46 protein-coding genes and 1 pseudogene (1 of these 47 running past the window's edge) are annotated in these 56,700 nt (G+C 71.8%); 24 read left to right on the plus strand and 23 right to left on the minus strand.

Going from position 1 to position 56,700, the window contains the following annotated elements:
• The 4 genes from glnII to ACH4FH_RS27985 form a co-directional block, all read left to right on the plus strand.
• Nucleotides 1-641: the 3' portion of a glutamine synthetase gene (glnII, locus tag ACH4FH_RS27970; protein ID WP_398558689.1), read on the plus strand. The gene continues 382 nt to the left of window position 1, outside the view; 641 of the gene's 1,023 nt are visible here — the last part of the coding sequence; the start codon falls outside the window, past its left edge; it ends in the stop codon at nt 639-641.
• Between the two features lie 134 nt (nt 642-775).
• Complete coding sequence (locus ACH4FH_RS27975) at nt 776-1,681, plus strand: DUF6891 domain-containing protein (protein ID WP_398558690.1); 906 nt, start codon at nt 776-778, stop codon at nt 1,679-1,681.
• A 1-nt stretch (nt 1,682) separates the two neighbouring features.
• Complete coding sequence (locus tag ACH4FH_RS27980; RefSeq protein ID WP_398558691.1) at nt 1,683-2,402, plus strand: rhomboid-like protein; 720 nt, start codon at nt 1,683-1,685, stop codon at nt 2,400-2,402.
• A 356-nt stretch (nt 2,403-2,758) separates the two neighbouring features.
• Complete coding sequence (locus tag ACH4FH_RS27985; protein ID WP_398558692.1) at nt 2,759-3,322, plus strand: winged helix-turn-helix domain-containing protein; 564 nt, start codon at nt 2,759-2,761, stop codon at nt 3,320-3,322.
• 11 nt (nt 3,323-3,333) lie between these two features.
• Here the strand turns inward: ACH4FH_RS27985 and ACH4FH_RS27990 are convergent, their stop codons facing one another.
• From ACH4FH_RS27990 to ACH4FH_RS28000, 3 genes are read right to left on the minus strand one after another with little or no spacing between them, the layout of a single operon-like run.
• Nucleotides 3,334-4,065, minus strand: coding sequence for a DedA family protein (locus ACH4FH_RS27990; protein WP_398558693.1), 732 nt, complete (start codon nt 4,063-4,065; stop codon nt 3,334-3,336).
• A complete protein-coding gene (locus ACH4FH_RS27995; protein WP_398558694.1) occupies nt 4,058-5,011 on the minus strand; it encodes a lysophospholipid acyltransferase family protein in 954 nt (317 codons plus the stop codon). The genes ACH4FH_RS27990 and ACH4FH_RS27995 overlap by 8 nt, the downstream gene beginning before the upstream one ends.
• Nucleotides 5,008-5,883 (minus strand): GNAT family N-acetyltransferase, encoded by an 876-nt coding sequence (locus ACH4FH_RS28000; protein WP_398558695.1) that lies wholly within the window; start codon nt 5,881-5,883, stop codon nt 5,008-5,010. Before ACH4FH_RS28000 ends, ACH4FH_RS27995 begins: the two co-directional genes overlap by 4 nt.
• 517 nt (nt 5,884-6,400) lie before the next feature.
• Between ACH4FH_RS28000 and ACH4FH_RS28005 the strand changes: the two genes are divergently transcribed.
• The 7 genes from ACH4FH_RS28005 (at nt 6,401) to ACH4FH_RS28035 (ending at nt 15,399) form a co-directional block, all read left to right on the plus strand.
• Nucleotides 6,401-9,550, plus strand: coding sequence for an alpha-N-acetylglucosaminidase TIM-barrel domain-containing protein (locus ACH4FH_RS28005; protein ID WP_398558696.1), 3,150 nt, complete (start codon nt 6,401-6,403; stop codon nt 9,548-9,550).
• Nucleotides 9,551-9,598: 48 nt separating this feature from the next.
• Nucleotides 9,599-9,829: a DUF397 domain-containing protein gene (locus tag ACH4FH_RS28010; RefSeq protein ID WP_393892166.1), complete on the plus strand. Its 231-nt coding sequence runs from the start codon at nt 9,599-9,601 to the stop codon at nt 9,827-9,829.
• 108 nt (nt 9,830-9,937) lie between these two features.
• Nucleotides 9,938-11,941: a hypothetical protein gene (locus ACH4FH_RS28015; protein WP_398558697.1), complete on the plus strand. Its 2,004-nt coding sequence runs from the start codon at nt 9,938-9,940 to the stop codon at nt 11,939-11,941.
• Between the two features lie 113 nt (nt 11,942-12,054).
• On the plus strand, nt 12,055-12,969 hold the full coding sequence (locus tag ACH4FH_RS28020) for a metal-dependent hydrolase (protein WP_398558698.1): 915 nt from the start codon (nt 12,055-12,057) through the stop codon (nt 12,967-12,969).
• 1 nt (nt 12,970) lies between these two features.
• Complete coding sequence (locus tag ACH4FH_RS28025; RefSeq protein WP_398558699.1) at nt 12,971-14,095, plus strand: PDR/VanB family oxidoreductase; 1,125 nt, start codon at nt 12,971-12,973, stop codon at nt 14,093-14,095.
• A 36-nt stretch (nt 14,096-14,131) separates the two neighbouring features.
• Complete coding sequence (locus ACH4FH_RS28030) at nt 14,132-14,827, plus strand: TetR/AcrR family transcriptional regulator (RefSeq protein WP_398558700.1); 696 nt, start codon at nt 14,132-14,134, stop codon at nt 14,825-14,827.
• Nucleotides 14,828-14,886: 59 nt separating this feature from the next.
• Complete coding sequence (locus tag ACH4FH_RS28035; protein WP_398558701.1) at nt 14,887-15,399, plus strand: GNAT family N-acetyltransferase; 513 nt, start codon at nt 14,887-14,889, stop codon at nt 15,397-15,399.
• Nucleotides 15,400-15,417: 18 nt separating this feature from the next.
• Here ACH4FH_RS28035 and pulA read toward each other — a convergent pair whose 3' ends face one another.
• Together pulA and ACH4FH_RS28045 are read right to left on the minus strand one after the other, a co-directional pair.
• On the minus strand, nt 15,418-18,087 hold the full coding sequence (gene pulA / locus ACH4FH_RS28040; RefSeq protein WP_398558702.1) for a pullulanase-type alpha-1,6-glucosidase: 2,670 nt from the start codon (nt 18,085-18,087) through the stop codon (nt 15,418-15,420).
• Between the two features lie 175 nt (nt 18,088-18,262).
• Nucleotides 18,263-19,657, minus strand: a pseudogene (locus ACH4FH_RS28045) (alpha-amylase family protein); the annotation flags it as partial.
• 368 nt (nt 19,658-20,025) lie between these two features.
• Between ACH4FH_RS28045 and ACH4FH_RS28050 the strand changes: the two are divergent.
• Entirely contained in the window at nt 20,026-20,559 is a 534-nt protein-coding gene (locus tag ACH4FH_RS28050) for a hypothetical protein (protein ID WP_398558703.1), read from the plus strand.
• Between the two features lie 61 nt (nt 20,560-20,620).
• Here ACH4FH_RS28050 and ACH4FH_RS28055 read toward each other — a convergent pair whose 3' ends face one another.
• Nucleotides 20,621-21,097 (minus strand): ATP-binding protein, encoded by a 477-nt coding sequence (locus tag ACH4FH_RS28055; RefSeq protein WP_398558704.1) that lies wholly within the window; start codon nt 21,095-21,097, stop codon nt 20,621-20,623.
• Between the two features lie 169 nt (nt 21,098-21,266).
• Here ACH4FH_RS28055 and ACH4FH_RS28060 point away from each other — a divergent pair, with 169 nt between their 5' ends.
• The 3 genes from ACH4FH_RS28060 to ACH4FH_RS28070 all read left to right on the plus strand — a co-directional run bounded on the left by ACH4FH_RS28060 (nt 21,267) and on the right by ACH4FH_RS28070 (nt 23,047).
• Nucleotides 21,267-22,088 (plus strand): helix-turn-helix domain-containing protein, encoded by an 822-nt coding sequence (locus tag ACH4FH_RS28060; RefSeq protein WP_398558705.1) that lies wholly within the window; start codon nt 21,267-21,269, stop codon nt 22,086-22,088.
• Complete coding sequence (locus tag ACH4FH_RS28065; RefSeq protein ID WP_398558706.1) at nt 22,085-22,333, plus strand: DUF397 domain-containing protein; 249 nt, start codon at nt 22,085-22,087, stop codon at nt 22,331-22,333. Before ACH4FH_RS28060 ends, ACH4FH_RS28065 begins: the two co-directional genes overlap by 4 nt.
• Before the next feature lie 75 nt (nt 22,334-22,408).
• Complete coding sequence (locus tag ACH4FH_RS28070) at nt 22,409-23,047, plus strand: DUF1266 domain-containing protein (RefSeq protein ID WP_398558707.1); 639 nt, start codon at nt 22,409-22,411, stop codon at nt 23,045-23,047.
• A gap of 16 nt (nt 23,048-23,063) precedes the next feature.
• Here the strand turns inward: ACH4FH_RS28070 and ACH4FH_RS28075 are convergent, their stop codons facing one another.
• The 5 genes from ACH4FH_RS28075 to ACH4FH_RS28095 are packed head-to-tail and all read right to left on the minus strand — an operon-like array spanning nt 23,064 to nt 28,773.
• Complete coding sequence (locus ACH4FH_RS28075; RefSeq protein WP_398558708.1) at nt 23,064-24,101, minus strand: LacI family DNA-binding transcriptional regulator; 1,038 nt, start codon at nt 24,099-24,101, stop codon at nt 23,064-23,066.
• Complete coding sequence (locus ACH4FH_RS28080) at nt 24,098-25,720, minus strand: glycoside hydrolase family 13 protein (RefSeq protein ID WP_398558709.1); 1,623 nt, start codon at nt 25,718-25,720, stop codon at nt 24,098-24,100. Before ACH4FH_RS28080 ends, ACH4FH_RS28075 begins: the two co-directional genes overlap by 4 nt.
• A gap of 1 nt (nt 25,721) precedes the next feature.
• On the minus strand, nt 25,722-26,558 hold the full coding sequence (locus tag ACH4FH_RS28085; protein ID WP_398558710.1) for a sugar ABC transporter permease: 837 nt from the start codon (nt 26,556-26,558) through the stop codon (nt 25,722-25,724).
• 2 nt (nt 26,559-26,560) lie between these two features.
• Nucleotides 26,561-27,439, minus strand: a complete 879-nt coding sequence (locus ACH4FH_RS28090) for a carbohydrate ABC transporter permease (RefSeq protein WP_398558801.1) — start codon at nt 27,437-27,439, stop codon at nt 26,561-26,563.
• 53 nt (nt 27,440-27,492) lie between these two features.
• Nucleotides 27,493-28,773: an extracellular solute-binding protein gene (locus ACH4FH_RS28095; RefSeq protein WP_398558711.1), complete on the minus strand. Its 1,281-nt coding sequence runs from the start codon at nt 28,771-28,773 to the stop codon at nt 27,493-27,495.
• Between the two features lie 239 nt (nt 28,774-29,012).
• Here ACH4FH_RS28095 and ACH4FH_RS28100 point away from each other — a divergent pair, with 239 nt between their 5' ends.
• The 3 genes from ACH4FH_RS28100 (at nt 29,013) to ACH4FH_RS28110 (ending at nt 32,721) form a co-directional block, all read left to right on the plus strand.
• The gene (locus ACH4FH_RS28100; protein ID WP_398558712.1) at nt 29,013-30,683 is read left to right on the plus strand and encodes a glycoside hydrolase family 13 protein; all 1,671 of its coding nucleotides are present in this window, start codon (nt 29,013-29,015) and stop codon (nt 30,681-30,683) included.
• A 24-nt stretch (nt 30,684-30,707) separates the two neighbouring features.
• Nucleotides 30,708-31,757, plus strand: coding sequence for a LacI family DNA-binding transcriptional regulator (locus ACH4FH_RS28105; RefSeq protein WP_398558713.1), 1,050 nt, complete (start codon nt 30,708-30,710; stop codon nt 31,755-31,757).
• Nucleotides 31,758-31,860: 103 nt separating this feature from the next.
• Nucleotides 31,861-32,721 (plus strand): phosphatase PAP2 family protein, encoded by an 861-nt coding sequence (locus tag ACH4FH_RS28110; protein ID WP_398558714.1) that lies wholly within the window; start codon nt 31,861-31,863, stop codon nt 32,719-32,721.
• 220 nt (nt 32,722-32,941) lie between these two features.
• Here the strand turns inward: ACH4FH_RS28110 and ACH4FH_RS28115 are convergent, their stop codons facing one another.
• Together ACH4FH_RS28115 and ACH4FH_RS28120 are read right to left on the minus strand one after the other, a co-directional pair.
• Nucleotides 32,942-34,582, minus strand: coding sequence for an amidohydrolase (locus tag ACH4FH_RS28115; protein WP_398558715.1), 1,641 nt, complete (start codon nt 34,580-34,582; stop codon nt 32,942-32,944).
• Nucleotides 34,583-34,653: 71 nt separating this feature from the next.
• Nucleotides 34,654-36,300, minus strand: a complete 1,647-nt coding sequence (locus ACH4FH_RS28120; protein WP_398558716.1) for an APC family permease — start codon at nt 36,298-36,300, stop codon at nt 34,654-34,656.
• 192 nt (nt 36,301-36,492) lie between these two features.
• Between ACH4FH_RS28120 and ACH4FH_RS28125 the strand changes: the two genes are divergently transcribed.
• Nucleotides 36,493-37,164 carry a TetR/AcrR family transcriptional regulator gene (locus ACH4FH_RS28125; RefSeq protein ID WP_398558717.1) on the plus strand — a complete coding sequence of 224 codons (672 nt, stop codon included), beginning with the start codon at nt 36,493-36,495 and terminating at the stop codon, nt 37,162-37,164.
• Nucleotides 37,165-37,180: 16 nt separating this feature from the next.
• On the opposite strand, the gene ACH4FH_RS28130 is transcribed toward ACH4FH_RS28125, so the two are convergent.
• The 6 genes from ACH4FH_RS28130 to ACH4FH_RS28155 form a co-directional block, all read right to left on the minus strand.
• Nucleotides 37,181-40,201: a bifunctional [glutamine synthetase] adenylyltransferase/[glutamine synthetase]-adenylyl-L-tyrosine phosphorylase gene (locus ACH4FH_RS28130; RefSeq protein ID WP_398558718.1), complete on the minus strand. Its 3,021-nt coding sequence runs from the start codon at nt 40,199-40,201 to the stop codon at nt 37,181-37,183.
• Between the two features lie 311 nt (nt 40,202-40,512).
• Nucleotides 40,513-41,139, minus strand: a complete 627-nt coding sequence (locus tag ACH4FH_RS28135; protein WP_398558719.1) for a hypothetical protein — start codon at nt 41,137-41,139, stop codon at nt 40,513-40,515.
• 88 nt (nt 41,140-41,227) lie between these two features.
• Nucleotides 41,228-42,391 carry a hypothetical protein gene (locus ACH4FH_RS28140; RefSeq protein ID WP_398558720.1) on the minus strand — a complete coding sequence of 388 codons (1,164 nt, stop codon included), beginning with the start codon at nt 42,389-42,391 and terminating at the stop codon, nt 41,228-41,230.
• Nucleotides 42,392-42,410: 19 nt separating this feature from the next.
• A complete protein-coding gene (locus ACH4FH_RS28145; protein WP_398558721.1) occupies nt 42,411-43,640 on the minus strand; it encodes a putative T7SS-secreted protein in 1,230 nt (409 codons plus the stop codon).
• A 74-nt stretch (nt 43,641-43,714) separates the two neighbouring features.
• The gene (locus tag ACH4FH_RS28150; RefSeq protein WP_398558722.1) at nt 43,715-44,005 is read right to left on the minus strand and encodes a WXG100 family type VII secretion target; all 291 of its coding nucleotides are present in this window, start codon (nt 44,003-44,005) and stop codon (nt 43,715-43,717) included.
• Between the two features lie 363 nt (nt 44,006-44,368).
• Entirely contained in the window at nt 44,369-45,730 is a 1,362-nt protein-coding gene (locus ACH4FH_RS28155; RefSeq protein ID WP_393892146.1) for a glutamine synthetase family protein, read from the minus strand.
• A gap of 316 nt (nt 45,731-46,046) precedes the next feature.
• On the opposite strand from ACH4FH_RS28155, the gene ACH4FH_RS28160 reads away from it, so the two are divergent.
• Nucleotides 46,047-47,801 (plus strand): NAD+ synthase, encoded by a 1,755-nt coding sequence (locus tag ACH4FH_RS28160; RefSeq protein ID WP_398558723.1) that lies wholly within the window; start codon nt 46,047-46,049, stop codon nt 47,799-47,801.
• Between the two features lie 95 nt (nt 47,802-47,896).
• Here ACH4FH_RS28160 and ACH4FH_RS28165 read toward each other — a convergent pair whose 3' ends face one another.
• The 4 genes from ACH4FH_RS28165 to ACH4FH_RS28180 form a co-directional block, all read right to left on the minus strand.
• Nucleotides 47,897-49,141 (minus strand): MFS transporter, encoded by a 1,245-nt coding sequence (locus ACH4FH_RS28165; protein WP_398558724.1) that lies wholly within the window; start codon nt 49,139-49,141, stop codon nt 47,897-47,899.
• Between the two features lie 214 nt (nt 49,142-49,355).
• Nucleotides 49,356-50,276: an endonuclease/exonuclease/phosphatase family protein gene (locus tag ACH4FH_RS28170; protein WP_398558802.1), complete on the minus strand. Its 921-nt coding sequence runs from the start codon at nt 50,274-50,276 to the stop codon at nt 49,356-49,358.
• Nucleotides 50,277-50,635: 359 nt separating this feature from the next.
• Nucleotides 50,636-51,298, minus strand: a complete 663-nt coding sequence (locus ACH4FH_RS28175) for a TetR/AcrR family transcriptional regulator (protein ID WP_398558725.1) — start codon at nt 51,296-51,298, stop codon at nt 50,636-50,638.
• Entirely contained in the window at nt 51,295-52,905 is a 1,611-nt protein-coding gene (locus tag ACH4FH_RS28180) for an MFS transporter (protein WP_398558726.1), read from the minus strand. Before ACH4FH_RS28180 ends, ACH4FH_RS28175 begins: the two co-directional genes overlap by 4 nt.
• 153 nt (nt 52,906-53,058) lie before the next feature.
• Between ACH4FH_RS28180 and panB the strand changes: the two genes are divergently transcribed.
• The 4 genes from panB to ACH4FH_RS28200 all read left to right on the plus strand — a co-directional run bounded on the left by panB (nt 53,059) and on the right by ACH4FH_RS28200 (nt 56,633).
• Nucleotides 53,059-53,964, plus strand: coding sequence for a 3-methyl-2-oxobutanoate hydroxymethyltransferase (panB, locus tag ACH4FH_RS28185; protein WP_398558727.1), 906 nt, complete (start codon nt 53,059-53,061; stop codon nt 53,962-53,964).
• 213 nt (nt 53,965-54,177) lie between these two features.
• Complete coding sequence (locus ACH4FH_RS28190; RefSeq protein WP_398558728.1) at nt 54,178-55,215, plus strand: ATP-binding cassette domain-containing protein; 1,038 nt, start codon at nt 54,178-54,180, stop codon at nt 55,213-55,215.
• Complete coding sequence (locus ACH4FH_RS28195; RefSeq protein WP_398558729.1) at nt 55,212-56,042, plus strand: ABC transporter permease; 831 nt, start codon at nt 55,212-55,214, stop codon at nt 56,040-56,042. The genes ACH4FH_RS28190 and ACH4FH_RS28195 overlap by 4 nt, the downstream gene beginning before the upstream one ends.
• A 171-nt stretch (nt 56,043-56,213) precedes the next feature.
• Nucleotides 56,214-56,633 (plus strand): sporulation protein, encoded by a 420-nt coding sequence (locus tag ACH4FH_RS28200; RefSeq protein ID WP_398558730.1) that lies wholly within the window; start codon nt 56,214-56,216, stop codon nt 56,631-56,633.
• Nucleotides 56,634-56,700 lie beyond the last annotated feature (67 nt).

A 56,700-nucleotide genomic window follows, 5' to 3' on the forward strand; every position in this document is an offset into this window, starting at 1 on the left:
GCTTCCCCGCTCCGCAGGCCGACTACTACTGCGGCGTGGGCGCCGACGCCATCTTCGGCCGGGAGATCGTCGAGAAGCACCTCGACCTGTGCCTGGCGGCCGGTCTCGGCCTGTCCGGCATCAACGCCGAGGTCATGCCCGGCCAGTGGGAGTTCCAGGTCGGCGCGCTGGCGCCGCTGGAGGTCTCGGACCACATGTGGGTGGCGCGCTGGCTGCTGCACCGCGTGGCCGAGGAGTTCGGCGTCACCGCGTCGCTGGAGGCCAAGCCGGCCAAGGGCGACTGGAACGGCGCGGGCGCGCACTGCAACTTCTCCACCCGGGCGATGCGCGAGGGCTACGACGCCATCATCACCGCCTGCGAGGCGCTGGGCCAGGGCGACAAGCCGCTGGAGCACGTGCGCCAGTACGGCACCGGCATCGAGGACCGCCTGACCGGTGCCCACGAGACCGCCCCCTGGGACGCGTACTCATACGGCGCCTCCGACCGCGGCGCCTCGGTGCGCATCCCGTGGCAGGTCGAGGTGGAGAAGAAGGGCTACATCGAGGACCGTCGGCCGAACGCCAACGTCGACCCGTACGTGGTCACCCGGCTGATGGTGGACACCTGCTGCACCGAGCTGGCGCGACGCGAGCAGGTCTGACCCCTCGGGGCACAACGAAGCGCAGCACATGTGAAGGGGCCGGGCCGGCGAGGCCCGGCCCCTTCGTGCGCCCGGCAGGTGCCGCGCGCGCAGTACCGGTGCCGGATGTCAGTGGCAGCTGGCAGGCTGTACCCATGCTTGCGATCACCGTGAAGACCGAGACCGGGCCGGTCCTTGCCCGCCCCGCCGAGGGCGAACTCGCCGGTCTGCTGGGGCGGATCGGCGGTGCCGACGATCATTTCGTGGTGGTCGAGCGCGATCCCGAGGAGGAGCAGACGTTCCTCCAGACCTGGCGCGAGGGCGCGGGGCCGTTCACCGTGGAGTTCCGTGACGGCGCTCCCGACCGGCACTTCACCGCCGAGTCGACCGACACCGGCCAGGTCGTCGAGGTGTTCCTGGCCTGGGCCCGCGGCGCGGACTCCTGGCGCACGGCGTTCGACTGGCAGCCCGCGGACCTGGTCTCGACGCCCGGTCTGGATCCCGAGGTCCGCGCGGAGGCCGAGGAGCGGGCCCGTAAGGACATCAGGTCCGGTTTCTGGGGATTCCACGACGTCGCCCAGGGCGTCGTGGACGCCCGTGACCCCGAGGAGTCCCCGGTCTCGCTGGACGAGGCGCGGCGGATCGTCGCCGGCCTCTGGGAGGAACGCCTCGCCGAGCAGGCCCGCTGGCCCGAGGTGACCGAAGCGGACCTGGTCGCGCGGGCGTTCGCCGCGCTCGACAGCCAGGGGCTGACGGCCCGGATGAATTTCAGCTGCTGCGGCAACTGCGGGCTCGCCGAGATCGGTGCGGAGCGCGCCGAGGCCGACCACGGCTTCGCCTTCTTCCACTACCAGGACACCGACGCCGCCGCGGCGGGACACGGTCTCGCGGTGCGCTACGGCGCCTACGCCGATTCCGGCCGGGACCGGGCGGAGATCGGGCGGACGGTGGCGGCCGCGCTGTCCGGCGCCGGCCTGCCGGTGCAGTGGGACGGTGACCCCGACCAGGTCGTCCGGGTCGCGCCGCTGGAGTGGCACAAGCGGCTGCCGACGGGAGCCTGAGATGCCGCCGCACCCCGCACCGCGCTCCGGCGCGGCGCCCGCCGCTCGGCGGGTCCCCTGGATCACTCCGCTGTACGTCGGCGCCGTCCAGCTCCGTGCTTCGGCCACCGCGCGACTCCCCCGCCGGCAGCGCGTGGAGCTGCTGCGCGCGCACTCCACCAATGTCGCCAATCTGCGGGCCGGCCGGTGGCGGACGCTGGCCACCAGCGCGGTATTCGTCGAGGAACCCCTGCCCGCGCCGTACGCCGCCGCCCTGCTCGCCGCCCTCGGGACGGCCGAGGTGCGGTGGGGACCGGCGCGCGCGGCCGGCCTGTTCGCCGCCGGGCACCTGGGCGCCAGTCTGCTGGTGTACGCCGGCCTGCGCGGGCGGGTGCGCGCCGATCCGCCGGACGCGACCGCGCGGGCCGTCGACGTCGGGGCGAGCTACGGCTTCTGCGCCACGGTCGGCGCACTGGCCGCCACCGTCCCGCACCGCGGCGCGCGGGTCGCGGCGACGGCCGGTCTCCTGGCGCTGGGGATACGCCCCGTGCTGCGCCCCCGGCGGACCTTCACCGACGCCGGACATCTGGCGGCGGTCGTGCTCGGGGTGGCGGCGGGCGCGGTGCTCGGCGCGGGCGAGCCGTGGCGGGCGCCGGCCGGAGCCGGAACGGCGGGACCGCGGGGCCCGGTCCGGGCGGCGCGGGTGCGCAGGGCGGTGCGGTCGGCGCCCGCACGACGCTGACCGTCCGGGCGGCGGGGCCTGCAAACGGGCCGGCCGGACCGGCCGGCTCGCTCCCCGCCGGCGGACGGCAGGGCCACACCGTGTGATTCAAGCCAAGCCGGTACCTCGACGAGGGACAAGTCCCCGGCAGTCTGGTTGAATGGGGTCATGGCCAGCCTTACAGACACCGCGACGGGTCGCAGCGACCTCGAGCCTTTCTGGCCGTCCCGGCAGGCGCACGCTTTCGATCGTCTGTGTTGCCGCGCGCACTGAGCGCGGGCCCGCACACCCTTCTTCGACGCCGCTGACCGGCGTCCCCAGCCCTGCCCGCGCGCATGACGTCCCAGACGCCCCTCTGCGCGAAAGAGCTGACCCTGATGACGAACGTCCGTACGCTGCCTGCCGCTTCCGCGACGGCCACCCTCCCGCCCCTCCCCCACGCCCCCCGGCACCGATTGCGCGCCGTGACGCCGGACGAAGTACCGCCGGTCGCGGAGCTGTTGAACTCCGGCGCGACCTGGCTGCCGGCGCCTCAGCACAGCCTGCCCGTACTGCCCGGCCAGCCGCCGATGGTCGGCTACCTCGTGCTCGTCCCCGCCGAGTCGGCCGCCGCCCCGCGGCCGGTCCCGGAACCGGCGGCCGAGCCGACCGGTGACGCGATCATCGGCATCGACCCCGAACAGCGGACCGCGCAGGTCCAGGGCCGGCCGCTGGACCTGACCTACCTGGAGTTCGAGCTGCTGAGCCACCTCGTCGCGCGCCCCCACCGGGTGCACACCCGGGACCAGTTGGTGACCACGGTGTGGGGGTACGGCCATGTCGGCGACGGCCGCACCGTCGACGTCCATGTGGCCCGGCTGCGCCGCAAGTTGGGCGCCGAGCACCGGTCGTCGATCGTGACGGTGCGGCGGGTGGGCTACAAGTACGTGCCCAGCGCCTGAGGCGCAGGGGTTCAGACCCCCTCCTTCAGGCTCCCTTCCAGGCCCCCTTCCGCGAGGCCGGGTCGCGCGCCGGGGCCCGGCGGGAAGCTCTTCCCCGTCCGGCTCCGGCCCGCCCTGCACTCCCTGCGTGCCGCGGGCCGGTGCGGCAGCCCGCGTCGCCGCGCCCACGCCACTGCGCCGGCCACCGCCACTCCTGCCCCCGAAGCAAGGAGCAGTGCCTCGGCCGGCGAGTCGGTCAACGCCGCGCCCCCGAAGCCGCCGAGGGCCGTGCCGTACAGCGCCCACAGGCTCGCGCCCACCGTGTCCAGGACGACGAACCGGCGCAGCGGGAAGCGGACGCCGCCGGTGCAGAGCGCGGCGACCACCCGCCCGCCCGGGAGGAAGCGGCCGGCGATGACGAGGGTGGCGGCGTGCCGTTCGACCATCGCCCCGGCCTGCGCGTGCCGTGTCCGGCCGCGGGCGCCGCGCAGCAGCCGGGCGGTGGCCCGCGGGCCCGCGGAGCGGCCGACGGCGTAGCCGAGGCAGTCGCCGGCCAGGGCGCCCGCCGTCGCGACGACGGCGAGCAGGGCGAGCAGCGGCGGGTCCGGGCCGATGAGGACGGCGACCAGGACGAGGGTGGTCTCGCTGGGCATGAACGGCAGCAGGGCGTCGAGTCCGGAGACCAGCAGGACGATCAGCCACAGCCAGGGCGAACCGAGCATGCCCTGGAGCGGTTCGGCGAGCCGGTCCAGATGCTCAAACATGGTGCGGGGCCTGCGCCGGCGCGCGTAGGTGAGGTGACGTGCCGCACAGCGGCGCCTGAGGTGCCGGTGCCCGCTCCGGCGCGTGCCGGGTGGGCCGGGGCGGGCCGCCCATGACGGCCGTCCCGGCCAGCGCGGCCAGGGTCCTGCGGTCGTGTCCGGCGTCCTGTGCGGACAGCGGTGGGTGGGCGGTGACCCCGATCGTCAGCCCGCGTGCGGCGAGTGTGCGCCGCAGCGAGGAGGCGAAGGTGTCCTCGCCGCAGAAGGCGGCGACCGTGCTGGGCAGGCCGTGCTGGGTGTAGCCGAGCGTCACCGGCCGGACGGGGGCGCCCGCGTCGATCGCCGCCTGGAAGGTGGCCCGGCGGAAGGTGCCCTGGGCGCCCGTGCACCACGTGGTGGCCTGCGGGAAGACCGCCACCGACCGGCCGGACGCCAGTAGTTCGGTCAACTCATCTATGGCGTGCGGAAGTTCGCGGGGGTTTCCGCGGTCGATGAAGTGCGTACCGGCGCGGCGGGCCAGCCCGCCGACGACCGGCCAGCCGCCGACCTCGCGCTTCGCCAGGAGGGTCACCGGCTCGACGGCCAGCAGCGCGGGGATGTCGAGCCAGGAGATGTGGTTGACGACGATGAGGGTGCCGGGGCCGCCGGGGGCGGGGGTCCCGGCGGCGGGCGCGGTCCCGCGCCGCGTCTCCCGCGTACGGGTGTCGGCCGCGGCCCGCAGCGCTCCGGCCGGACTCTCCAGGCGGATCCCGAGCGCGGTGAGCAGCGCGCGGGCGTGGGTGCGCAGCCGTACGGGGTCGGCCATCCGCTCACCGTCGGTCAGTGCGCGGCGCACGGCGTGCGCGAAGGCGGCGCAACGCCGGGCGGTGACGGTGGCGGGTACGCGCCGCACGGCGTGGGTGGCGCAGGCCGGGGTGCAGGCGGACCAGACGTCCCAGGCGCCGTTCACCGGTCCCCCAGGAAGTAGCGGCGGTAGCGCTCGCCGAGCCGTTCCATGTCCAGCAGCACGAAGAAGTCGGCGACGTCGAACTCGGGGTCGTGGGCGGGCGCGCCGCAGATCCACGCGCCGATCCGCAGGTAGCCGCGCAGCAGCGGGGGCAGCAGTGCGGCGCGGGGGCGGTCCGGCACCGGGACGCTCGGCCGCCAGGGGTGGTGCGGGGTGATCTGCAGCTCGGGGGGCGCGGCGTAGCGGGTCCTGCCCAGTTCCCAGGCGTGCGCGGCCGCGGTGCCGCCGTCGCCGAGCGGGACGGAGGCGCAGCCTGCCAGATAGCGGTGGCCGGAGAGCAGGGTGTAGCGGGCGAGGGCCGCCCACATCTGGTTGATGACGGCGCCTCCCCGGTGGTCGGGGTGCACGCAGGAGCGGCCGGCCTCGATGAGGGAGGAGCGCAGCGGGTCCAGCGCGGTGAGGTCGAACTCGCCGTCGGAGTAGAGCCGTGGGCTGCGGCCCGGCGGCAGGAGCCGGTAGGTGCCGACCACCTCGCCCGGCACGCGCGGGGTCGCGGTGGAGGTGGCGGTGGCGGTGGCCGTGGCCGTGGCCGTGACGATGAGATGGTCGGTGAGGTCGTCGAGGGCGTCGATGTCGTGCCCGGCAAGGGGTGAGTGCAGGTGGGCGCCCATCTCCTCGCCGAAGACGCGGTGACGCAGGCGCTGGGCGGCTCGTATCTGTTCCTGGCTGTCGGCGAGGGCGACGGCGTAACCGGGCGCGTCGGCCGGATCGGTGGCGGGCGGGGCGGCAGGCGGTCCGGGCGGGGCGGTGCCTTCGGTGACGGGGGCGGTGGTGGGTGTGGGGACGGCGGCGGACGCGGTCGATGCCATGCTCATGCGAGCTCTCCATGGGGAGTGGGGAGGCCGGTGGGGTCGACGGGCGGTGAGCCAAGAGCCGCGTGGGACAGCGCGCGGCAGGGGTCGGTGCGGACCGGAGCGGCAGAGCCGGGCGCACCCGCCGGTACGGACGGCCGCCCTGCGTACCGGGCGGCCTCCGGCGGACCGTTCCCGGACCGCTGTGACGTGCTGCGGGGTGCCCTCCTACCGGAGGAGCAGCCCCATGACCTGGCGTTCTCTACCTGCCAGACTGTTCCCGTGCCGGACGGCCGGGCGCGTGAAGCCCAGGGAGCGTACGGATGAGGGTCCGCAGAACACTGGTCGCCGTGGCCCGGCGCCGGGCCACGTAGGGCCGGGCCGTACGGGGCCGAAGGCCAGGCGAAATGCCCCACTCCGGCCGCGCGGGGCGCCGAGGCGGGCGGGTGCGGGCCGCCCTGGCCTACTTGGAGCGGGGCTGACGGCCCGTTAGCGTGCTCCCGCACGGTTCTGTTGTTTCTGCCGAGCAGTGGGGGCACACGTGAGCCAACCGTCACGACGCGCGCTGTTGGGGGCCGCCGGAGCGATCGGCGCCGGAGCTGCGCTGGGCGGGGCGGCTCCGGCCTCCGCGGCCGGGCACTCGGGCCACCGGCCGGGACGGGCGGCCACCTTCGACACCGCACCGGCGCGAGCGGCGCTGCGCAGGCTGCTGCCCCGCCATGCGGACCAGTTCGTCCTGGAGCCGCTCGCGGCGGACGGTGGCACCGAGCGCTTCCGGGTCGACGGCGGCACAGGACGCATCAGGGTCGCGGGGACCAGCCCGGCGGTGCTGCTGACCGGCGTGAACTGGTATCTGCGGTACACCTGCCGGGCCCAGCTGACCTGGGCGGGCGATCAGCTCGACCTGCCCGCCCGGCTGCCCGCCCCGGCCGCGCCCCTGGAGCGGTCCACCGCGCTGCCGCACCGCTTCGCGCTCAACGACACCCATGACGGCTACACGGCGCCGTACGCGGACTGGCCCCGCTGGGAGCGGATGATCGACATGCTGGCGCTGCGCGGCGTCAACGAGGTGCTGGTGACGCCCGGCTCGGAAGCCGTCTACCACCGGGTGCTGACCGCCTTCGGCTACACGGACGCCGAGGCCCGCGGCTGGATCCCCGCGCCGTCGCACCAGCCCTGGTGGCTGCTGCAGAACATGAGCGCGTACGGCGGCCCCACCTCCACCGAACTCATCGCCCGCCGCGCGGAGTTGGGCCGGAAAATCACCGACCGGCTGCGGGAGTTGGGCATGCACCCGGTGCTGCCAGGCTACTTCGGCACCGTCCCGGACGGCTTCGCCGACCGCAACCCCGGGGCGCGCACCGTTCCGCAGGGCACCTGGTCCGGGCTCAAGCGCCCCGACTGGCTGGATCCGCGCACCGAGGTCTTCGCCGACGTCGCCGCCGCTTTCTACCACCACCAGCACCAACTGCTGGGCCCGGCACAGCACTTCAAGATGGATCTGCTGCACGAGGGCGGCAACCCCGGCGACGTGCCGGTGCCGGATGCCGCCCGCGCCGTCGAGCGGGCCCTGCGCACCGCCCGCCCCGGCGCGACCTGGGTGATCCTGGGCTGGCAGGAGAACCCGCGGCGCGATCTGCTGGACGCCGTCGACCACGACCGGATGCTGATCGTGGACGGGCTGAGCGATCTCGACACGGTCACCGACCGGGAGCGGGACTGGGGCGGGGTGCCGTACGCCTTCGGCACCATCCCCAACTTCGGCGGCCGCACCACCATCGGCGCCAAGACCCATATGTGGGCCGAGCGGTTCACCGCGTGGCGCGACAAACCGGGCAGCACGCTCGTCGGCACCGCCTACATGCCGGAGGCCGCGGAACGCGACCCGGCGGCGTTCGAGCTGTTCGGCGAACTGGCCTGGCGGGAGCGGCCGGTGGACCGCGCCGCCTGGTTCGACGACTACGCCGACACCCGCTACGGCGGGCGCGACGCGCAGGCCCGCGCCGCCTTCGCCGCGCTGCGCACCAGCGCGTACGAGATCAGCAGCAAGGACGGCCGGCCGCACGACTCGGTCTTCGCCGCCCGCCCGAGCCTGGCCGCCCGCTCCGGCACCCGCTGGGCCACCCACACCCCGGCCTTCGACCCGGCGGTCTTCGATGGCGCCTTCGCCGCGCTGCTGACGGTCCGCCCGGCGCTGCGGGGCAGCGACGCCTACCGCTACGACCTGACCGATGCCGCCCGGCAGGCCCTCGCCAACCGCTCCTGGCAGCTGATCCCTCAGCTGGAGGACGCCTTTCGGCGGGCCGACCTGACGACCTTCCGGGCGCTGTCGGACCTGTGGCTGCGGCTGATGCGGCTGAGCGAGGAGGTCACCGGGGCGCACCGCGGGTTCCTGCTCGGGCCGTGGCTGGCCGACGCCAAGGCGATGGCGTCCGGCCCCGAGGAGGAGGCGCGGCTGGAGCACAGTGCCCGCGCGCTGATCACCACCTGGGCGGACCGGGTCACCGCCGACGGCGGTTCGCTCGCCAACTACGCCAACCGCGACTGGCACGGCCTGATCGGCGACGTCCATCTGCCGCAGTGGCAGGCGTACTTGGACGAGCTGGCGGACGCCCTGGCGGCGGGCCGGGCACCGAAGACGTTCGACTGGTACGCGACCGAGGAGCCCTGGACGCGCGAGCGCAAAAGCTACCCGCTGCGCCCGACGGCCGACGCCCACCGCACCGCGCGGCGGGTCCACGACACCCTCGCCGAGGCGCCCTACCAGGGAACCGTCACGGTCACCGCCGCACCGGAGGTGATGCCGCCGGGCGGCGAGGCCACCGTGACCGCGGCGCTGCGCAACGTCAACGGGCTGCGGTCGACCGGCCGCGTCGACTTCACGCTGACCGGCCCGGCGGCCACCCCCACGGGCCCGGTGTCCCTGCCGTCGATCCCGGCCGGCGGCAGCGGCGAGGCCCGCTGGCGCGTCGCGGCGCCGGCCGAGCCGCTGCGGGACCCGCTGCGGCCGCTGCCCTACGACCTCACCGTCGCCTACGGCCCGCGGGGCGAGCCGCGGGTCCGCACCACCCGTGACGGCACCCTGTTCGTGGCCGGGCCACTGGACCCGGAGCTGCGGACCGCCACCACCAACGCGGCGGTATTCGGCCAGCTGGACGACCGCTTCGCCGTCGACGGCGGCGGGTCCGACCTGTGGAAGACCACCGCCGAATTCGGCACCGTCTACCGCGCGGGCGCCCTCGCCCCGGGCGGGTCGGCGACGGCCGAGGTGACCCGGCAGGACGTCACCGGGCCCTGGGCCCGCGCGGGCCTCGTCGTCCGCAACCGCCTCGCCACGACCGCCACCGGCTCCCCCGACGGCCGGGGCTTCCTCAACCTCTCGGTGACGCCCGCCAACGGGGTGGTGCTCTCCTACGACTCCACCGGCGACGGCACCCTGGACACCTACCGCCGGATCACCGGCGTCACCGCACCGGTACTGCTCCGCCTGACACGCGGCGAGGACGCGGGGGGATCGGGTACGTACACCGGGGCGTGCTCCACCGATGACGGCGCCACCTGGCGGGACATCGCCACCGTCACCGTCCCCGGGGCCGCCGCCGAACAGGACACCGGCCTGCACCACTCCGCCGCCAACTCCGGTACGGGAGCGCGCGGGATGGCGGAGTTCCGCCGCTGGAAGGTCACCTGAGCACCGCGTACGCTGACCGGGACGGATCACGAGCGAGGGGATCACGGTATGAGTGCCGCAGCTGAGAAGGAGTGGCTCTACGCCCTCGACATCTCCGACGCCACCTGGCAGCGCGCCCCCGGCGACTCCGAGGAGGCGGTGGAGATCGCCTTCCTGGAGCGCGGGGCGGTGGCCATGCGCAACTCCAAGGACCCGGACGTGGTCCTGCGGTACACCGAGGCCGAGTGGCGCGCCTTCGTCCTCGGCGCGCGGGACGGCGAGTTCGACCTCCGCCGCTGAGACACGGGCTCCGCGACCGCGGCGGTGCGCCGCCCGGTCCGTGATGTCACCCGTGGGGCGGACCGGCGCCACGGGTGACCATCGCAGGATTCACTCGTTTCACCGAACGTGGAGCAGCAGCAGGCGACATCCCCGCGACCGGACCGCACCGCCCCCGACGGCTTCGGCGGTATCGAAGCCGGAGACGTCATCGACGTCGAACAGGCCGAGGCGGCGCTGGTCGAGCACTACCCCCGGCTGGTACGGCTGGCGTATCTCGTCCTGCCGCCCGAGGTGAGCCGCGGCCGGCGGGTGCTGACCGCCCACGCGGTGGTGCAGCGGAGCCTGCCGCGTCAGCGCACCTCCACCGCGGGCCTCGAACTCCCCGCGCAGCGCCGCGGCGCCCCCACGGACTGCGACCCCGGCTATGCCTTCGTACGGCTGCGGGTGCTGCGGTCGGCCCTCACCTCCGGACGGCCGCGCTGGCGGCTGCCCGCGATGCCGCCGCTGCTCCCCCAGGTGTGGGGGTTGCGGCTGTTCCCGCGGGCCGGCGGCGCCGATGAACTCGCCCTGGACCAGGCGCTTTCTGAGCTGTCCCGGCCGGGCCGGGCGGCGTTCGTGCTGCGTGAGCTGGAGCGGCTGGGCGCGCCGGAGACCCGGCGTCTGCTGGAGGCCGCCGGTGTGGTCGAAGCGCGGGAGGCGCTGGAGGAGGCGGACGCGGTCGTGGCCCCGGCGGGCAGCCGGGACCGGTCGCTGCTGGAGTCGGTGGAGTTCGACCCGTGCGCCCTGCAGGCCCGGCCGACGGATCTGATCCGGCGGCGCCAGCATGTCCGGGCGGTGCTGGCGGCGGGCGTGGCGGTGCTGGTGTGCGGGGCGTTGCTCGGGCTGCCGGGCGACGGCTGGGGCCCGGACGGCGCGGCCGCCCCGCCCTACGCGCAGAACGCCTCCGCCGAAGCGGCCCTGGATCCCGCCAAGTTGACGGTGACGACGGCGCAGGCGTGGCGGACGGCGGCGCGTCCGGACTTCTCGGCCTGGCCGGCCCGGGGCGACCGGCTCGGCGACAAGGCGCTGCTGCGACGGGCGCTCGCGGTGTGGGCCAGGCCGGGGGCCGGCGTGCCGGTCTCGGCGACGCCGGGCACGGCGACCGGCCCGCCGGCGGGACCGGCGCAACTGCTGTTCGCGGGGGTCGTCGACCATGCGGTCGTGGTGCTCTTCCACGACGGGCTGCGCGTGGTGCGCTACGCCGAGGCGGCGGACGCGGAAGGGCACAGCGACGGCTCGGGCGCGGGGCTGGACTTCGCGCGGACGGACGGTGCGCAGGCGGCGTCGGCGGGTGCGCTGGTGGTGAACCGCACGGAGGGCAACATCCGCTATCTGGCGGCCCCGTGGGTGCGGTCGGTGCGGCTGGTCGATCTGCTGAAGCCGACGGCCGCGAGCCAGGCGGTGGCCGTCGGCACGAGCGGGCTGACCGCCCCCGTCCCCCTGCCCCGCCCGGACCGGAAGTGCACGGCGTGGCCGGCGCTGCGGATGGGTGGCCACACCCTGACCGACCTCGGCGAGCTGACGCCGGCCCGGCTGACGTACGGCCCGCCGCGCTCGCCGGGCGGGGTGGGCACGCCGCAGGCCCGGACGGCCTGGGCGCGGACGGCCTGCCAGTTGGCGGCGGTGCGCGGGCAGGGCGTGCGAACCGTCAACTCCTGGGATTTCGCCCGCCAGCCGCTGCCCGGAAACGCCGGCGCCACGGGCGCCACGGGCGGCGCGGGCGATGCGGCGTGGGTGTGCACCCGGGCCGAGACCTGGCGCGGTGCGGGCAGCAGGACGATGGCGCAGTTCCAGGCGCCGTCGCCGAACGGGCAGCCGTACGCGCCGGGCGTGGTGGTGGCGCGCGCGGAGGGCGGTACGGCGTGCGGGCCGCGGGCTCCGCGGGTGCTGGCCGGGGTGCTGTGGAAGGCGGCGGGCGGACAGTGGTGGCTGCTGGCGGCGGGCAGCGAGCAGGTCACGTCGATCACCGCGACCGGCGGGGTCAAGGGCCGGGCGGACGGCCGGCTGCTGGCCGTGCGGGCCGAGGCCGGTGACCGGGCGGAGCTGGACGGTCTGCTGGGAGACGGCAAGAAGCTCGCCGCACTGCGCTGAGCGGGAATCGCGGGCCGGGGTCCGGGCGGGCCCGGCCCGCGGCGGCCCAATCCCTGTGATTTCCGCTGTGCGAGGGGTATTGCCGAGCGCTTACCCGCCAGTACATTGACGCCATGTCTAATACGGCCTCGTTGCGGCCCCAGCCGGTCGCGTCCGAGCACACCCCCTTGAAGGCCCGCAACGTCGCCTTCGACTGGGCGGGTACTCCCCTGCACTGGATCCCCGGTGACCCGGCGAGCACCCACACCATCAATGTCCTGCACCTGCTGCTGCCCGCCGGCGAGCGCTGGTTCGTGCACGTCTACAAGCAGGTACTGCCCCACATCCGCGACCCCCGACTGCGGGAGGACGTGATCGGGTTCATCGGCCAGGAGGCGATGCACTCGCAGGCCCACGACGACGTGCTGCCCCACCTCAAGGAGCAGGGCCTTGACCCCACGCCCTACACGGCACAGGTGGACTGGCTCTTCGAGAAGCTGCTCGGCGACCGCACGCTGCCGCCGGGCCGGGCCCGCACGTGGTGGCTGAAGGAGCGGGTCGCGACCATCGCCGCGATCGAGCACTACACCGCCTTCCTCGGCGACTGGGTGCTCAACGCCGAGGCACTGGACGCCAAGGGCGCCGATCCGACGATGCTCGATCTGCTGCGCTGGCACGGCGCCGAGGAGGTCGAGCACCGCTCCGTCGCCTTCGACCTCTTCCTGCACCTCGACGGCGGCTACCGGCGGCGGGTGCGCACCTGGGCGACGGCGTTCGCCGCGCTGGTGTTCCTGTGGCAGCGCGGCGTTCGCTTCTTCATGGCCCACGACCCCTCCCTGCTCAACGGCAGGGCCGAGATCAAGGAATTCCTGCGCGGCGGACGGCAGGGCGTGCTGCCCACCGCCGGGCAGATGCTGCACTCCATCCCGCAGTACCTGAGCCGCTCGTACCACCCCTCCCAGCACGGCAGCACCGAGCAGGCCGTCGCGTACCTCGACCGTTCGCCCGCCGCGACCGCGGCCGAGGCACCTGCCCACGGAGGCGCCTGAGATGCCCGCTCTTCCCCGTATCCGTGGCGTGCTCGTGGTCGCCGGCGCCGCGCTGGTCGCCCGCGGCGCGTTGCGGCGCCGTATCCAGCGGTCACCGCTGTGGCCGCTGCCCGCCTTGGAGGAGCCGATATCGGGCCAGGGCCGTGGCCGAGGCCGGGCGGCGACGCTGCGGCTGCGGGTCGCGGAGCGGACGGTGGCCGCCGAGGGGGTGGTGACACTGCGGCTGGAGGGGCTGGAGGGGACACTGCTGCCACCGTGGGAGCCCGGCGCGCATCTGGACCTGGTGCTGCCGTCGGGCACCGTGCGCCAGTACTCGCTGTGCGGGGACCCCGCCGACGCGGTGCGGCCGGACGGCGGGTCGTACACCGTCGCAGCCCGGTTGATCGAGGACGGCCGCGGCGGCTCCCGGGAGGTGCACGAGAAGCTTCACGAGGGCACCACGGTCGAGGTACGCGGCCCGCGCAACCGCTTCCGCCTCGACGAGGCACCCGCCTACGTCTTCCTCGCCGGCGGCATCGGCATCACCCCGATCCTGCCGATGGTGCGGCAGGCCGCGGCGGAGGGAGTGCCGTGGCGCCTGGTGTACGCCGGGCGGTCGCGGGCGTCGATGCCGTTCCTGGCGGAGCTGGAGGGGCTCGCGGGGGCGGACGGCCGGCGGGTGAGGGTGGTCGCCGAGGACGAGGACGGCCTGCCGGACCTCGCCGCGGCGCTCGCCGAGGCGCCCCCACACGCCGCCGTCCACTGCTGCGGCCCGGAGCCGATGATGGCGGCGGTGGCCGAGCTGCTGTCCACGGGCCCGGAGGGGCTGACCCTGCACACCGAGCGGTTCACCCCGGCCACGCCCGCGCCGGCCGGGGAGGACGCGCCGTTCGAGGTGGAGCTGCGGCGCACCGGCCGCACGGTCACCGTGGAGGCCGGCACCACGGTGCTGCGGGCGATCCGCGACCAGGCGCTGCCCGATCTGCCGTACTCCTGCGAGCAGGGGTTCTGCGGCACCTGCCAACAGCGGGTGCTGACCGGTGAGGTGGACCACCGCGACGAGTCGCTGACGGACGCCGAGCGCGACGACTCGATGTTGATCTGCGTGTCACGGGCCCGCGGCGGGGGGCTCGTGCTGGACCTTTGATGTCGCGCCGCGCCCCAGGTCGTTAGGGTGGTGCGCATGACGACCGGGGCGCGCCGCAGGATGGGTGTCGAGGAGCGGCGCGAGCAGCTCATCGCCGTCGCACTCGACCTGTTCAGCAGCCGGTCCCCCGATGATGTCTCGATCGACGAGATCGCCGAGGCCGCGGGGATCTCCCGGCCGCTCGTCTACCACTACTTCCCGGGCAAGCAGCAGCTGTACGAAGAGGCGTTGCGGCGTGCCGCGCAGGAGCTCTCGGGGCGCTTCGAGGAGCCGCACGAGGGCCCGCTCGGTGCCCGGCTGCTGCGGGTCATGGAGCGTTTCTTCGACTTCGTCGACGAACACGGTCCGGGCTTCTCCGCGCTGATGCGGGGCGGTCCCGCGGTCGGGTCGGGGCGGACCAGCGCGATGATCGACGGCGTGCGGCAGGCCGCGTACGAGCAGATCCTGGCGCATCTGGGGGTCGGCGATCCGCCGCCCCGCCTGGCGTTGGTGGTGCGCTCGTGGATCTCGCTCGCCGAGACCACCGCGCTGCTGTGGCTGGACGGGCGGCACATTCCGCGCGAGGAGCTGGAGCGGCAGCTGGTGCACGACTTCGCGGCGCTGATGGCGGTGAGCGCGGCGTATGACGAGCAGATGGCGAAGCTGGTCCGCGAGATGCTCGCGGACGAGCCCGCGGACGGGATGTTCGGGGAGCTGTTGACCCGGCTGCTGGCGTTGCCGCAGCCGGCCTGAGCCGCCGGCCTTCCACGACGCACGCCGGGAACTCCTGCCCCCTGCGGGAGAATCAGGCCATGCATGCGATGACGTTCCGGCTCGCCGTCGACGGCGACGATCTGCCCTCCCTGGTCTCCCTCTACGACGGGGCGGCCCGCTGGATGCAGGCGTCGGGCATCGATCAGTGGTGTCCGGGCGAGCGGGACGAGGAGCACTTCCGGCTGCGCATGAAGGACGGCGAGGTGTGGCTGGCCGAGGCGGCCGGACGGATCGTCGGCGGCTTCGAACTGTGGTGGCGCGACGAGCCCGCCTGGGGACCGCGGCCTCCGGAGGCGGGCTATGTGCACCGTCTGATGGTGGACCGCCCGCATGCGCCGGCCGGCACCGGGCGGGCGCTGCTGGGGCAGGCCGAGCGCCGGATCGCCGAGGCCGGCCGGGTGTGGTCGCGGCTGGACTGCCTGGCGACGAACCCGCGGCTGCGCGCGTATTACGAGGGTGTGGGCTACACCGTCGTCGGGGAGCAGCCCTTCAAGGAGGGGACGGGCGGCAGCAAGTACGCCGTCACCCTCCTCGAAAAGCGGCTGGTGTGACCGGGTGGTGCGGCGGGATCAGTGGTGGCGGAAGACCGCGACGGTGCGTGCCGGGACGGTGAAGGTGCCCGTCTCCGGTGCGTACGCGGCGGTGGCGGTCACCCGGTCCGCGCCGTGGGCCTGCACGGGGTGCAGGGCGTAGCGCTCCCCCGCGACGGCGCCGACGGTCTGGTCCTGGCGCTGTGGGGTGGCGTTGAAGACGACGACGAGGTTGCCGACCCGCATGGTGAGCACGCCGGGGGTCTCGTCCTTCCCCGAGAGGGGGAAGGTGAGGGCGGACTGTGCGCGGGCGGTGGTCGGCAGGTCGAAGGCCGGCTCGGTGGCGTGGATGCGCAGCAGGTCGCGGTAGGCGGCGGAGGTGTTTGTGATCGCGGCGCAGCCGGGGCGGAGCGCGGGGTCGGCCAGCAGGGGCCGGGCGTAGGGCCACTTGTCCTTGTTGTCGGCGGCCGGGGGCAGGCCGCGGCCGAAGCCGTTGCCGTCGGCGCAGTTCCAGTGCAGGGCGTTGTACCAGTCGCCGCTGTCGTAGGAGTTTCGGTCCAGGGACTTCGAGCGCAGCAGGTCGGAGCCGGCCTGGGAGAGCGCCGGGCCCTGGGAGAGGCCGGCCGTGGCGAGGGCGAGGACCTGCATGCGGGCGCGGTCGCCGGCGGAGGTGCCCTGGGGCAGTTTGAAGGCCAGGGTGTCGTAGAGGGTCTCGTTGTCGTGGGCGTCGGCGTAGGCGAGGGCGTCGCCGGGGTCGGCGGCGTATCCGGCGGGCGCGCCGTTGTAGTCGACCTCGGAGCCCTTGACGCGGCGGCCCGTGGTGTCGGTGAAGGTGTAGTCGGCGAGGTTGCCGGTCAGGCCGACCTTGATGAGGTCCTGGTAGTGCAGCAGCCGGGTGCGCTGCTCGGCGGAAGTGCCTTGGCCGGGCGCCGAGTTGGGATCGGTGTAGAGGCCGGAGGCGAAGCCCTGGACGCGCGGGTCGGCGTCGAAGGGGCTGCCGCCGCGCACCGCGTCGCGGGCGCGGTCGCTGAAGGTGGCGATGCCGGTGCCGGCCATGTTCTTCTGGGTGGCCTGGACGAAGCGGGCGTCGTCGGCGGCCTCACCGAAGTTCCAGCCCTCGCCGTACAGGACGACGGACTTGCCGTCGATGCCGTCCCGGGCCGGGGTCAGCGCGTCCAGGGCCTTGCGGACGGCGAGGATGTTGGCCTTGGGGTGGTGGCCCATGAGGTCGAAGCGGAAGCCGTCGACCTTGTACTTCTTGGCCCAGGTGACGACGGAGTCGACGACGAGTTTGCCCATCATGGTGTGTTCGGGCGCGGTGCCCGAGCAGCAGGTGGAGGTGGCGACGCCGCCGTCGTCCAGGAGCCGCTGGTAGTAGCCGGGCACGATCCTGTCGAGGACGGATTTCGGGTCCTGGCCCGCGGCGACGGTGTGGTTGTAGACGACGTCCATGACGGCGCCCAGGCCCGTCCGGTTCAGCCCCTGCACCATGCGGCGGAACTCCACGGTGCGGGCGGTGCCGTCGGGGTCGGAGGCGTAGGAGCCCTCGGGGACGGTGTAGTGCAGCGGGTCGTAGCCCCAGTTGTAGGCGTCCTTGGCGGCGGCCGCAGCGACGCAGGACTGCTGGCGGTCGGAGTCCGGCGCGTAGGAGGCGAGATCGCAGTCGGGGTGTGCCTGGTCCGACCGGCGCTCGGGGACGGTGCCGACGTCGAAGGCGGGCAGGAGGTGGACGTACGACGTGCCGGTGCGGGCCAGCTTCCTCAGGTGCCGCATTCCGGCCGAGTCGCGGTCCGTGAAGGCGAGGTACTGGCCGCGGTGGCGGGAGGTGGGGTCCTCGACGGAGAAGTCGCGGATGTGGAGTTCCTGGATGCGGGCGTTGCGCAGCGGGTCCGGGCGGTCGGCGGTGGCGCGTACGGCTGCGGGCTTGCGCAGGTGGCCCCAGCCGTCGGGGGCGAGCGCCGGGTCGGCGAGGTCGGTGACGAGACTGCGGGCGGAGTCCGTGGTCAGCGCGGTGGAGTAGGGGTCGGTGACCTTGTTGATGACCGTCTTGCCCACGCTGGGCGCCCAGACGGTGACGACGTAGCGGTAGGGCTTTCCGGCCCAGTCGCGGTCGCCCCGGGCCCGCCACACGCCACTGGCGTCGTCCCGGCGCATCGAGACCGTGCGCCCGTCGAGTTCGAGCGAGACGGTGCGGGCGGTGGGCGCCCAGACGGAGAGGGTGGGACGGCCGCGGTGGAAGACCGGGCCCAGTGCGGCGCGCTTAGCGGCCGGCCCGTAGAGGTCGTCGAGGACTCCGGGGATCTGGACGCCGGTGACGGCGCGGAGCGTGCGGTCCGTCGTCCGCTGCGTGGCGACCAGCCGGTCGCGCAGGGCGGTGCGGGCCAGGTGCTGGTCGCGCGGGTCGACGGCGAACGCGGGGAAGGTCTTCAGGTGCGGGTGGGCGGCGCGTTCGGCGGGGGTGAGCGTTGCCGGGGTGAGGCGGAGGCGTCCGCCTCGGCCGCCGCCCGCGGTGTCGGCGGCGCCGAACTCCAGTTGGGCGGCGCCGGGTCCGGCGCCCTTCCAGACGACGGTGTCGCGGTCGATCCATTGGGCCAGGGCCGTGCCGGGCGCGGGCGCCGGCCCGGCGGTCGCGGGTGCCGCGCCGGGCAGGACCGTGGCGCACAGGGCCATGGCCACGGCGGCGACGGTTCGGCGGAGGGGGCCGTTCACGAAGGGGCTCCTTCAAGTGACGTATGGATGGGGCATGCGGGCGTACGAGCACCCGCGGGTGGGAGGGCCGCCCGGCAGGCGGGGACGGTGCCGGGCGACCGGTTCGCGAGGGGCGGCAGTGCCGCCCGCCCGGCCGGTGACCTCGGGGCCACCGGCCGGGCCCGTGTCAGCAGCCCGTGCGCGCCCCCTGGTGGAGGGCCAGCGCGGTGTTGGCGGCCAGGGTCGCGGTGAAGCGGCCCGAGCCGTCGACGGTCACCGCCCGCCCGCTCTGCACATCGCAGTAGCCACCGGCAGGCAGCGAGGTCTGGAAGGTGCGGCTGAGGGCGGAGGTCTCGTGGTTGATCGCGACGTAGCCCTTGTCACCGCGGCCGAAGGCGATGGCGTCGCCGCCGTTGTCCCACCAGTTGGTGACGGCGCCGCCGCGCGCGGTGTTGCGGAAGGCGACCATGCTCGCGATCTCGGGCCACTTGTGCTGGCACTTCCAGCCGTCCTGCCAGCAGGCATTGACCTTGCCGCCGAGGGGCGGCCCGGCATCCCGGTCGGTGAACTCGTAGCCGGAGTGGACGTCGGGTGCGCCGTAGGGCCAGGCCAGCATGAAGACGTTGGCGAGGGTGTAGTTGGCCCCGTCCTTGTAGCTGAGGGTGTCGCCGCCGCGCTCGGTGTCGTGGTTGTCGACGAACACCGCGGCCTTGCCGCCGGGGAGATAGCCCCAGCCCTCGCCGTAGTTCTTCAGGTAGGCGAGGTTCTCGCTGGTGAAGACCCGTTTGAGGTCCCGGGCGTAGCGGAACTCCTGGACGTCGCCGGTGCCCTGGTACTCGTCCGGGGAGACGGCCTCGCCCGCGCCGAAGATGGCCTCCTGCTTCCAGTACGCCTGCGGGTTGCTCAGCCTGCTCTTGATGTCGGCGAGGTCCTCGGCCGCGATGTGCTTGGCACCGTCGACGCGGAAGCCGTCGACGCCGAGGGACAGCAGGTCGTTGAGGTAGGCGGCGATGCGGCCGCGGACGTACGGCTCGTTGGTGTCGAGGTCGGCGAGGCCGACGAGTTCGCAGTGCTGGACGTTCCAGCGGTCGTTGTAGTTGGTGACCTGCGCGGTGCAGTCGTCGAAGTCGTGGACCGAGTAGGTGCCCGGGTAGTCGTATTTGGTGTACGACGAGCCGCCGGTGCCGGTGCCGGACCCGGCCGCCATGTGGTTGATGACGGTGTCGGCGACGACCTTGACCCCGGCGGCGTGGCAGGTGGCCACCATGTTCGCGAAGGCCGTGCGGTCGCCGAGCCGACCGGCGATCTTGTAGCTGACCGGCTGGTACGAGGTCCACCACTGCGCGCCCTGGATGTGCTCCTGGGGCGGCGACACCTGGACGTAGCCGTATCCGGCCGGGCCGAGGGTGTTGCGGCACTCCGCGGCGACGGAATCGAAGCGCCACTCGAAGAGGACGGCGGTGACGTCCTTGTCTCCGGGCGGCGCGGCCTGGGCCGGCTGCTGGGGCACCAGGAAGGCCGCCGCTCCCGCCACCAGGGCGAGGGCGGCAGCCGCGGGTCTGCGGGTGGCTTGCCTGATCCGGTGGAGCATGGTTCCTCCTGAGGGGGTGGAGTGACCTTGCTCGGCAACGCGCCGTGCCCGAAAGGCCGTTGAAGGGGCGCCGACGGCCGACTGCGCCCCTGATGTTGACGGTTCTAGCTGTCGGAACTCCACGTTGCAAGGTCTTACGCAAAACATTGCAACGGTGTTACGTTCAACGACAAGCCCCGGTCCGGCCGGCCGGGGGGACGGCCGACCCGTCGGCCGGACCCCACGCGCCCGGCCGGTCGGACCGGACCCAAGGCGGCGCCCTGCGCGCGGGTGCGGGAGAATCGAGGATGTCCACCTCCGCGATACGCAGCACCTCCCCTTGCGCATGGGACGCCCCGGAAACCATGCGGGGTTGGGGCATTTGCCTCATGCAGCAAACGGTCGGCCTCCTGGCCGCCGTCGCCTTCTTTCCTCTCGTTCTCTTCGCCGCTGTGATGACACCTCGGTGGCTGGTCCCGCTGTGGGTCGTCGCAGCGGTCACGGCCATGTACGTCATCCACGACCGCGCTCGGCAGCTGCGGGGGGTGGCCACGATGCGCCGGGTGTTGAAGGTCTACGACTGGTCACCCGCACTCGCGCACAGCGTGAGCCGCTCCGTATGCCGATTCGAAGGGCACAGTCCGGACGACCCCGCGGCTTCCGTTTCCGTGGAGCTGCGGGCCCCGTTCGGCGGGCGGTTCCTCCACTGGGCCCGCTGGTGCCGCGCGAACGACGGTCAGGAGGTGCGCTTCTGCGGAGACCCTCGCTTCCTCGGCGTCGTGGCTCACAGTGACCTGAGCAAGGGGTGGATGCGGCTCGTTGCTCAACGCGAGGCGATCGACCCCCGTATGTCGGCGCGCCGCAAGGGTGTGAGCGAGGCGGCCAAGGAGCGGGCGCGCGCGGTGGGCGCCCGCGTCGGATGACGGTCCTTCCGGGCGCCCACGCCGCGTAGCCAGGCGGGCCCGTTCGACCACGGGTTCCGCCCTACGCATGGTCCGGTAGATCCAGTTCGGCGCGGATGATCTTGCCGACGGGTGGCCGGTCCAGCACCGTCCAACAGGTGGCGAGCGCGGCGACGAGCAGCAGCCCACGGCCGCATTCGGCGTCCGGCGGCGGGAGTTCGAGCGCGCCGACGGCCGGCGGGCGTTTCTCCGTCCGGGTGTCGGCGACCTCGATGCGGAGCGTGCCGGGGCGGGCGGAGCCCGGCAGCCGGGTGAGGCGCAGTTCGAAGTCCCGGCCGGGCACGCGGCCGTGAGTGGCCGCGTTGGCGGCCAGTTCGCCGACGATCACGGCGGCGGACTCGGAGAGTTCACTGCCGTACGGGAAGCCCCACAGGTCGAGCTGATGGACGGCGAGATGCCGGGCGAGCCGGGCACCGAGGCGGGTGGCACTGAAGCGCTGGGTGAACATACGTACGGTGAGCGGGCCTTGGGGGGTGCGGTGGGTGGCGTGGGCTGACATGGGGCCAACGGTGGCGCTCACGCGGTGCCGTGACCAGGCTTTCCGACCCTACGGAGCCCGTACGCTGCCCGTACGGAGGGTGTGCGTGCGGGTACTTGGGGTAGACGGCGCGCGTAACGGACCGTGACCATGGACGTGTTGTGCGGACGACACCATGGGAGGGGCCGAAATGAGCGGCAACGGCGAGCCGGAATCCACGGACAGCCTCAAGCAGTTCGGGGCGGTACTCAAGGCGTTCCGGGAGCGGGCGGAGATGACGCAGGAGGCGCTGGCCCGGCGGGTGCAGTTCTCACCGGCGACGGTCGCCTCCATCGAGCAGGGGCGACGGCTACCGCCGCCTCGGTTCATCGAGCGGGCGGAGGAGGTGCTTGATGCCTTCGGGGCGCTGAAGGCATCGGCCCGATATCTGGCGCGGCATCCGGGCTTAGCCGCTTGGTTCCGGCAGTGGGCGCAGCTGGAGGAGCGGGCCGTAAGCCTCGGTACGTACGAATGCCGCGTGATTCCGGGCTTGTTGCAGACCGAGGCGTACGCGCGAGCGGTGACTCTCAGCGTCCCTCCGCCCCCGGAAGAGGACCAGGTAGAACAGCGGGTCGGCGCGCGACTGGAACGCCAGCAGCTGCTGCGCCGCAAGCCACCCATCTCGTTCAGCTTCATCGTCGAACAAGCCTTGCTCGAACGGCACACAGGCGGGGTCGAGGTCACGCGGGATCTCATCGACCACATGCTGGAGTCCGCCGACCTGTGGAACGTCGAGCTGCAGGTCATGCCGCTGCGCCAGCCGAACCATGCCGGTCTCGATGGCTCCATGCAGCTTCTGGAGACACCCGAAAATCAATGGCTCGGCTACAGCGAAGGCCAGAAGACAGGCCAACTAATCTCCGGCCCGAAAGAGGTCAGCGTTCTGCTTCAGCGGTATGCCAAGATGCGCTCACAGGCCCTGACCCCCGAAGACTCCGCGGGCCTGCTGAAACGAATGCGAGGAGCGCTATGAGCACCAACGAGCTGGCCTGGTTCAAGAGCAGCTACAGCGGCTCCGAAGGCGACAGCTGCGTAGAAGTCGCCCTCTCCTGGCGCAAGTCCAGCCACAGCAGCGGCGACTCCGGCGACTGCATCGAGATCGCCGCCTGCCCCACCACCATCCACATCCGCGACTCCAAGAACGCAGACGGCCCCCAGCTCGCCGTACCGGCCGCCGCCTGGGCCGCGTTCGTGTCGTACGCCGTGCACGCTGCCTGACCGCCGACTCGTACGGCTCCGGGCCGCCGGGCCTCGCGTCGTCCCGGCGGGTCGGCTCTGTGAGGATGGCGTGTCATGAACATAGGAATCATGGCCGTCGCGCTGGTGAAGATGGCCATTGGACGACCGGCGCACAAGCGTTACCCCGCCACCTTGACCGACCATCAGAAGTGGATGGTCTCCCTCGACGCGATCCTCGCGGAGCGCAGCTACGGCCATCGTCACCTGGCGCTCTACCCGTTGAAGCGGATCAATTCCACGCAGCCCCGGGTGAGCCTGAAGAGCAGCTGGGGCGTCACCTCGCCCGAGAGCTTCCACTCGACCCTGCGGTGGCTGGCCACCGAGGGCCACCGGATCCAGATGGCTCCGGTGCTCGGCCGCCAGCCGGTGGCATGGGACTTCGGCCGCTACGTCTGGATCGTGCGGGCCGGGTTCGCCGCCGGGTACGTCGACGAGCCGGGTGCCTGGCAGCTGCTGAGCAACGCCGTGGCACCCGTGGCGCAGACCTACCGCTCCTGGCGGGAGTTCGCCGACGACTTCGTGGCCGGGCGGGAGCTGTGGATGCGTTCGGCCGGCGCCGAATGGTCCGGATCGCAGGAGGAGACCGTCAGCGCGGTGCGGAGCCTGCTGGACCCCGCGAACGGCGAGAGTCCCTGGCAGCAGGTCCCGTGGGAGACCATCCACCGGGCCGACCAGCGCACCGGCGGGCACTGACCGCCCCGCCCGGCGCTCACCCCCGCACCCGCCCCGTCGACCCCCTCACCACCAGCTCCGGCTGGAAGACGAACTCGGTGCGCTGGACCGGGACTCCCTGAATCTCCTCGATCAGTGCGCCGACCGCCGCCGTGGCCATGGACTGCACCGGCTGCCGGACGGTGGTCAGCGGCGGGTCGGTGAAGGCGATCAGCTGGGAGTCGTCGAAGCCGACCACCGAGACGTCGCCGGGGACGGTCAGGCCGCGCTGGCGGGCCGCGCGGACCACGCCCAGGGCCATCAGGTCGCTGCCGCAGACGATGCCCGTACAGCCGTCGTCGAGCAGGGTGGCCGCAGCCGCATGGCCGCCTTCGACGCTGAACAGGGTGTGCCGGACCTGCCGTTCGGCCTGCTCCCTCGACAGGCCGAACGACTCGCCCAGCGCCGCCACGAAGCCCTCGGCCTTGCGGCGCGAGGGCACGTACCGGGATGGGCCGACGGCCAGCCCGATCCGGCGGTGGCCCAGCTCGGCCAGGTGGCGCACCGCCATCCGGGCCGCCGCGCCGTCGTCGGGTGAGACGAAGGGCGCGTCGATGTGCTCGTTGTAGCCGTTGATGAGGACGTAGGGGACGCCGCGGGAGGCGAGGCGGGCGTAGCGGGACGGGTCGGCGCCGGTGTCCGCGTGCAGGCCGGAGAGGAAGACGATGCCGGTGACGCCGCGTTCCTCCAGTTGCTCGACGAGTTCGTCCTCGGTGGCGCCGCCCGGCATCTGGGTGCAGAGCACCGGGGTGTAGCCGTGGCCGGCCAGGGACTGCTCGATGATCTGGGCGAAGGCGGGGAAGATCGGGTTGGTCAGCTCGGGGATGACCAGCCCGACCAGGCCCGCGCTGCGCCGTCGCAGCCGCACCGGCCGCTCGTAGCCGAGGACGTCGAGCGCGGCGAGCACCCGTTGCCGGGTGGTCGCCGCGACGCCCGCCTTGCCGTTCAGCACGCGGCTGGCGGTCGCCTCGCTGACCTGCGCCTGCGCGGCGATGTCGGCGAGCCGCGGGGTGGCGCGGGACGCGGGAAGGGTCACACCTCCCACCAGACGGCGGTGTCGGCGGGGAGGTCGAAGGCGTCGGCCGCGACTGCCAGTTGGCGGGAGGCGAGGAGCATCCGGCCGGGGGTGCCCAGGCGGACGGGGGCGCCCGTGGTGTTGACCGTGCACACCAGGCCGCCGGGCCGGCGGAAGACGAGCACGCCGTCCGGCGCGTCCAGCCACTCCACCGCGTCCCCGGCCCCGAGCCCGGGGTGGGTGCGCCGCAGAGCGAGTGCGGCCCGGTACAGCTCCAGGGTGGAGGCGGGGTCGCCGGTCTGGGCCGTGACGGTCAGCGCGCACCAGTCGGCGGGCTGCGGCAGCCAGCTGCCGCCGGAGCCGAAGCCGTACGGCGGCTCGTCGCCGGTCCACGGGAGCGGCACCCGGCAGCCGTCGCGCAGGCCGTCCTGGCCGCTCTCCCGGAAGAAGGACGGGTCCTGGCGCACCTCGTCGGGAAGGTCGGTGACCTCGGGAAGGCCCAGCTCCTCGCCCTGGTAGACGTACGCGGAGCCGGGCAGCGCCAGCATCAGCAGCGCGGCGGCTCGGGCCCGGTCCAGGCCGCCGCCGAGGCGGGTGCGGTGCCGTACGACATCGTGGTTGGAGAGCACCCAGGTGGTGGGGGCCCCGACCGGACGCATCGCTTCGAGCGACTCGTCGATGGTGGCGCGGAGCGCGGCCGCGTCCCAACCGGTGTTCAGGTAGTGGAAGTTGAACGCCTGGTGCAGCTCGTCCGGGCGGAGGTAGAGCGCGGTGCGGTCGGCGCTGGGGGTCCATGCCTCGGCGACCGCGATCCGGTCGCCGGCGTACTCGTCGAGGACGGTGCGCCAGGAGCGGTAGATCTCGTGGACACCGTCCTGGTCGAAGAACGGGAGGGTCTGCGTGCCGAGGAGTTTGAGCTGTTCACCGTGGCCCATGTCCGGCAGCCCCGGGGCCTTGACCAGGCCGTGCGCCACGTCCACCCGGAAGCCGTCCACGCCCAGATCCAGCCAGAAACGCAGGATGGAGCGGAACTCGTCCTGGACGGCGGGGTGTTCCCAGTTGAAGTCGGGCTGTTCGGAAGCGAAGAGGTGCAGGTACCACTCACCGTCGGGCTCGGGCAGCCTCGTCCAGGCGGGACCGCCGAAGAGGGACTCCCAGTCGTTGGGCGGCAGTTCGCCGTCGGCGCCCCGGCCGGGCCGGAAGTGGAAGCGTTCGCGCAGCGGTGAGCCGGGGCCCTCGCGCAGCGCCTGCTGGAACCATTCGTGCTGGTCGGAGCAGTGGTTCGGCACGACATCGACGATGATGCGCAGGCCCAGGCCGTGGGCCTCGCGGATGACGGCGTCGGCGTCGTGCAGGGTGCCGAACATCGGGTCGATGGCGCGGTAGTCGGCGACGTCGTAGCCGGCGTCGGCCTGCGGTGAGGCGTAGAACGGGCTCAGCCAGACGGCGTCCACGCCCAGGTCGCGCAGGTAGGGCAGGCGGCTGCGAATGCCTTCCAGGTCCCCCATGCCGTCGCCGTTGCCGTCGGCGAAGCTGCGCGGATAGACCTGGTAGATCACCGCGTCGCGCCACCAACCGGTCGGGGCGGCGCCGGGGGCGCTGCCCGTCCGGGCGGAGGGGTCGGCGTAATGCTGGGTCATGTCATCCCTTGGTGGTGCCGGCGGTCAGTCCGGATACGAGGTGGCGCTGGGCGAAGGCGAAGACGAGCGCGGCGGGCACGGCGATGATCACGGCGGCCGCGGTCATCGAACCCCAGTCGTTGGTGTACTGGTTGACGAAGGTCTGCAGGCCGCCCGCCAGCGTCAGGTTCTCCTCGCCGGTCATGAAGGCGGAGGCGTAGGCGACCTCGGCCCAGGCGGTGACGAAGGTGTAGAAGCCGGTGACGGCCAGGCCGGGGCGGGCCAGCGGCAGCACCAGCCGCCAGAAGGTGCCGAAGGGGTTGAGGCCGTCGACCCGGCCCGACTCGTCGATCTCCACCGGGATGGTGTCGAAGTAGCCCTTCATCATCCAGGCGCAGAACGGCACCGCGATCGTCAGGTACGTGATGATCAGGCCGGTGGGCTGGTTGAGCAGGCCCAGGCTCGCCATCAGGTTGTACAGCGGCACGATCAGCACCGCGACCGGGAACATCTGGGTGATCAGCAGCAGCCACATCAGCGGGCGCATGCCGGGGAAGCGGAAGCGGCTGACGGCGTAGCCGGTGGTGGCCGCGATGAACACACCGAGGACGGTGGTCACCCCGACGATGATCACGGAGTTGCCGAACCAGGTCAGGAACTCGGTGTCGGCCAGCACGTGGGTGTAGTTGGCGAGGGTGGGGTTGCTGAAAAGGCCGGTGGTGAAGGCGTCGTCCTTCGGTTTGAAGGACGTCACCAGCAGCCACAGCGGCGGGAAGACCGCGACGACGGCGGCGAGGGCCAGCGCGAGGTGCAGGCCGACGGAGGCGAGCGGGCTGCGCTCGTGGCGTTTACGGGTCATGGTCACCACACCTCTCCCTGCTTGCGCAGCGCCCGGCGGTAGACCACCGCGACGAGCGAGAGCATCACCAGGATCAGAACGCCCCAGGCCGCGGATTCGGAGAAGTTGCGGGGGCTGTCGATGAAGGAGAGCCGGTAGGCGTACGTCACCAGGATCTCGGTGGCGTCGCCCGGCCCGCCCCTGGTGAGCAGGAAGATCACCGGGAACATGTTGAAGGTCCAGATGGTGGAGAGCAGGATCACCGTGCTGCTCACCGCGCGCAGTCCCGGCACCGTGATGTTGCGGAACCGCTGCCAGGGTCCCGCGCCGTCCATCTCGGCGGCCTCGTACAGCTCGCCCGGTATGGACTGCAGTCCGCCGAGCAGCGCGACGAGCATGAAGGGCACGCCCAGCCACACGTTGACGGCGATGACCGAGAGCTTCGCCCAGGCCGGGTCGTTGAGCCACGGGATGGCGTCGATGCCGCCGCCGGCCAGCAGCTTGTTGAGGATGCCGTTCTTCTCGTTGTAGAGCATCCGCCAGGTGAAGACGGAGATGAAGGCGGGGATGGCCCAGGGCAGGATCAGCGCCAGCCGGTAGAAGGTGCGTCCGCGCAGCTTCCGGTTCAGCATGTTCGCCAGGGCGAGGCCGAGCAGGAAGGTGAGCGAGACGCAGCCGACCGTCCACAGCACGGTCCAGCCCAGGCGGTCCCAGAAGACGCTGTCGGAGAGGATCGCCTTGTAGTTGTCCAGGCCGACGAATTCGTAGGTGGCCGGGATGTGGTTCACGCCGATCGTGCGCTCGACGTTGGCTTCGTTGGCGTCGGTGAGCGAGAGATAGGCGCCGCGCACCAGCGGGTAGCCGATGATCACCCCGATGACGAGTACCACCGGGGCGATCATCGTCCATGCGTACCAGTGGGTGCCTAGCGCCCTGCGCACCCGTACAGCAAAGGTCACTTGTAGTCCTTGAGCAGCTTCCGGTAGGCGTCGCCGGTCGCCTTGGCGGCCTGCTCGGGCGTGGAGGCGCCGGTGAGCACCTTGTTCATCTGCACCTTGATCGGCTCGAAGAGCGAGTTGCCCTCGGCGATCCAGGGGCGCTGGACGGCGCCGTCGACGGCGGGCTTGAAGAATTTGACCATCTCGTTGTTCTTGACGGCCGGCACGTCGTAGACGGACTTGCGGGTGGGCAGCAGGCTGAGCTTCTCGGTGGTCTGCTGCTGGATCTTGGCCGAGCTCATGTACTGCACGAAGGCGTAGGACGCCTGGAGGTTCTTGGTGCCGGCGTAGACGGAGAGGTTCCAGCCGCCTTGCGGGGAGCCCTGGGCGGTTTCGCCGCCGGGGACCGGGGCGACGCCGAGGTTGTCCTTGTCCTTGAACGCCTTGCCTGCGCGGGCGCCCTCGATGTCCCAGGGGCCGTCGACCGCCATCGCGACGGTGCCGTCCTTGAGGGCCTTGAGCTGGTTCTCCTGGCCGTCGGTGGCGTCGGTGACGGCGGCCTTGGAGTCGACCAGGCCCTTGATGGTCTTGAACGCCTTGACGCCGGCGCCGTCGTCGATCTGGACGATCTTGTCGCGGGCGTCGACCATGTCGCCGCCCTCGCTGTAGAGGTAGGGCAGGAACCAGTAGGGGTCGTCGCCCCGCAGGTAGAGCGCGGTGGCGCCGGTCTTGGACTTGACCTTCTTCGCAGCGGCGGTCAGCTCGGCGAACGTCTTGGGCACCGCGACGCCCGCGTCCTTGAGGATCTTCTTGTTGTAGAAGAGCCCGAGCGTGTCGATGACCTGCGGCGCGGCATAGGTCTTGCCCTTGAACTTCGTGCTGCCGAGCGCCTGCGGGAGGTAGTCGTCGGCCTTGTCGAGGGCGGGGGTGCCGTCCAGCGGGGCGAGGTAGCCGAGGTTGGCGAAGTCGGCGACCCAGGCGACCTCGGTGCGCATCACATCCGGGGCGCCGGAGTTGCCGCCCGCCGCGTTCTTGAACTTGGCGTTGGCGTCACCGAACGGCACGCTCACATACTTGACGTCGACCTTGGGGTGTTCCTTCTCGAACCCCTCGGCGAGCTTGCGGTACGTCGCCTTCTCGGCGTCGTTGGAGGTGTCCCAGAAGGTAACGGTTCCGGACAGTTCACCCCCGCTGTTGTCGTTGCCGCCGCTGTCACCCCCGCCGCCGCACGCCGTCGCTGCCAGTGCAAGGCCCGCTACCAGCGCGGTGGCGGAAATGCCACGTATGCCACGCCGCATGTGAACTCCTTAGGGAAATGCCTCAGATGGCGGTCTGGAACGTAACAGCGCTGCAATCAAACCGAAAGACCTTGCGCAAAATTGCTGCAAGACTGTCGGAACGATTTGCAGCGCTATGGCCGGAACAGCACCTTCCGCCGGCCCGCTCCCCCGTCACCCCCCGCGCGTCCGAGCGTTGACTGCGTGAAGGGCGACCGCCCCTTCGACCTCGACTTCTTCGACCTCGACAGGGACGGCAGATGACCCAGGAGCTCACCTCCCCCACCCCCGCCCGCCAGTCGTCAGGACCGGGCCGAGGCCCGAGGTGGTGGCGCGACGCCGTCATCTACCAGGTGTACGTCCGCTCCTTCGCCGACAGCGACGGCGACGGCGTCGGCGACCTGCGCGGCGTGTGCGAGCGCCTGCCCCACCTCAAGGACCTGGGCGTGGACGCCGTCTGGCTCACGCCCTTCTACGCCTCACCGCAGGCCGACGGCGGCTACGACGTCGCCGACTACCGCGCCGTCGACCCGCTCTTCGGCGACCTCCAGGACGCCGACGACCTGATCCGCTCCGCCCACGAAGCCGGCCTGCGGGTGATCGTCGACATCGTCCCCAACCACACCTCCGACCAGCACCCGTGGTTCCAGGACCCCGACCTGGCCCGCACGCGCTACATCTTCCGCCCCGGCAAGGGCGCGAACGGCGAACTGCCGCCCAACGACTGGGAGTCGGTCTTCGGTGGCCCCGCCTGGACCCGCACCGACCGGGGCGACTGGTACCTCCACCTCTTCGCCCCCGAGCAGCCCGACCTCGACTGGGACAACCCGGATGTACACGCCGAATTCGCCGCGATCCTGCGCTTCTGGCTGGACCTCGGCGTGGACGGCTTCCGCATCGACGTCGCCCACGGCATGGTCAAGGCCCCCGGCCTGCCGGACATCGGCCACGGTCAGCAGGCCAAACTGATCGGCACCCAGGTCCTGCCCTTCTTCGACCAGGACGGCGTGCACGCCATCCACCGCACCTGGCGCCGGCTGCTGGACTCCTACGACGGCGACCGCATCGGCGTCGCCGAGGCATGGGCCCCCAGCGCCGAACGGCTCGCGCTCTACGTACGCCCCGACGAGCTGCACCAGGCGTTCAACTTCCAGTTCCTGAACGCCGATTGGCACGTCGACGCGCTGCGGTCGGTCATCGACGACTCCCTCGCCGCCACCGCCTCGGTCGGCGCCCCCACCACCTGGGTGCTCTCCAACCACGACGTCGTACGGCACACCACCCGCCTCGGCGGCAGCCTCGACCGCGCCCGCGCCGCCACCCTGCTGATGCTCGCCCTGCCCGGCTCCGCCTACCTCTACCAGGGCGAGGAACTGGGCCTGCCCGAGGTCACCGACCTGCCCGACGAGGTACGCCAGGACCCGGCGTTCTTCCGGGGCGGCCAGGGCGAGTTCGGTATCGGCGCCCCGCGCTCCGGCGCCGACACCGAACCGGCCACGGACGGCCCTGCCGACCCCAGCGGCCAGGACGGCTTCCGCGACGGCTGCCGGGTGCCGCTGCCCTGGTCCGGCGAGCACCCGCCGTACGGCTTCGGACCCGGCGGCAGCTGGCTGCCGCAGCCCGCGGACTGGCGCGCGCTGACCGTCGCGGCGCAGACCGGCGACCCGAACTCCACCCTGGAGCTGTACCGCTCCGCGCTCGCACTGCGCCGGAGCCTGCCGGGGCTGGGCGACGGCGGGATGAGCTGGCAGCCGGCCCCCGAGGGAGTGCTGGCGTTCTCCCGCCCCGGCCTGCTGTGCACCGTCAACACCCTCGGGCGCGACGTCGAACTCCCGCTGCCCGGACAGCCGCTGCTCTCCAGCGCCCCGGCGCGCATCGACGGCGGCACCGCGGTGCTCCCGGGTGACAGTTGCATCTGGTGGGCAATCTGACACGCGAACGGTAAAGTCCCACACATGACCGCCCGGCTGGCCGATATCGCAGTGCAGGCGGGTGTCAGCGAGGCCACCGTCAGCCGGGTTCTCAACGGGAAGCCCGGCGTCTCCGCCACCACCCGCCAGTCCGTGCTTGCCGCACTCGACGTGCTCGGCTACGAGCGCCCCGTGCGGCTGCGGCAGCGCAGCGCCGGTCTGGTCGGCCTGATCACGCCGGAGCTGGAGAACCCGATATTCCCGGCGTTCGCCCAGGTCATCGGGCAGGCGCTGACCCGCCAGGGCTATACGCCGGTGCTCGCGACGCAGACGCCGGGCGGCTCCACCGAGGACGAGCTCACCGAGATGCTCGTGGACCGCGGGGTCGCCGGCATCATCTTCGTCTCCGGACTGCACGCCGACACCACCGCCGATATGCAGCGCTACGAGCAGCTGCGCGGCCAGGGTGTGCCGTTCGTCCTCATCAACGGCTTCTCCGACAAGGTGCAGGCGCCGTTCGTCTCGCCCGACGACCGCGCCGCGGTGCACCTGGCGGTCACGCACCTGGTCGCGCTCGGCCACCGGCGGATCGGCCTGGCGCTCGGCCCCAAGCGCTTCGTGCCCGTCCAACGGAAGATCGAGGGCTTTCTGCGCAGTGTGCAGGAACACCTGGACCTGGGCCCCGCCGAGGCCGAGCAGTTCATCCAGCACTCCCTCTACACCCTCGAAGGCGGCCAGGCCGCGGCCGGCGAGCTGATCGACCGGGGCTGTACGGCCATCGTCTGCGCCAGCGACATGATGGCGCTCGGCGCGATCCGCACCGCTCGGCAGCGCGGGCTCGACGTCCCGCGTGAGATGTCCGTGGTCGGCTTCGACGACTCCCCGCTCATCGCCTTCACCGACCCGCCGCTGACCACGATCCGGCAGCCGGTGCCCGCGATGGGGCAGGCGGCGGTCCGCGCGCTCCTGGAGGAGATCGGCGGTACGCCCGCGCCGCACAGCGAGTTCGTCTTCCACCCCGAACTGGTGGTTCGGGGTTCAACTGCCTCGGCGCCAAAAGCCGCGAAGGTTCCCAAACCCTTCTGCGCACCCTGACAAGGGCGGGGGTCCCAGATCCCCCTGAAGACCGATACGAGACCTCGAATACCCGCCCGAAGGATGATCGGCGACATGCCGCTTTCTGGCAGACTGTCTGCCTATGGGTGATGCGAATGTGAGGACCTTGGAAGGTCGGCCGGCCGCCCCGCAACCCAACGGGGAGAGCGCGGACCACCCTTCGGGCGGTGGCCGCTTGGCCCGGCTGCGGACCCCTCGCGCGCCTCGTCTGTGGTTCGAGATCCTGCTGATCGGGCTCGGTTACTGGACGTACTCGCTCGTTCGCAACGCGGTACCAGAGCAGAAGACCCAGGCGCTGCGTAACGCCGACTGGATCTGGCGCGCGGAGCAGTCGCTCGGCGTCGCCGTGGAGCACAGCGTCAACCATGCGGTGAATTCCGTGACGTGGCTGATCGTGTCGATGAACTACTACTACGCGACCCTGCACTTCATCGTGACCATCGCGGTCCTGGTGTGGCTCTACCACTGGCATCCCGGCCGCTACGCCGCAGCTCGGATGGCCCTTTTCGCCACCACCGGCGTCGCGCTGCTCGGCTACTACTTCTACCCGTTGGCGCCACCGAGGCTGATGCCGGGCGGCGGCTTCGTCGACACCGTGATCAAGCACGACACCTGGGGCTCGATGGCGTCCGGCAACCTCGCCTCGATGTCCAACCAGTACGCCGCGATGCCCTCGATGCACATCGGCTGGTCGCTGTGGTGCGGCATCACCATCGCCCTGCTGGCGAAGCCGCTGTGGGCGAAGGCCCTGGGGCTGCTCTATCCCGCCACGACGCTGGTGGTCATCGTCGCCACCGCCAACCACTTCTGGCTGGACGCCGTCGGCGGCATCCTCTGCCTGACGTTCGGCTTCGCCCTGGCCCTGGTCTGGTACCGCACGCTGCCGCACCGCCTGGCGCGCTATGTGAGCGCCCCCGACGCGAACCTGCTCAAGGCCCGCTGAAGCGCTGCCGGGGCGGCCCCGGGACGGGGTGCGCGGGAGCCGCGGTGACACCGGCGGGTGTCACCCGATCGGAGTAGTCGGCGTAATCGGCCCGGATGTATATCTATTCGGCCCGGTGCCCCCAGCACAGCCGGAAATCGGTTGCCCGGGGCGAGCAGCGGAGCCCGCCCCGGGCCGTCAACCGCACACGATGATCAGCCGGTTGGCGCAGCGGCGCGCGCTACGACGATCGGTGGGTGACATGGCCGCCGGTCATCGTCAGCCGCACGGGGGCTGTGCCCACCTCGTCGGCCGGCGCGGTCACCGGGTCGACGGCCAGCGCCGTGAGGTCGGCCCGGTAGCCGGGGGCGATACGGCCCGCCTCGGCCTCCTCGCCCGCCGCGAGCGCCGCGTGCGAGGTGAGGCCCTCCAGGGCCATCAGGCCGGTGAGTGCCTGCTCCGGGGTGACCGGGGTGATGTGGTGCTCGCCCGCCGGGCGCCGCAGCCGGGCCGTGGCCAGGACCTGGCGCGGGTCGTGGTGCGCGATGGGCCAGTCGGAACCCAGGACCAGCACCGCGCCCGCGTCGCGCAGATCACGGCAGCGCCAGGCCCGCCCGGCGCGCTGTGCACCGACCCGCAGGGACCAGGCGTCGGTGTGGTCGGCGCGGGTGTAGGCGGTGTGGGTGGGCTGCATCGAGGCCACGACGCCGAGCCGCGCGAACCTCGGCAGCAGCCCGTCAGGCACCGTCTCGATGTGCTCGATGCGGTGCCGGTGGCGGCCGGCTGCCGGTTCCCCGCCGAGCAGTTCGACGGTGTCCAGGACGTGCCGTACGGCGGCGTCGCCGATGGCGTGGGTGGCCGTGCGGACACCGGCCCGCGCGAGGTGGTGCACTGCGTGGGTGTACGCGGCGGGGTCGGGCCAGAAGGCCGCGGTGCCCTGGCCGTGGCAGTCGGCGTGCTCCAGCCATGCCGTGCCGCCCTCCACGGTGCCGTCCATGAAGAACTTCACCCCGCCGACCTGCCAGTGCCGGCCGCCCAGCCGCTGCAAGGCGATGAGGTGGTCCAGCCCCTCCTTGTCGATGCCGGGCATGCACCAGGGGGCGAGCCGCAGCCGCAGCGGGAGTTCACCGTCCGCCTCGATGCCGGCCAGCAGCTCCGGGGCGTCGGCGCCCTGGAGGTCCATGACATGGGCGCCGGTCAGGCCGTTCGCGGCCATCTCGCCCAGCAGCCCGAGCAGCCGGGCCCGGCGGTCGGCCACCGAGGGACGCGGCATGAAGGGCAACAGCAGGTCCATGGCGGCGTGTTCGACCAGATGCCCGGTGGGCCGTCCCTCCGTGTCGCAGACGACAGTGGCGCGCTGGGCGAACTCGCGTGGCCCTGTGATGCCCGCGGCCTCCAGCGCGCGGCCGGAGGCCAGCGCCGAATGGCCGTCGTAGAGGCGGATGAATCCGGGGGCGCCGCCGAGCGCGTCCTCGATCAGGTCCCGGTGCACGAGGCGGTCGCCGAAGACGTTGTGGTCCAGGCCCCAGCCGGTCACCCAGCCGCCGGGCGGCAGCGCGCGAGCCGCGGCGGCGAGTGCGGTGCGCAGGCCGTCGACGTCGCGGCAGCCGGAGAGGTCGAGGCCGGTGGACATCTCGACGCCCCAGACGGGGTGGCTGTGCCCGTCGACCAGGCCGGGGGTCAGGGTGGCCCCGGCCAGGTCGACGATCTCGGTCGCCGCGCCCCGCCAGTCCCGTACGTCCCGCTCGTCGCCGACCGCGACGATCCGTCCGTCCTTGACGGCGACGGCTTCTGCCCAGGGGCGCTCCGGATCGAGGGTGCGTACCCGCGCACCGGTCAGCACGGTGTCGGCGGCGGTGAGGGCTGTGGGGGCGGACGGCACGAGGGTCTCCTTCAAGGACGGGGCTGCGGGGTGTGGGGCTGCGGGCAGCGGCGGGGTGCCGCTGCGGTGGGTCAGGGGGCGGAGCGGCCGGCGGGGGCCTCGCCGACGGGTTCCGGCCGGGGCTCGGCGTCCGGTGCGTCGTCCGGTCCGTCGTGCGGTGGGGCATCCGCTGCCGCGTGCGGTGTGTCCCGCTCCTCCGCCGGTTCCGCGGCGAAGCCCGCGTAGACCTCGGGCCGGGTGCGGCGGACGCGGCGGGCGAGGAGGAGACCGAGGACGAACGCGGCGGGAACGGTCAGCACCAGCGCGGTGTTGGTGGCGAACGGCGCCCCCGTCATCAGGTCGATCTTGGCGATGACCAGCCACAGGGCGCCGAGCATCAGCACGGTGGCGGCGATCGGCGCGACCATGGTGCGCAGCGCGCCCTCACGGTGGGCGAGGCGCCGGAAATAGCAGGGCACGGCGATGGCCGTGACCGCCTGGAGCGCCAACAGGCCGAGCATGCCGGGGGTGTTCATCCACAGCAGCAGCTGCTGGTAGGGGTCCGCGCCGGCCGCCGCGAAGCCGACGACGATGACCAGCGCCACGGCGCTCTGCACCGCTCCGGCCAGGTACGGGGAGCGGTGGCGGGGGTGGATCCGGCCGAGCGCGGCGGGCAGCACGCCTTCCTGGGACAGCGCGAGGCCGTAGCGATTGATCGCGTTGTGGAAGGCCAGTTGGGAGGCGAGGATGCTGGTGACGATGAAGACGTGCATCAGGTCGGCGGCCCAGCTGCCGACGTACTCGGTGGTGGCGGTGAAGAACAGCCCGGCCGGGTCGGTGGTGGCGGCCCGGATGACGTCGCCGGCGCCGAATGCCTGGATGACGATCCAGACGGTGAAGGCGTAGAAGAGGCCCAGGAAGGCGACCGCGATGTAGGTGGCGCGCGGGATGGTGCGCGACGGATCGCGGGCCTCGCGGCGGTAGATGGCGGTGGATTCGAAACCGGTGAAGGCGGCGAAGGCGAAGGCGAGGACCGCGCCGGTGCCGGGCACCAGGACGTTGCCCGGGGTGAAGGAGTCCGGCGCCAGGCCCGCTGCGCCGCCGCGCAGCAGCACTCCCCCGGCGAGCAGCACGAGAATGCCCGTCTCGGCGACCAGCAGGACGCCGAGCACCTTGGCCCCGAAGTCGATGCTGCGGTAGCCGAGGAACCAGATGACGAAGACGCCCGCCACGGCGATGGGCGGCCAGGGTACGTGGATGCCCCAGAGGGCTTCGAGGGCGTCCTGGGTACCGGTGGCGAGCAGCCCGTAGACGCCGATCTGCATGCCGTTGTAGGCGAGCAGGGCCACGGTGGCGGCGCCGAAGCCGGCCGGGCGGCCGAGGCCGCGGGTGATGTAGGCGTAGAAGCCGCCGCCGTTGCGGACGTGCCGCGTCATGGTCGTGAAGCCGACCGCGAAGAGGGCCAGGGTGGCGCCGGCGAGCAGGTAACCGACGGGTGCGCCGAGGCCGCCGATGCCGATGGCGAGCGGGGCGACCCCGGCCATGACGGTGAGCGGGGCGGCGGCGGAGATGACGAAGAAGGCGATGTCCGCGACGCCGAGGGTGGCGCGGCGCAGCCCGGCGGGCTGCTGCGGCGTGGCCGGTGCGGTCGGGTCGGAGGGAGCGGGGCGGTCGGCGGGACCGGGTGGGCCGGGCGGTCGCGTGGGCGACCCGTCGCGGGTCTCGGGCTCTACGGCCATGGCGCTGGTGTCCTTCTGCGGCGGGGAGCGGGGATGCCGGGCGACGGCCGGCCCGGCGCGTGTACGGATGGCACGGCGGGGCGGCGGGAGCGCGCGGCGGGAACCTGAAGCAAAAACCTAAAGCCTTTCGGTTTTTGCAATGTAACCCCCGCCCGTACGATTCGGGAAGACCTCACGGGTGGGAGTGACGACATGGGCAGGCCGCGCAAGCCGCTGCTCGACCGGGCGCGGATCGGCGCGACGGCGCTGCGACTCGTCGACGAGCAGGGCGAGTTCAGCGTCCCGCAGATCGCCAGGGCGCTCGGGGTGCAGACCGCCTCGGTGTACCACCATGTCGAGGGCCGGGCCGGGGTGATCGAGCTGCTGCGGGAGCGGGTCGCCGACGCCATCGACGCCTCGGCGCTGGACGCCGCCGCCTGGGACACGGCGCTGGAGTCCTGGGCGCGCTCCTACCGTGCCGCCTTCGCCGCCCACCCGCGCGCCATCCCGCTGCTCACCACCTCACCAGTGCGCGCCCCGAAGGTCATCGCCCAGTACGAGCAGGCGGCCGGGCTGCTGCTGGACGCCGGCTTCGCCCCGCCCGACGTCATCCCGGTGATCGCGGCGCTGGAGAACGTGGTGCTGGGCTCGGCACTGGACCTGGCCGCCCCGGAGGCCATGTGGGAGGTCGCCGACGAGGCCGACGCCCCCCGGCTGGCGCACGCGCTGGCCGCCGCCGGGCCCGCCCGCGCGGACCTCGCCTTCGAGCTGTCGCTCGCCGGCGTCATGGGGCGCGTCCGGGCAGAGCTGCACAACCGCCGGGAGACGGCGGACGGCGGGGGCGGCAACCGGGGCGGGGACGCCCGGGACGACCCGGGGACGTGACCCGAGGCCCCGTCGCTCACCCCTTGTAGAAGAGGTCCTCCACCACGCCGCGCGCCCGCCGGGTGATCCGGCGGTAGTCGTCGAGCATCTCCCCGACATGGCCTTCCTCGTAGCCGAGGTAGCGGCCCACGGCCGCCAGCTCGCGGCCGTCCACCGGGAAGGTGTCGCCGGGACGGCCGCGCACCAGCATCACGGCGTTGCGCACCCGCGCCGCCAGCACCCACGCCTCGTCCAGCGTCGCGGCGTCCTCGGTGCCGATCAGCTCGGCGGCGTGCGCGGCCGCCAGCGCCTCGCGGGTGCGGGTCGTGCGCAGCCCGGGGACCTCCCAGCCGTGCCGCATCTGGAGCAGCTGTACCGTCCACTCGACGTCGCTCAGGCCGCCGCGCCCCAGCTTGGCGTGGGTGGTCGGGTCGGCGCCGCGCGGCAGCCGCTCGGACTCCATGCGGGCCTTGAGCCGGCGGATCTCGCGGACCGCGTCCTCGCCGATCCCCTCGGCCGGATAGCGCAGCGGGTCGATCATCTCGATGAACCGCTGCCCCAACTCCACGTCCCCGGCGACCGGTTCGGCGCGCAGCAGTGCCTGCGCCTCCCAGACCAGCGACCAGCGCCGGTAGTAGGCGCCGTAGGAGGCGAGGGTGCGCACCAGCGGGCCCGACCTGCCCTCCGGGCGCAGATCCGCGTCGATCGGCAACGGCGGGTCGGAGGAGGGGAGTTCGAGCAGCCGGCGGATCTCGTTGGCGACGGCCTGCGCGGCCTTGGCGGCCTCGTGTTCGTCGGCTCCCTCGCGGGGTTCGTGCACGAACAGCACATCCGCGTCCGAGCCGTAGCTCAGCTCCTGGCCGCCGAAGCGGCCCATGCCGATCACCGCGAAGCGGGTGGGCAGGGTGGTGCCCCACCGGTCGCGGACGGCGGCGCGCAGGGCACCGGCGAGCGTGGCGGCAGTGAGGTTGGAGACGGCGGAGCCGACGACGTCGATGGCGTGGCCGTGGTCCTCCTCTGCGGGGGTGCCCTCCGTGCCGTACGCGCCGATGATGTCGGCGGCGGCGGTACGGAACAGCTCGCGCCTGCGCACCCCTCGGGCCACCGCGACGCCCGCCTCGGCGCCCTCCGCGCGGCCGACGGCGGCCAGCACCTCCTGCTCCAGCGCGGCCCTGCTCCGCGGCTGCAGTCCATCGGACGCGCCGAGCAGTGCCACCGCCTCGGGGGCGCGCAGCAGCAGGTCGGGGGCGAGCCGCCCGGCGGACAGCACCCGGGCGAGATTCTCCGCGGCCGCGCCCTCGTCGCGCAGCAGCCGCAGATACCAGGGGGTCTTGCCCAGCGCGTCGGAGACCTTGCGGAAGTTGAGCAGTCCGGCGTCCGGGTCCGCGGAGTCGGCGAACCAGGACAGCAGCACCGGCAGCAGCGTCCGCTGGATGGCGGCCTTGCGGGTCACGCCGGACGACAGTGCCTCCAGGTGCCGCAGCGCACCCACCGGGTCGGCGTAGCCGAGGGCTTCCAGCCGCTGTCCCGCCGCCTTCGCGGACAGCCGGGTCTCCCCGGGCTCCAGATGCGCGACGGCGTCCAGCAGCGGCCGGTAGAAGAGCTTCTCGTGCAGCCGGCGCACCTCGCGGGCGTGCCAGCGCCACTCCTTGCGCAGGGTCTCGACGGGCTCGGTGCGCAGGCCCAGCGAGCGCGCCAGGCGCCGCAGATCGGCCTCGGCCTCCGGCATCAGGTGCGTCCGGCGCATCCGGAAGAGCTGGATGCGGTGCTCCAGGGTGCGCAGGAAGCGGTAGGCGGCATCCAGGGCGGCGGCGTCCTGGCGCCCGACGTAGCCGCCTGCCGCGAGCGCGCCCAGGGCGTCGAGCGTCGTTGCGCTGCGGAGCGTGGCATCGCTGCGTCCGTGCACCAACTGGAGAAGCTGGACGGCGAATTCGACGTCGCGCAGACCGCCGGGCCCGAGCTTGAGCTCCCGGTCGACCTGGGCGGCGGGGATGTTCGCCACGACCCGGCGGCGCATCTGGCGCACGTCGACGACGAAGTTCTCGCGCTCGGAGACCTGCCACACCATGGGCGCGAGGGCATCGACGTACTCCTGCCCCAGCTCCAGGTCGCCGGCCATCGGGCGGGCCTTGAGCAGCGCCTGGAACTCCCAGGTCTTGGCCCATCGCTGGTAGTAGGCGAGGTGACTGCTCAGTGTCCGCACCAGCGGGCCGTTACGGCCCTCGGGACGCAGATTGGCGTCCACCGGCCAGATGGTGCCCTCGGCGGTGACGTCGGAGCACAGGCGCATCATCCGGGCGGCGAGCCGCGTCGCGGCCTGAACCGCCTTGGCCTCCTCGACGCCGTCCTTCGCCTCGGCGACGAAGATGACGTCGACGTCCGAGACGTAGTTCAGCTCACGACCACCGCACTTGCCCATGCCGATGACGGAGAGCCGGCAGCAGGCCACGTCCTCGGGCTGCTCCTCGTGGGCGACCTCCAGGGCGGCCCGCACCGTCGCGGTGGCGAGGTCCGCGAGCTCCGCCGCGGCCTCCGCGACATCGGTCGTCCCGCACACGTCGCGGGCGGCGATGCCCAGCAGCGCCCTGCGGTAGGCGACGCGCAGCGCGTCCGCACGCGACCGGTCCGCGCCCTCGCCCCAGATGCCCTCGGCCAGCGCCTGCTCGAACTCGGGGGTGGTGGGATGAAGATCGACCGACTCGTAGGTGATCAGCGACTGCCAGTCGTGCGGATGCCGGGCGAGATGGTCGCCGAGGGCCTCGGAGGCACCCAGCACCCCCAGCAGCCGGTCGCGCACCGGCTTCGCCGAGACGATGGTGCTCAGCAGCGCCTGCTGCTCGTCGGGGGCCTGGGCCTCCACCAACCGGGCGAGGCCGAGCAGCGCGAGATCCGGGTCCGCGGTGGCCCCGAGGGCTTCGAGCAGGACCGAGTCATCGCGTACCGCGGCGAATTCGGGCGCGTCGAGCAGCTGCCCGGCCGCCGAAGGATCGGTGAAACCGTGCCTCAGCAGCCGGGTGAAGGCGCTGCTCCGCCGTCCCTGCGGAGCGGGTAGTGCCATGGTGCAGCCTCTCGGTGACGCCCCGCGAAGCACACACACTCCGCGGGGTGCGTCGGACTCTCTACAGCACGGGCAGCATCTTGCGCAGCTTTCCTGCTTCTGTCTTACGGAGGAATTGATGCATGGTGATCCTTACCTGAGAAGACTCTACCGGTGAGGCCCCTGACCAGCAGTCGGGCGCTCGCCATGGGTTGCCGGCGGGTCACCCCGGGGCGCACTTCGACGGCCCGCGGACGGCTCCGGAGCCGGCCCACTCGCCGTTCGCAAGATCATCTCGCCGCACGTAAAGCTCCATTCCCACCAGGGCGTGCCTACGGGATGCGCTCCTTGTGCGTGAACGTCCCGGGAAACAGCGTCAGAAACTCCTTCTCCTGAGGAATCAGCAAGGTTCCCCACGAGCCGTCGGTGAAACCGAATTGGAACTCCTTCTGCCCGCTGCTGCGCCGGCGGGTCCAGGCGAGGGCGGCTCGGGGGAAGCAGACACCTGCTTCGACGTCGGGCGCTGTCTGTGATCGGTGGACGTTCTGGATGTAGGCGAATCGCAGCCGGCAATCGGTGAGCATCAAAACCGTGATGACGCCGGTGTCCGACTGCGGCTGCCCTGCCGCCAGCCATTGACCGGCCAGGCTGTCCCAGGTGCCGAAGAAGCGTCCGTTCTTCTTCTGCCGCTTCGCTCGCGCCGCAGGGTCGCCGGTCGCCTTGACCGAACCGGGTTTCGGATCGGTGAGCGTCGCGGATTCGAAGAGGAAGGAGAAGAAGCCGCGCCGCTTGTCTCCCGGCAACGCCGATCCGGCCAGCACCTTCGGCCGCCGGTCGGGCGGCACGTCGGCATCGTCCTCCCGGAGGTCGGACATGGCGCGGCAGACCTCGAACGCTCCGATGAGCTGTTCGCCCATGGGGAGTGTGGAGGAAGCGCTTGTGATCAGATCGGGCTGCATGGTGGTGAACCTTTGTCGGGGGCGAATCACGCAGTGCTGGTGCCGGGATTTTCTCGCGGAAGTCCACGAGCGGTCGATCGGCCGGGCATCAGCCGAACACCGCATCGGCCGGGGCGGTGGACCTTGTGCACGGTGATGCCACATTCGCTGTGAAGGTTCGTGTCACCAGGTCCACGGATGTCGTGAAAACGTAGCCGGAGGACCGGGGTGGCGCGCCGTCAGTGGCGACCATGCGCAGGCTCGTGCTCGTTGCCGGCTGTTCACCCTCCCAGCCGTTCGCGGCGAAGGCAGCCGACACCCGGGCGAGCGCCGCCTGCAGGTCGGCGGGGGCAACGTTCTCGATATGCCACGCATGCGTCGCGGAACAGGGGGAGCGCAGGCCCTTTCCCCAGCAGGTCTCGCAGGTGGTGGAGTTGACCTGATGTCCCCCGCCCACGGTCCCGCGCAGTGCGGCCGCGTCCATAAGCCGGCTCGAATGCCAGAAAATTTCCTGCTTGACGACCTCGTCCGGCTCGGTGCTGAGGGGAGCCGCCTGCTGTATGGCGCGATACTCCTCGATCTCCTGGTCGGTTCCCCAGTCGATCGTCTTGAGTATTTCGGCAAAGAGCTCGGAGTGCAGATCCCAGCCTTCCGGGGACGGGGAAGCCAGTTCGAATATCAACATTTCTGCGGTGTCCGGCAGCGGTACGAACACCTGGATCTCGGACTGCGGGATCAACTCCTCCGCTCCGGTTGGCGAGGATTCCGCAGCCAGCACGAATCCGGACCCCCCGATACGGGTGAGTGCAGGCCCGCACGGAAGCTCCACCTCCTGGTACTCGTCTTCGGGGTGCTTCCGCTCCAACAGTTCGCGCGTGGTACGCAACAGAGATGCTTCGTCCTCACTGTCGTGTTCCACTTGGCTGACCATGACCGTGGAAGCAGTGGGCCTTCCCTCGACCTCCAGGAAGCACAGTCCGGCATAGATGACGTCGGCCTCCGCCATCGCCTCCAGCTGTGCAGCGATCCCAAAGGCAAAGCGGAGCTGATCATCCGCGGAATGTTCCGGCATCAGGTCAGTGGCGATGGCATGAAGACTCTCGGCCACCTCGTCGGTATCGGCGACATTCACCGGAAGTTCCCGAATGAATTCCGGCATGATCCATCCGATACGCAACCGTGACGGCCGCCGGCCACCGGTCGGCCCGGCCATGGCGTCGGCGTTGGGGGTGGGCTCGGCGTCGGCGTCGGCGGGCGAATTCGCTTGAGACATTCTGTGGCTCTCCCGTCGCTCAGGCGGCGAGCGTCCGGTGGAATGCGCCTCCCGAGGCGGCTTTCGCCTCCCCGTCCGGGTGCTGGGCTACCCCGTGGAGGAACGAGCCGCCCTTGAGACCCAACTGGATGCCGTGAATGGCACCGTCCGAAAGCGGCTTTCCGACAGCTCCCAGGCCCGCGTTCGCCCACTTCATGGTGAGCGGCTTGGCGAGTCCCTCCCGGATGGCACCCGGCGTCTCTCGCGCGATGGCCTTGACGTTGCCCAGACCCTTGACGGCGCCACCGACCTTCGTTGCCAGTTTCGCCCCGGAGCCAGCTGCCTTGAAGCCGGCTCCCGCCGCCTTGAACACACCGCCGACACCGGGGATGACACCCGCCGCATCCAGCGCGATCTTCCAGCCTGACGTGCCGTTCCCGCGCGCGTTGCCCATCCAGTGACCGGCCATGGCTCCGGCCGCACAGACGGCAGAGGCGCCGCCCAGCAGGGCTGACGCGGCCTGGCCGACGACCGGGATGACGTTGACGGCAAGCGCCGCGGCCGCCAGGCCCGCCGAAATGGTGGACAGCGTGTCCGCGTGATCGACGAGCCAGTCCTTGAAGTCGTTCCAGCCCTTCTTCAGACCATCGACGGCCCGGTTCCACCAGTGGATGTCGGGCGGGTGGTTCTCCGAGGCCTTGAGAATCGCGCGTTCCGCCTCGCCCGCGCGGTCCTTCCAATGGGCGTAGATACGCTCCGCCTCACGGACGAGATCGTCCAGCTTGTCCTGGGCGCTGTTCGCCTTGTCCCGGGCAGCTTCCATCTCGTGGTCGATGCTTTTGGCCTTCGCCGGATCCATCGGCTGCCCGAACATCGGCTGGTACTTCACATACAGCTTGTTGTAGTGGTCGTTGTCCGCCTCGGCCTGCTTACGGGCCGTCGCGGCCTCGGCCTCGACCTTTCCCGCCTTGTCCTGGAACCCTTGAAGGTGCGTATGCCAGCCGCGCAGCGCCTTCGCGCAATCATGCATCGACTCGGTGCCCTGCCGCAGGTACTTGGGCAGTTCGCCGAGTTTCTTGGCGAAGTTCTGCGCCGCCTCGCCCTGCCAGGCTCCGTCACCCTTGCCAACCGACTTGAGCAGGTGGTCGAGTTCTTCCAATTCATCGCCCACGGATTTCACATCCGAAGCGAGCGCCTGGATGGCGTGCAGGTCTCCCTTGGCCGGATTGAAGCCGACTCCGGGCCAGGCCGAATCGTCGTCGATGAACATACTGCGCCAGGACATGCGTTTCCCCCTGCGGTAATTCCGTGATCAGGCTTGCTGGTGAACTCCGAGCGTGACGGTCACTTCTTCCCCATCATCTTGGAGTTCTCTTCTTCGCCCGCCTCATAGGCGTCCAGCGTCGCCTTCAGTCTCTCGTTGATATCCTTGGCGGCATCAGCGATCCGCTTGATTCCGTCGCCCCACTGCCCCTGGAATTCATCGCACGCGTCGTCGAGGCCGTCCGTGCCCAGCGTCTTGGGGCCCACCTTGTTCAGGCGCTTCTGGGCATCGCGCATGCGGTCGTCCGCATCCGAAAGCTTGTCGAGCATCTGCTGCACGCGCCCGACGTCGATCCTGAAGTCCGTCGCCATAATGCGATTCCCCCCGCGCTCGGCTGTTTCTTGAGCGCGACGATCCCCGGTCGGCACTCCGAATCACCGTATCGCAACCGCTCAATGGAGCGAAAACGCAGAGGCAAAGGGAGGGTAATGCGATACCTGCATGAAGCAAAGAATTTTAAATAGAAGGAAATTCGGCATGCGACATGTCGGAAATGTCATTGAAAGACTTGACCTGCTACGTGCTGGTCATGGCACCGGCAAAAGCGGAGTGGCACCCGGCCCTGACCACGCGCCGGACAACCCGGCCCGCGTGGGAGACAAAAGGAAGGGGCCCTCGGTCAATTACCGAGGGCCCCTTCGTCGTTCAGTGGCGGCGCCGAGTGTGACCTGCCCCTACAGCACGGGCAGCATCTTGCGCAGCTCGAAGGCGGTGACCTCGGAGCGGTACTCCTCCCACTCCTGCTTCTTGTTGCGGAGGAAGAAGTCGAAGACGTGCTCGCCGAGGGTCTCGGCGACCAGCTCGCTGCGCTCCATCAGGTCGATGGCCTCGCCCAGGTTCTGCGGCAGCGGCTCGATGCCCATCGCCCGGCGCTCGGAGTCCGACAGCGCCCAGACGTCGTCGTCGGCACCGGCCGGGAGCTCGTAGCCCTCCTCGATGCCCTTGAGGCCGGCGGCGAGCAGCACCGCGTACGTGAGGTAGGGGTTGGCGCCGGAGTCGATCGACCGGACCTCGACCCGGGTCGAGCCCATCTTGCCGGGCTTGTACATCGGGACGCGGATCAGCGCGGAGCGGTTGTTGTGGCCCCAGCAGATGTACGAGGGGGCCTCGCCGCCGGCGCCCGCGGTGCGGTTGGCGCCGCCCCAGATGCGCTTGTAGGAGTTGACCCACTGGTTGGTGACGGCGGAGATCTCGCCGGCGTGCCGCAGGAGGCCGGCGATGAAGGAGCGGCCCACCTTGGAGAGCTGGTACTCGGAGCCGGACTCGTGGAAGGCGTTGCGGTCGCCTTCGAAGAGCGAGAGGTGGGTGTGCATGCCGGAGCCGGGGAACTCCGAGAACGGCTTGGGCATGAACGTGGCCTGCACGCCCTGCTCCAGCGCGACCTGCTTCATCACGAGCCGGAAGGTCATGATGTTGTCGGCGGTGGAGAGCGCGTCGGCGTAGCGCAGGTCGATCTCCTGCTGGCCGGGCGCGCCCTCGTGGTGGCTGAACTCCACCGAGATGCCCATCGACTCCAGCATCGTGATGGCCTGCCGGCGGAAGTCCATGCCGACGTTCTGCGGGGTGTGGTCGAAGTAGCCGGAGGAGTCGCCGGGCGTCGGCCGCTGACCGTCGACGGGCTTGTCCTTGAGCAGGAAGAACTCGATCTCGGGGTGGGTGTAGAAGGTGAACCCGAGGTCGGAGGTCTTGGCCAGGATGCGCTTGAGCACGTAGCGCGGGTCGGCGTACGACGGGGAGCCGTCCGGCATCAGGATGTCGCAGAACATCCGGGCGGTGCCGGGTGCCTCGGCCCGCCACGGCAGGATCTGGAAGGTTCCGGGGTCCGGCTTCGCGATCATGTCGGACTCGTACACACGGGCGAAGCCCTCGATGGCGGAGCCGTCGAACCCGATGCCTTCGTCGAAGGCCTGCTCCAGCTCCGCCGGGGCCACCGCCACGGACTTGAGGAACCCGAGTACGTCGGTGAACCACAGCCGTACGAAGCGGATATCGCGCTCCTCGAGCGTTCGGAGCACAAACTCCTGCTGCTTGTCCATGGGTCACCAATCCTTGCAGGTCAATCGGCCTGTCCACGCTCGTGGGCAAACGCGGCGTGGCACACCAGTATCACGTGAGGGGGTTACCGTCACATTACGCACCCTTGGCCTGATGCAGAACCGCCGGGCCGTTACCCCCGAACCGATCCTTCCCGCCCGACGCGCGTTCAGCGCGACCGGGGGTGGCAATCGGGGGGCTCGGCGCACTTCCGAGCGAGGGCCGGCGCCTCGCGGGAGCCGCCCACCGGGCCGCCGCGACACTCGCCGGTCACCTCCAAGACCCCCATTGCGTCAGAAAGACGATTAGACTGACGAGGTGCCTCAACTTCGTCTCGCCCTCCATCAGATCGATTCCTGCGTCGGCGACATCGCCGGGAACGCCGAGACGATCGTGCACCGGACCCGGCACGCCGCCGACCAGGGCGCACACCTCGTCGCGTTCCCCGAGATGGCACTGACCGGCTACCCCGTCGAGGACCTCGCGCTGCGCTCGTCGTTCGTCGAGGCGAGCCGCGCCGCGCTGCACGCGCTGGCCGGCCGCCTGGCCGACGAGGGCCTGGGCGACCTCCCGGTGATCGTGGGCTACCTCGACCGCTGCGCGCAGGACCGGCCGCGCTACGGACTCCCCGCGGGCTCGCCGCAGAACGCCGCCGCCGTACTGCACGGCGGCGAGGTGGCGCTGACCTTCGGCAAGCACCATCTGCCCAACTACGGCGTCTTCGACGAGTTCCGCTACTTCGTGCCCGGCGACACCCTGCCCGTCGTGCGGGTGCACGGCATCGATGTCGCGCTGGCCATCTGCGAAGACCTCTGGCAGGAGGGCGGCCGGGTGCCCGCCACGCGCAGCGCGGGCGCCGGACTGCTGGTGTCCGTCAACGCCTCGCCGTACGAGCGGGACAAGGACGACACCCGCCTGGAACTGGTGCGCAAGCGGGCCCGGGAGGCCGGCTGCACCACGGCCTACCTGGCGATGATCGGCGGGCAGGACGAGCTGGTCTTCGACGGCGACTCGATCGTCGTCGACAAGGACGGCGGGGTGATCGCGCGGGCTCCGCAGTTCGCCGAGGGCTGCGTCCTGGTCGACCTGGAGCTGCCGGCCGCTGCCGACGAGCCGTTGTCGGGCGTGCTGGACGACGGGCTGCGCGTCGAACACGTCGTACTGTCCGCCGACCCGCTGCCGGCCTACCCGCCCGAGACGCCCGGCGGCCAGGCGGAACGGCTGACGGCACTGGAGGAGATCTACACGGCGCTGGTCGTGGGGCTGCGTGCCTATGTCGCCAAGAACGGTTTCCACAGTGTGGTCCTGGGGCTGTCCGGCGGGATCGACTCCGCGCTGGTCGCCACGATCGCCTGTGACGCGCTGGGCGCGGGGCATGTGCACGCCGTCGCGATGCCCTCGCGCTACTCCTCGGAGCACTCGCTCACCGACGCGGCCGAACTGGCGCGCCGCACCGGCCTGTCGCTGCGCACCGTACCCATCGCTCCCATGTTCGACTCCTACATGGACGCGCTGCGGCTGACCGGGCTCGCCGAGGAGAACCTGCAGTCGCGGCTGCGCGGGACGACGCTGATGGCGATCTCCAACCAGGAGGGTCACCTGGTGCTGGCACCGGGCAACAAGTCCGAGCTGGCGTGCGGTTATTCGACGCTCTACGGCGACTCGGTGGGCGCGTACGGACCGATCAAGGACGTCTACAAAACGGTGGTCTACCAGCTGGCCCACTGGCGCAACCAGGCCGCCGCCGAGCGCGGCGAGACCCCGCCGATCCCGGAGAACACCCTCACCAAGCCACCCAGCGCGGAGCTGCGCCCCGGCCAGGTCGACACCGATTCGCTGCCGGACTACGACGTCCTGGACCGCGTTCTGGAGCTGTATGTCGACCGCGACCGGGGCCATGCGGAGATCGTGGCGCAGGGCTTCGACGAGGAGCTGGTGACCCGGGTGCTGCGGATGGTCGACCACGCCGAGTACAAGCGGCGGCAGTACCCGCCGGGCACCAAGATCTCCGCCAAGGGCTTCGGCAAGGACCGCCGGCTGCCGATCACCAACCGTTGGCGCGAGGGCTCCTGACCGGGAGCCCTGCCGGGTAGCGGCACGACAAGGGGCGCCGTGGCCCGCGGGCCACGGCGCCCCTGTGGTGTCCAGGCCGGCGCACCGCCTTCGGTTCAGCCGAGGGTCTTCGACGCCACCGCGGACTCGGTGTGCTCCCCGGCTCCCGTGTCGGCGTCCGCCTTCGCGCTGCGGGCGACGATCCGGGAGGAGTCCCGGGCTCCGCGGTCCAGGAGACCGGCCGTGACGGCGACGATCAGGCCGACGCCCGCGAGGACCGCGCCGACCAGCGTCGGTGAGGTCCAGCCCCAGCCCGCCGTCAGGGCAAGGCCGCCGACCCAGGCCCCGCCCGCGTTGGCGAGGTTGAAGGCGGACTGGTTGGAGGCGGCCGCCAGGGTCGGCGCCTGCTGGGCCTTGTTCATGACCAGCATCTGCAGCGGGGTCGTGGTCATGAAGCCGACGGCGCCGATGAGGACGACGCTGACCAGGGCCGCCCACTTCACCTCGGCGGTGAAGTGGAAGACGGCCAGGATGACGGTGAGCGCCGCCAGCGACCCGTACAGGGTGGGCCGCAGCGCCCGGTCGGTCAGCGGGCCCGCGACGAGCGCGCCCAGCGTCATGCCGATGCCGAAGAGGGCGAGCACGAGCGTCACCGAGGTCTCGGAGAAGCCGGTGACCTCGGTCATCATCGACGCGAGATAGCTGTAGACGGCGAAGATCCCGGCGAAGCCGAAGACGGTGGTGAGCAGGCCGAGCAGCACCTGGCGGTTGCCCAGGGCGCGCAGTTCCCGGCCCAGGCCGGTGCGCTCGTCGGCCGGCAGCGGCGGGATCAGCTTGGCCAGGGCGGCCATCGCGACGAGCCCGATGGCGGCCACGACGAGGAAGGTCGCGCGCCAGCCGAGGTGCTGGCCGAGCAGCGTCGCGGCGGGCACCCCGACGATGTTGGCGACGGTCAGGCCGAGGAACATCGTGGCGACCGCGCGGGCCTGCCGGCCCTCGCGCACCAGCCGGGCGGCGACCACCGCGCCGACGCCGAAGAACGCGCCGTGCGGGAGTCCGGCCAGCAGCCGGCCGGCGATCAGCGTGCCGAAGCCGGGGGCCAGGGCGGAGGCGAGGTTGCCGACCGTGAAGACCGCCATCAGCAGGACGAGCATCCGTTTGCGCGGGATGCGGGAGCCGAGGGCGGTCAGGAGCGGGGCGCCTATGACGACGCCGAGGGCGTAGGCGGAGACGAGGTAGCCGGCGGTGGGCACGGAGGTGCCCAGATCCTCCGCGACGTTGGGCAGCAGGCCCATCATCACGAATTCCGTGGTGCCGATACCGAAGGCCGAGATCGCGAGAGCGAGCAGAGCCAAGGGCATGGAAAACCTTTCCAGGGACGAGGGGAAGCGCGCACGGTCGGGCATGCGGCCGGGAGGACAGTAAGTTCTCTAGCGGAACAAAGTCTCTCAGCCCAAGTATTCCATCCCGAGAACGGGACGTTACGAGCCGACGTCGTACCGCCCCGTAACCGCTTCCCGGCCCCGCGGCACACGCCTAACCCGTCCGCGGCAGCGGGGCCCTTCGCCGCCCGGGTCAGACCTTGACCGACGCCGCGATCGGGAGGTGATCGCTGCCCGTGGCCGGCATCGTCCACGCCGCCACCGGGTCCATCCCCTTCATCATGATCTGGTCGATCCTGGCCATCGCGAACCCGGCGGGCCAGCTGAAGCCGAACCCGTCGCCCGCGGCGCCCTGCGCGGAGCGCATCTGCGAGGTGACCGGGGCGAGCGACCGGTCGTTCATGGTGCCGTTGAGGTCGCCGAGCAGCATCACCTTGGGCACCGGGTCGGCGGCGATCGCCTCGCCCAGCGCCCGGGCGCTGCCGTCGCGCTGGTTGGCGGTGAAGCCCGCCTCGACCTTGACCCGGACCGACGGCAGATGCGCGACGTAGACGGCGAACTGTTGGCCGTCGGCCGCGGTGACGGTGGCGCGCAGCGCCCGGGTCCAGCCCATCTTGATATCCACCGGCGCGGCGTCGGACAGCGGGCGCTTGCTCCAGAGGCCGACGGTGCCCTCCACCGCGTGATAGCGGAAGGTCTTGGCCAGCTCCCGCCGGTAGGTGGGCAAGGCGGCGGGGGTCAGCTCCTCCAGGGCCACCACGTCGGCGCCGGACGCCGCGATGTCCCGCGCGGTGGCCGTCGGGTCTGCGTTGCCGGCGTCGACGTTGTGCGTGGCGACGGTGAGGTTGCCGCCGGTACCCGACTTGTCGGTGAGGAGTCCGCCGAAGAGATTGACCCAGGCGACGACCGGCAGCAGCAGGGCGACGAGCGCGGTCGCCGAGCGCCGCAGCAGCGCGGCGATCAGCAGCACCGGCACGCCCAGGCCCAGCCACGGCAGGAAGGTCTCCAGCAGACTGCCCATGTTCCCCACGGCGTTGGGGATCTTGGCATGCAGCACCATCAGCAGCCCGAGCAGCACGGCGAGCACCGCGAGCACGACGCCGCGCCGCCACATCCCTTCCGGACGCCACCAGTTCAACAGGCGTCCGACGCGGGAACCGGTCCGATCGGGCTCCTGGCCCTGCCCCGGCTCCGTCATGTATGCCTGCGCCATTTCCGCTGTCCTCACTGCCTTGCTCCGGTGTGCCTCACCTGTGGTCTTCGACCCTAGGCGATGGTCCGTAACGCTCTTTCTTAGAAGTGAGGACGGTGGGGCGGCGGGTCCGGGTTCCGGCCCGCGGGGCCAGGAGGGCGGCTGTGACAGAACGGGCACGGTCCCGTCATGTCCCACGCGCCCGCGGCGTCGCCCGGGGGGCCTTCGGCAGCGGGTGCCGGGGCCTGCCGGGGCGTCAACACCGCACGCGCCGGCGGCCGTCAGCCGGCCACGGCGGGCGGCTCGGGACGTACGCCCTCCAGCACCATGTCGACGATGTCCTCGGCGAGGCCGTCGGGCAGTTCCTTCCACTCGTGCAGGACGGCGCGGGCCAGCATCGGGCCGACGAAGAGGTCGGCGACCGTCTCGATGTCGTGGTCGGTGCGGATCTCGCCGTTCGCCATGCCGCGCCGGAGGACGGCGAGCAGTGCCTCGTGGCGGGCCCGTACGACCGTCTCGTGGTACTCGGCCCACAACTCCGGCTGGGCCTGCACATGGCTGACGATGGTGCGCAGCAGCGCGGAGTTGCGCTTGGCCAGTCCGCGCCGGCGCAGGAACTCCAGCAGCGAGATCAGGTCCTCGCGTACGGACAGACCGGCCGGCGGCGGGTTCGGCGCATCCATCGACCGCATGACGTCGAGCAGCAGGGCGCTCTTGCCCGGCCAGCGGCGGTAGACGGTGGCCTTGCCCACACCGGCCTCGCGGGCGATGCCCTCCATCGACAGCTCGCCGATGGACGCGCCGTTCTCGATCAGGCGCAGCACGGCCTCGATGATGGCGGTGTCGGCCGCGGCGCTGCGCGGTCTGCCGCGGCGCTCGGGGGCCACCGGCCCCGGTCGCGCGTCGGCTGTCGCCGCCTCGGAGTCTTCCGCCGCCCGGCTCATTGTCGTGCGCCCGCCTTTCGCTCTTCCCGCGGCTCCGCCGCACGCGGCGCCGTGCCCATTTTGCCGGGCAGGAACGCCGCGACCACCACGGCGCCGACCAGGGCGGTAGCGGCGGAGCCGAGGGCGGTGACGTGCATGGCGTGCACGAAGGCGTCGCGGGCGGCGCCGACCAGTTCCCGTCCGGCCGGGCCCAGGCGGTCGGCGAGGCCGAGGGTCGCCTCGATGGACTCGCCGGCGGCGTGCCGGGCGGCGGCGGGGACGCCGGGCAGGGTGTCGAGCGTGCCCTGGATGCCGTTCCGGTAGGTGGTGGACAGCAGCGAGCCGAGGACGGCCACACCGAGGGTGCCGCCGACCTGCCGGAAGGTGTTGTTCAGGGCGGAGCCGGAGCCGGCCTTCTCCCGGGGCAGGGACTGCATGATCGAGACGGTAACCGGCGGCATGATGTGCGCCATGCCGGTGCCCTGGACGAAGAACAGCACCTCCAGCACCCACATGGGCGAGTCGGTGTCGAGCAGCAGCATGCCGGTCATGGTGACGGCGACCAGCAGCATGCCGACGGTGCACACGACGCGGGCGCCGAAGCGGTCCACGACGTGCCGGGCCCGTGGCGAGAAGATCATCTGGGCGGCCGCCAGCGGCAGGATCAGCAGCCCGGCCTGGAGCGGGGTGTAGCCCCGCACGCTCTGGACGTAGAACACGATGAAGAACGTGACCCCCATCAGCGCGAAGAAGACCAGCGCTATGGCGGCGACGGCCGCCGAGAAGGCGGGCTTGCGGAAGTAGCTGATGTCGATGGACGGGTGATCGCTGTGCTTCTGGTGCAGGACGAAGCCGGTCAGCACGGCGAGGCCGCCCAGGGCCGCCGCGAGCACCTGCGGGTCGGTGAAGTCGGCGAGCTGGCCGCCCCTGATGATCCCGTAGACCAGCAGCACCAGCCCGACGACCGACAGCAGGACGCCCACCGGGTCGAGACGGCCCGGACGGGGGTCCCTGGAGTCGGGCACCAGGAAGACCATCGCGACCAGCGCGATCAGCACGATCGGGACGTTGACGAGGAAGACCGAGCCCCACCAGAAGTGGTCGAGCAGCAGCCCGCCGGCGATCGGGCCGATGGCTATGGCGAGGCCCACACCGCCGGCCCAGATGCCGATGGCCTTGGGCTGCTCGTCCCGCTCGAAGACGTTCATCAAGATGGCGAGGGTGGCGGGCATGACGAAGGCGCCGCCCAGGCCCATCACGGCGCGGAAGGCGATGAGCTCGGCGGGCGAGCCGGCGACCGCGGCGAGCACCGACCCCGCGCCGAAGACCGCCAGGCCGAACAGCAGCACCTTCTTGCGCCCCAGGCGGTCGCCGAGGAGCCCGGAGGTGAAGAGCAGTCCGGCGAAGACGAGCGTGTAGGAGTTGATCGCCCACTCCAGCTCGCTCTGGGTGGCGCCCAGACCGGCGGGGGCCGGGGTGGCGATCGTCTTCATGGCGACGTTGAGGATGGAGTTGTCCAGCACCACGATGAGCAGGCTGAGCATGAGAACGGTGAGGATCGCCCAGCGGCGGCGGTGGACGTGGTCGGGGACGCGGTGGGCGGTTTCGCCCGGCGTGGTGGTGGCCATGACACCACTCTACCCTTTTCGATACGGGACCGTTCCGTATCGTTGAATACCCGGTCCACGGCCCCTTTCCCTTGTGCGCGTCGCGTGCCAGCATGGAAGCGAGTCCGGGGACGCCGTCAGGGCGCCTCGAGATGATGAAGAGGAGCCGTCACCATGACGCAGCTTTCGCCTGCCCAGAAGCCGGCCGAGGGGTCTTCCTCCGGGTCCGCGCCGAAGCCCCCCTCCGACAGCAGCAAGTCGCTGTACGGCGGTAAGGGCTCGCGCCGCATCACCGTCCGTGACATCGCGGCGGCCAAGCAGCGCGGCGAGAAGTGGCCGATGCTCACCGCCTATGACGCCATGACCGCCTCCGTCTTCGACGAGGCGGGGATCCCCGTCCTGCTCGTCGGCGACTCGATGGGCAACTGTCACCTCGGCTACGAGTCCACCGTGCCGGTCACGATGGACGAGATCACCCTCCTCTCCGCCGCCGTCGTACGGGGTACCAAGCGCACCCTGGTCGTCGGCGACCTGCCGTTCGGCGCGTACCAGGAAGGCCCGGTCCAGGCACTGCGCAACGCCACCCGACTGGTCAAGGAAGCCGGTGTGGGCGCCGTCAAGCTGGAGGGCGGCGAGCGCTCCGCGCACCAGGTGGAGCTGCTGGTGTCGTCCGGCATCCCGGTGATGGCGCATGTCGGCCTGACCCCGCAGTCCGTCAACGCCTACGGCGGCTACCCGGTACAGGGCCGCGGCGAGGAGGCCGCCCAGCAACTGCTGCGGGACGCCAAGGCGGTCCAGGACGCCGGGGCGTTCGCCGTCGTCCTGGAGGCCGTACCGGCCGAGCTGGCCGCCGAGGTGACCCGCTCGCTGTACATCCCGACCGTCGGCATCGGCGCGGGCCTGGACTGCGACGCGCAGGTGCTGGTGTGGACCGACATGGCCGGGATCACCGCGGGCCGGGTGCCGCGCTTCGTCAAGCAGTACCTCCAGCTGCGGGAGCTGCTGGGCGGCGCGGCCAAGGCGTTCGCGGAGGATGTCGTCGGCGGCACCTTCCCGGCCGAGGAGCACACCTTCCACTAGGCGGGAGCCGAACGCCCGCCCCCTGACGCCTGGGCCCTGTCCCCCCGGGGTCCAGGCCCCGGACGGCGGCCGGAACGCATCGTTCCGGCCGCCGTTCGCGCGGTTCGACCCGTTTTCCGAAAGTGCGTTCCCGGCGCGCTCCTGGCGCCGGTGTCGGCGCTCTGTCGGCGGCCTGTCGGTGCGTTGTCAGTGGCAGCTGTCATCTTTGGCGGCATGACGCGAAAGACGATAACCACCAAGGGCGGCAACGCCGTGGAGGTGCGCGGTCTGGTCAAGCACTTCGGCGAGGTCAAGGCCGTCGACGGAGTGGACCTGGACGTGCGGGAAGGCACCGTGCTCGGTGTGCTCGGCCCCAACGGCGCCGGCAAGACCACGCTCGTACGCTGCCTTTCCACCCTGCTGGTCCCGGACGCCGGAAGCGCCTTCGTGGCCGGCTACGACGTGGTGCGCCAGCCCCGCGCGCTGCGCCGCACGATCGGCCTGACCGGGCAGTACGCCTCGGTCGACGAGAAGCTCTCCGGCTGGGAGAACCTCTACATGATCGGGCGGCTGCTCGATCTGTCCCGCAAGGACGCCCGCCGGCGCGCGGACGAGATGCTGGAGCGGTTCTCCCTGACCGAAGCCGCCAAGCGGCCCGCCGCCAAGTACAGCGGCGGTATGCGCCGCCGGCTGGACCTGGCCGCCTCGATGATCGGGCAGCCGGCGGTGCTGTATCTGGACGAGCCCACCACCGGGCTGGACCCGCGCACCCGCAACGAGGTGTGGGAAGAGGTCCAGCGGATGGTCCGCGAAGGCGCGACGGTCCTGCTCACCACCCAGTACATGGAAGAGGCCGAGCAGTTGGCGAACGAGCTGACGGTCATCGACCGCGGCCGGGTGATCGCCGAGGGCAAGGTCGACGAGCTCAAGGCCAAGGTCGGCGGCCGCACCCTGCAGATCCGGCCGACGGACGCCGGCGAGCTGGACCGGATGGTCGGCGCCATCGCGCAGTCCGGCCTGGACGGCATCGCGGGCGCCACCGCTGACCACGACGGGGGTGTGGTCAACGTACCGATCATCAGCGACGAACAGCTGACCGCCGTGGTCAACGTGCTCGGACAGCGGGACTTCCAGCTCGCCGGGATCAGCACCCATCTGCCCAGCCTGGACGAGGTGTTCCTGGCCATCACCGGCCAGAAGACCTCCGAGTCCGAGGCCGGCACCGACGCCGGCGACACCCACGACCAGCAGTACGCGGAGGTATCGGCATGAGTGCCGCAACGATGACGGCGCCACGGATCAAGCCGGGCGCCGACGAGGGCCGGATCGGCGTCCGCGCCAACCTGCGGCACATCGGCGCGCTGGTGCGGCGCAACGCCCTCCAGATCAAGCAGGACCCGGAGTCGATGTTCGACGCCCTGCTGATGCCGGTCATCTTCATCCTGCTGTTCGTCTACGTCTTCGGCGGCGCCATCGCAGGCAAGGGCAACCAGCAGGACTACGTGCAGTATCTGGTGCCCGGCATGATGGCGATGATGGGCATGAACATCGCCATGGCGGTGGGCACGGGCGTCAACGAGGACTTCCGCAAGGGCGTCATGGACCGTTTCCGGACCATGCCCATCGCCCGGTCCTCGGTCCTGATCGCCAAGATCGTCGTCGAGGTCGGCCGGATGCTGATCGCCACCGCGATCCTGCTCGGCATGGGGTTCCTGCTCGGCCTGGAGGTCAAGGGCGGCATCCTCGAATTCCTGGGCGCGATCGTGCTGTCCACGGCCTTCGGCGCCGCCCTGATGTGGATCTTCATCCTGCTGGGGCTCGCCATGAAGACCCCGCAGGCCGTGCAGGGCGTGGCGATGCTGGTGCTGATGCCGCTCCAGTTCGGCTCGTCGATCTTCGCGCCGACGAAGTCGATGCCCGGCTGGCTGGAGGGCTTCACCACGGTCAACCCGCTCTCCAACCTGGCCGACGCGGCGCGCGCCCTGATCAACGGACAGGGGGCGGTCGCCCATCCCACCCTGGTCACCCTCGGCTGGGCGGTCGCCATCACGGCCGTGACCATGCCGCTGGCGGTCGCGAAGTTCCGCAACAAGACCTGAGCTTGTCGCGCAGGCCGTGTCTTTTGGATCAGTCCGGCGACCCCGGGGTGATCCGAAAGGCACGGCCTGGCCCTCGACCGCTACCGGCCGTTGCCGACGTCCGCCGGCCGGCGGTTCGGCAGGCTTCGCCGTCCTCGGTTCCACCGTGAGCACCGACCCAGGAGGCACCCGATGACCGCCCCGGACCACACGGCCAGGCCCGTCACTCCGGCGAACCCGACCGCCGACCACACCGCCGCGGCCCAGCTGAAGCGTCCGGCCGGCGAAATCCGCGACCGGGCCTCGGTGGCAGCCGTCCACGGCCGGCCCGTCACCAGCGCGGGCGTCACCGTCACCCCGGTCGCCGAGGTCGGCTTCAGCGTCGGCGGTGGTGCGGGACGCGAGGCCGCAGCAGCCACGACCGGCGAATGCGGAGCAGACGGCGGAGTCAGGGCCCGGCCCCGCGGCTTCCTCCAGATCAAGAACGGCACCGCCACCGACAAACCGCTCCGGAACCCCTGGCCGGCTGCCGTCGTACCGCTCGCCGCTCTCCTGGCAGGCGCTGCCCTCCCGCGACTCGCACGCCGCCTTGCCGAGCGCCGCCTCGGGTGAGCAGGCGGCCGCCGGGTGGCCGGAAGCTGCGTCCGCTCCTGGGCCGGCGCGGCTCGCTCCCCGTCGG

Source organism: Streptomyces sp. NPDC017993 (assembly GCF_044328065.1).
In the GTDB taxonomy this organism is placed as follows: Bacteria; Actinomycetota; Actinomycetes; order Streptomycetales; family Streptomycetaceae; genus Streptomyces.

Bases quoted from the DNA above. Each gene is read 5' to 3' on its own strand.
- ACH4FH_RS27975 (WP_398558690.1), top strand. From the start codon at position 776: ATGCTTGCGATCACCGTGAAGACCGAGACCGGGCCGGTCCTTGCCCGC.
- ACH4FH_RS27980 (WP_398558691.1), top strand. From the start codon at position 1,683: ATGCCGCCGCACCCCGCACCGCGCTCCGGCGCGGCGCCCGCCGCTCGG.
- ACH4FH_RS27985 (WP_398558692.1), top strand. From the start codon at position 2,759: ATGACGAACGTCCGTACGCTGCCTGCCGCTTCCGCGACGGCCACCCTC.
- ACH4FH_RS27990 (WP_398558693.1), bottom strand. From the start codon at position 4,065: ATGTTTGAGCATCTGGACCGGCTCGCCGAACCGCTCCAGGGCATGCTC.
- ACH4FH_RS28000 (WP_398558695.1), bottom strand. From the start codon at position 5,883: ATGAGCATGGCATCGACCGCGTCCGCCGCCGTCCCCACACCCACCACC.
- ACH4FH_RS28010 (WP_393892166.1), top strand. From the start codon at position 9,599: ATGAGTGCCGCAGCTGAGAAGGAGTGGCTCTACGCCCTCGACATCTCC.
- ACH4FH_RS28020 (WP_398558698.1), top strand. From the start codon at position 12,055: ATGTCTAATACGGCCTCGTTGCGGCCCCAGCCGGTCGCGTCCGAGCAC.
- ACH4FH_RS28025 (WP_398558699.1), top strand. From the start codon at position 12,971: ATGCCCGCTCTTCCCCGTATCCGTGGCGTGCTCGTGGTCGCCGGCGCC.
- ACH4FH_RS28030 (WP_398558700.1), top strand. From the start codon at position 14,132: ATGACGACCGGGGCGCGCCGCAGGATGGGTGTCGAGGAGCGGCGCGAG.
- ACH4FH_RS28035 (WP_398558701.1), top strand. From the start codon at position 14,887: ATGCATGCGATGACGTTCCGGCTCGCCGTCGACGGCGACGATCTGCCC.
- ACH4FH_RS28050 (WP_398558703.1), top strand. From the start codon at position 20,026: ATGCAGCAAACGGTCGGCCTCCTGGCCGCCGTCGCCTTCTTTCCTCTC.
- ACH4FH_RS28055 (WP_398558704.1), bottom strand. From the start codon at position 21,097: ATGTCAGCCCACGCCACCCACCGCACCCCCCAAGGCCCGCTCACCGTA.
- ACH4FH_RS28060 (WP_398558705.1), top strand. From the start codon at position 21,267: ATGAGCGGCAACGGCGAGCCGGAATCCACGGACAGCCTCAAGCAGTTC.
- ACH4FH_RS28065 (WP_398558706.1), top strand. From the start codon at position 22,085: ATGAGCACCAACGAGCTGGCCTGGTTCAAGAGCAGCTACAGCGGCTCC.
- ACH4FH_RS28070 (WP_398558707.1), top strand. From the start codon at position 22,409: ATGAACATAGGAATCATGGCCGTCGCGCTGGTGAAGATGGCCATTGGA.
- ACH4FH_RS28080 (WP_398558709.1), bottom strand. From the start codon at position 25,720: ATGACCCAGCATTACGCCGACCCCTCCGCCCGGACGGGCAGCGCCCCC.
- ACH4FH_RS28085 (WP_398558710.1), bottom strand. From the start codon at position 26,558: ATGACCCGTAAACGCCACGAGCGCAGCCCGCTCGCCTCCGTCGGCCTG.
- ACH4FH_RS28090 (WP_398558801.1), bottom strand. From the start codon at position 27,439: ATGATCGCCCCGGTGGTACTCGTCATCGGGGTGATCATCGGCTACCCG.
- ACH4FH_RS28095 (WP_398558711.1), bottom strand. From the start codon at position 28,773: ATGCGGCGTGGCATACGTGGCATTTCCGCCACCGCGCTGGTAGCGGGC.
- ACH4FH_RS28100 (WP_398558712.1), top strand. From the start codon at position 29,013: ATGACCCAGGAGCTCACCTCCCCCACCCCCGCCCGCCAGTCGTCAGGA.
- ACH4FH_RS28105 (WP_398558713.1), top strand. From the start codon at position 30,708: ATGACCGCCCGGCTGGCCGATATCGCAGTGCAGGCGGGTGTCAGCGAG.
- ACH4FH_RS28110 (WP_398558714.1), top strand. From the start codon at position 31,861: ATGGGTGATGCGAATGTGAGGACCTTGGAAGGTCGGCCGGCCGCCCCG.
- ACH4FH_RS28120 (WP_398558716.1), bottom strand. From the start codon at position 36,300: ATGGCCGTAGAGCCCGAGACCCGCGACGGGTCGCCCACGCGACCGCCC.
- ACH4FH_RS28125 (WP_398558717.1), top strand. From the start codon at position 36,493: ATGGGCAGGCCGCGCAAGCCGCTGCTCGACCGGGCGCGGATCGGCGCG.
- ACH4FH_RS28130 (WP_398558718.1), bottom strand. From the start codon at position 40,201: ATGGCACTACCCGCTCCGCAGGGACGGCGGAGCAGCGCCTTCACCCGG.
- ACH4FH_RS28135 (WP_398558719.1), bottom strand. From the start codon at position 41,139: ATGCAGCCCGATCTGATCACAAGCGCTTCCTCCACACTCCCCATGGGC.
- ACH4FH_RS28140 (WP_398558720.1), bottom strand. From the start codon at position 42,391: ATGTCTCAAGCGAATTCGCCCGCCGACGCCGACGCCGAGCCCACCCCC.
- ACH4FH_RS28145 (WP_398558721.1), bottom strand. From the start codon at position 43,640: ATGTTCATCGACGACGATTCGGCCTGGCCCGGAGTCGGCTTCAATCCG.
- ACH4FH_RS28150 (WP_398558722.1), bottom strand. From the start codon at position 44,005: ATGGCGACGGACTTCAGGATCGACGTCGGGCGCGTGCAGCAGATGCTC.
- ACH4FH_RS28155 (WP_393892146.1), bottom strand. From the start codon at position 45,730: ATGGACAAGCAGCAGGAGTTTGTGCTCCGAACGCTCGAGGAGCGCGAT.
- ACH4FH_RS28165 (WP_398558724.1), bottom strand. From the start codon at position 49,141: ATGCCCTTGGCTCTGCTCGCTCTCGCGATCTCGGCCTTCGGTATCGGC.
- ACH4FH_RS28170 (WP_398558802.1), bottom strand. From the start codon at position 50,276: ATGTGGCGGCGCGGCGTCGTGCTCGCGGTGCTCGCCGTGCTGCTCGGG.
- ACH4FH_RS28175 (WP_398558725.1), bottom strand. From the start codon at position 51,298: ATGAGCCGGGCGGCGGAAGACTCCGAGGCGGCGACAGCCGACGCGCGA.
- ACH4FH_RS28180 (WP_398558726.1), bottom strand. From the start codon at position 52,905: ATGGCCACCACCACGCCGGGCGAAACCGCCCACCGCGTCCCCGACCAC.
- panB (WP_398558727.1), top strand. From the start codon at position 53,059: ATGACGCAGCTTTCGCCTGCCCAGAAGCCGGCCGAGGGGTCTTCCTCC.
- ACH4FH_RS28190 (WP_398558728.1), top strand. From the start codon at position 54,178: ATGACGCGAAAGACGATAACCACCAAGGGCGGCAACGCCGTGGAGGTG.
- ACH4FH_RS28195 (WP_398558729.1), top strand. From the start codon at position 55,212: ATGAGTGCCGCAACGATGACGGCGCCACGGATCAAGCCGGGCGCCGAC.
- ACH4FH_RS28200 (WP_398558730.1), top strand. From the start codon at position 56,214: ATGACCGCCCCGGACCACACGGCCAGGCCCGTCACTCCGGCGAACCCG.